The following is a 55,625-nucleotide window of genomic DNA, read 5'->3' as shown; positions in this document are numbered from 1 at the left end:
GGCGAGCCGCGAGGTCGCCTGCACATCCAGGGTCAGGCCGGACTCGTTGAGCACCTCGATGGTCACCGACGGTTCTCCTTCTGCGGGGGCTTGATGGTCTTGTTGAGCGCGGCCCTCGCCGCGGAGGCGGTGGCGAGGGCGGCCTCCTGAGCAGCATCGTGCTCGTCGTACGCCGCGACGATGTGGCCGACCAGCTTGTGCCGGACGACGTCGTGGGCGGTGAGGCGGTTGAACGAGATGTCCTTGATGCCGTCGAGGATGCCCTCGACGACACGGAGACCGGACTTCACACCACCCGGCAGGTCGGTCTGGGTGATGTCACCGGTGACCACGATCTTCGAGCCGAAGCCGAGCCGGGTGAGAAACATCTTCATCTGCTCGGGCGTGGTGTTCTGTGCCTCGTCGAGGATGATGAAGGAGTCGTTGAGGCTGCGACCGCGCAGGTAGGCCAGGGGTGCGACCTCGATCGTGCCGGCCGCCATCAGCTTGGGGATCAGCTCGGGGTCGAGCATGTCGTGGAGGGCGTCGTAGAGCGGCCGCAGGTAGGGGTCGATCTTCTCGGTCAGCGTGCCCGGCAGGAAGCCGAGGCGCTCGCCGGCCTCGACCGCCGGGCGGCTCAGGATGATCCGGTTGACCTGCTTCGACTGCAGGGCCTGGACCGCCTTGGCCATCGCCAGGTAGGTCTTGCCGGTGCCGGCAGGGCCGATGCCGAACGTGATCGTGTGCTTGTCGATCGCCTCGACGTAACGGCTCTGGTTGAGCGTCTTGGGGCGGATCGTGCGGCCGCGGTTGCTCAGGATGTTGAGGCCGAGCACGTCGGCCGGCTTCTCCTTCGTCTCCGCGCGGAGCATCGAGATGATCCGCTCGACGGTCTCGTTGGTGACGCCCTGGCCGGTGCGGATGACGGTCACCAGCTCCTGCAGGAAGCGCTCGATGAGGGCGATCTCACTCGGCACGCCGTGGAGCACGAACTGGTTGCCGCGCACATGGATGTCGGCGTCGAACTCGCCCTCCATGATGCCGAGGAACTCGTCACCCGGGCCGAGGACGTTGACCATGTCGACGCTCGGCGGGACCACCACCGTGTGGCGGGTGTTCTTGGCGCCGGGCTCCTTGAAGGGGCCGTCGGCATGCGGGGGTGTGCGCGGGTTCTCTGTCATGGGTGGGCCAAGTCTATCCGCGTACGCCGACAGCCGCTCGGGCGCTGCGGTGGGCCACCGGGTGCTGGGCGCCGCGGCTCAGCCCGGGGGCCACTCGAGGGGGCGGCCACCGAGCAGGTGGAGGTGGACGTGGAAGACCGTCTGGCCGGCGTCCTCGCCGGTGTTGAAGACCAGGCGGTAGCCGTTGTCCAGGCCCTCCTGGGCAGCTACGTCGCGTGCGGTCGTGATCAGGTCTGCGGCCATCGACGGCGCCTGCTGGGCGATCGCTCCCGCGTTGGGGTAGTGGCCCTTCGGCACGACGAGGACATGCGTGGGCGCCTGCGGGTTGACGTCGCGGAACGCGACCGAGTGGTCGCTCGTGTGCACGATCTGGGCCGGGATCTCGCCGGCGACGATCTTGCAGAACAGGCAGTTCTCGTCGCGGGTCTGGTCGGGCGCGGGGGCGTTCATGGGGTCCACAGTAGGGCGCGCCCCGGGATTGGTGCAGTGCGCGTGTAAACCCCCGAGCGGTGGTGCGCGTGGGACTAGCGTGACCATCGTGGATCCGGACCCGCTCGCCGCGCCCCTGCCGCCGCTCACCGCGGACCAGGCAGTGGCCGAGCTGTACGCCGCGCACTGGCGCCGCCTGGTCCGGCTCTCGGTCCTGCTCGTCCACGACCAGGGCCTTGCCGAGGAGATCACGCAGGACGCCTTCGTGGCGCTCCACGGCAGGTGGTCGCGGCTGCGCGACCCGTCCGCAGCGCTCGCCTACCTCCGCCAGTCGGTCGTCAACAGGTCCCGCTCGGCCCTGCGCCACCGCAAGGTCGTCGACCGTCACGCAGCGCGGGAGCGCCTGCCCGACCACGCGCCCTCCGCTGACGCGAGCGTCGAGGCCGGGGTCCGGCGTACGGAGGTGCTGGCGGCGATGCAGGCACTCCCCCGACGGCAGCGCGAAGTCCTCGCGCTGCGCTACTACCTCGACCTCTCCGAGGCCGACATCGCCGCCACCCTCGGCATCAGCCAAGGGGCGGTGAAGAGCCACGCCTCACGTGGGTCCGCAACCCTGCGCACCCACCTCGCTCCGCACCTGGAGGACCTCCGATGACCACTTCGAACCGGGGGCCGCACGACGACCAGCTCGCCCGGCTCGTCCGCGACGCGGCCGACCAGGTGCAGCCCCGACCCGCCCTCGACGCGATCCGTGCCCGGACCGTCGCGACTCCGAAGGAGAGTCCCATGTCTGTTGCCCGCACCTGGCTGCTCGGAGGCCTCGGTGGCGCTGTCGCCACCGCCGCCGTCATCGGTGGTGTCTGGTTCGCCACGACGAGTGGTGACGACGACCCCGTGGTGCCCGGTCCGGCCAAGACGCCGTCCGGCTCGGTCTCCGCATCCGTGGACCCGACGCCGAGTGAGCCCACGGACACCTCCTCGCCGTCACCGACGTCGACCGACCGTGCACCCGGAGGCACGACGGCTGTCCCGGTGTACTTCGCAGGTGAGACCCCGCGCGGGCTGGGGCTGTATCGCGAGTTCATCCGGGTCCCCGAGGCCGACCGCGTCGTCGCCGCCGTCGCCCACGCCGTGCTTCCCGAGGGGCCGGCCGACCCCGACTACCGCAGCCTCTGGCCGGCCTCGACCGACGTCACCGACGTGACCTTCGACGGCGGCCCGGACGGCGTCATCACCATCGACCTCGCCGACACCGCCCTGCACGACCGCCCGGCCGGGATGAGCGAGCGCGAGGCGCAGCTCGCGATCGAGCAGCTCGTCTACACCGCCCAGGGTGCCGCGAAGGCGGGTCGGGTGCCGGTGCAGTTCTTCCTGGACGGGTCGCACACCGACACGGTTCTCGGCGTACCGACCTCGGAGCCGCTCGCCAACGGCCCGGTCCTGGAGACGCTCGCCCACGTCAACCTCACGACTCCGGACGAGGGCATGCACACCGACAGCGACACGCTCGAGGTCAGCGGTGTCGCGAACTCCTTCGAGGCCAACGTGACCGTGAAGCTCCAGCGCTTCGAGGGGACGCACGTGGTCTTCCAGGACTTCATCACCGCAGAGGGCTGGATGGGCGAGAAGCTCTTCCCGTTCTCGAAGTCCTTCGACATCAGCGACGTGCCGGCGGGGAAGTACATCCTGACCGCGATGACCGACGACCCGAGCGGCGGCGCGGAGGGCAACGGCCCCTACACCGACTCGAAGGTCATCGAGATCGGCTGACCCCTCAGACCGGGTCGAAATCGTACGCCGGGAGGCCGTCGAGGCTGGTGCGGTTCTTCTGCAGCCGGTATGCGACAGAGCCGTCCGGACCCTTGCGCTCGAAGTACGGGCCCAGCAGGTCGCGGTGTCCCTCGAAGTTCATCAGCGGGACACCGTACCCACACGAGTCGGAGATCCGCTCGACGTCGACGACGATGACGGCGCGCTCCCCCGGCTGCGACTCGAAGCTGTCGGAGAGCGCCGCCCACTCCTCGTCGTACGGCGTGACGATCCGGCCGCGACCGTGGAGCCGGACGATGTTGGGCGGGCCGTCGAAGGCGCAGAACATGACGGTGATGCGGCCGTTCTCGCGCAGGTGCGCGATCGTCTCCGACCCGCTGCCGGTCATGTCGAGCCAGGCGAACGTGTGGGCGTCGAGCACCGCGAACGTGCCCGGGACCCCGCGCGGCGAGACGTTGACGTGGCCGTCGGCCGCGAGCGGCGCGGTCGCAACGAAGAAGACCTGTTGCCGCTCGATGAACGCGCGCAGGCGTCCGTCGATCGCCTCGTGAACCTTGCCCATGGGTAGAGGCTAGGCCCAGCGGGCGGTGCGAGACAGCAGCGCAGCGACGGCGGCGACGCCGGCGGTGGAGGTGCGGAGCACCTCGTCGCCCAGCTTCACGCCCTGGATGCCAGCCTCGGCGAACGCCGCGAGCTCGTCGGGGCTGATGCCGCCTTCGGGGCCGACGACGACCACGATCGAGCCGTCCGCGGGGACGGAGAGCGACGCGAAGGAGCCGGGGCCTTCCTCGTGCAGGACGACGGCGAGGTCAGCGCCGCGGACAAGGTCGACCACAGCAGCCGTCGTCGCGAGCGGGGCAACCACGGGGAACCACGAGCGGCGCGCCTGCTTGGCCGCTTCACGAGCGGTCGACACCCACTTCGCGTGCGACTTCACCGCACGCTCACCGCGCCAGACGGCGACCGAACGGGACGCCGCCCACGGCACGATCTCGGCGACACCGATCTCGGTGAGCACCTCGACGGCGAGCTCGCCGCGCTCACCCTTGGGGATCGCCTGGACGACGGTGACCCGCGGCGTCGCCGGCTCCTCGTGAGCGAGCGAAGCGAGGCGAACCTCCATCGACCGCTTGCCGGTGGCCACGATCTCGCCTACGCCGGAAGCACCGCAGCCGTCGGTCAGGACCACCTGCTCCCCCACCGCCAGCCGGCGTACGGCGACAGCGTGGTGCGCCTCGTCGCCGGTGACCTCGACGACGGAGCCCTCGGCAACGCCGGCCAGGGTCGGTACCAGGTGCACGGGAAACGACATCAGCGGCCGATCAGTGCTGCGAGAACGCGTCGCGCAGGCGATTGAAGACCGACTTGTGGGCCGGGCGAAGCGACCCCTCGACGGCCTCCTCGCCACGCAGCTTGGCGAGCTCGCGGAGGAGCTCCTCCTGGCGGGCGTCGAGCTTCGCGGGGGTCTCGACGACGATCGTGACGACGAGGTCGCCGCGCGCCTGCGTGCGCAGGCCGGGAACGCCGAGGCCGCGGAGCGTGACGGTGCTGCCCGACTGGGTGCCGGCCGCGACGTCGAGGTCGAAGGTCTGCTGGCCCTCGTCGCCGAGGTCGGACTCGAGCGTCGGCAGGGTCAGCACGGTGCCGAGCGCGGCGGCCGTCATCGGCACCGACACGGTCGCGTGGAGGTCGTTGCCGTGACGGCGGAAGGTCGCGTGCTGCGCGACGTGGATCTCGACGTACAGGTCACCGGCGGGACCGCCACCGGGGCCGACCTCGCCCTGTTCGGAGAGCTGGACCCGGGTGCCGTTGTCGACGCCGGCCGGGATCTTCACGGTGAGCGAACGGCGTGCCCGCACGCGGCCGTCGCCGGCGCACTCGCGGCACGGATCCGGGATGACGGTGCCGAACCCCTTGCACGCCGCGCACGGGCGCAGCGTGCGGATCTCGCCGAGGAAGGAGCGCTGCACGTGGGCGACCTCGCCCGCACCGTGGCAGGTCTCGCAGGCGACGGGCTTCGAGCCGGGCTGCGCACCGTCGCCGTTGCAGGCGGTGCAGCGCACGGCGGTGTCGACCTTCAGCTCACGGGTGACGCCGAACGCCGCCTCGGCGAGCTGGACCTCGAGCCGGATGAGCGCGTCCTGGCCTCGGCGTACGCGCGGACGGGGACCGCGACCGCTGGCCGCGCCGCCGGGCTGACCGCCGCCTCCGAAGAAGGCGTCCATGATGTCGGTGAAGGAGAAGCCCTGGCCAGCACCGGCGAAGCCACCACCGAAGGGGTCTCCGCCCCGGTCGTACTGCTGCCGCTTCGCCGGGTCGCTGAGGACCTCGTAGGCGTGTGAGACCGCCTTGAAGGTGTCCTGGGCGTCGGGGTCGGGGTTGACGTCCGGGTGGTACTGCCGGGCAAGGCGCCGGTAGGCCTTCTTGATGGTGTCCGCGTCCGCGTCGCGGGAGACACCGAGGAGCTCGTAGAAGTCCTGGCTCACGTGTGGTTCCTCAGGTTGATGGTCAGGGCTGCTCGTCGAGCAGGCGGGAGATGTAGCGGGCGACGGCACGGACCGAGGCCATCGTGCCGGGGTAGTCCATGCGGGTCGGGCCGACGATGCCGAGGCTGGCGATCGCCTGGTCCTGGGGGCCGTAGCCGGCGGCGACGACGCTCGTGCCGGAGAGCTCCTGGTAGGGGCCCTCGTGGCCGATGCGCACGGTGACCAGGTCGGAGCTCGCCTCGCCGAGCAGCTTGAGCAGCACCACGTGCTCCTCGAGCGCCTCGAGCATCGGCCGGACCGCCGTGTCGAACGACGTGCCGAAGCGGGCGAGGTTGGCGGTGCCCCCGACCGCGACCCGCTCGTCGGAACGATGGTCGGACATCGCGTCGGTGAGGGTGTGGACGACGGTCTCCGCCGACGCCTTCACCTCGGGGGCGACCTCGTCGGGGACGCCACCGAGCGCCGTCACGGCCTCCGCGATGCGGGTGCCCACGGCGGCGTGGAGCAGGCGGCTGCGGAGGTCGGCGAGATCCTGCTCGTCGAGCTCGACCGGCAGCTCCACCAGCCGCTGCTCGACGCGCCCGGTCGAGAGGATCAGGACGAGCAGCAGGCGTGTCGGCGCCAGGGCGACGACCTCCACGTGGCGGACGGTGCTGGAGCTGAGGGTGGGGTACTGCACGACGGCGACCTGACGGGTCAGCTGCGCGAGCAGCCGCACCGACCGCTGGACCATGTCGTCGAGGTCGACCGCGCCGTCGAGGAAGGTCGAGATCGCTCGCTTCTCCGCGACGCTCATCGGCTTCACGGTGGAGAGCCGGTCGACGAAGAGCCGGTAGCCCTTGTCGGTCGGCACGCGCCCCGCGCTCGTGTGGGGCTGGGTGATGAACCCCTCCTCCTCGAGTGCGGCCATGTCGTTGCGGACCGTCGCAGGCGAGACTCCCAGCGAGTGGCGCTCGACGAGGGCCTTGGAACCGACCGGCTCCTCGGTGGAGACGTAGTCCTCGACGATGGCACGCAGCACCGCGAGCCTGCGCTCCTCGAGCATGCGTCCTCCTCCTCGGCCGTCTGGTGCCGGAGTGACTGGCACTCCGAACTGGCGAGTGCCAATGCTACCCGGCCGCACCCCCACACCGCCGGTGACGAGGGCGACACCCCGTGTGTCGGTACGCCGTCCGGGCCTGCGCGCTCGGCAGACTTGGGCGATGGCTCCTTCGAACAGCTTTGGCGACCGCTATGGCACTGACGTCCTCAACAACGACTGGCGCACGCCGAAGAACGGCCGCGCGGTCGAGATCTCGGCAGACCTCGGCCTCGTGCTCGAGGAGGTCATGACCGACTGGTGCGGCGAGATCGTCGCCGTCGACAGGGACCTGCGGACGGTGACGCTCGAGGACCGTCGCAGCAAGCGGCGTACGTTCCCGATGGGGCCGGGCTTCCTGCTGGAGGGACGTCCGGTCATCCTCTGCCCTCCGGTGACGCAGAAGGGGCCGGAGAAGGCGACCCGCACCGCGTCCGGATCGATCGCCGTGCACGGCACGAAGGCGCGCGTGGCCCGGGCGTCGCGCATCTTCGTGGAGGGCCGGCACGACGCGGAGCTCGTCGAGAAGGTCTGGGGCGACGACCTGCGGATCGAGGGTGTCGTCGTGGAGTACCTCGACGGCATCGACGACCTCTCCGAGCACCTGCGCGACTTCCAGCCCGGCCCGAACCGCCGCGTCGGCGTGCTCGTCGACCACCTGGTGCCGGGCTCCAAGGAGAGCCGGATCGCGCAGGCCGTGATGAAGTCCGAGGTCGGCAAGCACGTGCTGATCGTGGGCCACCCGTTCATCGACGTCTGGGCCGCGGTCAAGCCCGAGCGCCTCGGCAAGAAGGCCTGGCCCGACGTGCCGCGCCACCTCGAGTGGAAGAAGGGCGTCTGCCAGGCCTTCGGCTGGCCGCACCGCGACCAGGCCGACATCGCCCGTGCCTGGAAGCACATCCTCGGCGGCGTACGCGGCTTCCAGGACCTCGACCCGGCCCTGCTCGGCCGGGTCGAGGAGCTGATCGACTTCGTGACGCAGGAGTGACCTGACGCCGGTCAGGAGCGAAGCGGGCGCCCCTGAGCGTCCTTCGGGTCGCCCGCCAGGATCACGATGCCGTCGATGAACGGCCACACGGCACCGATGCCGCAGGTGAGGAGCGTGACCAGGAGCTGCGCAACGCCCAGCCCGGTCTGGCCCATGTAGATCCGGCCGATGCCGAGCGGGATCAGGATCTGGATCAGACCCGCGATCAGCTTCGACTTGTCGGAGTAGGGCACGCCCGTGACCGGGTGGACGCCCCAGGGCGCCTGCGGGCCCGCGCCGTAGGGGTGCTGACCGTACGCCGGCGGGGCCGGCTGACCGTAGGCCTGCTGGCTGTAGGCCTGCTGGCCGTACCCCGGGGCCGGCGGCGGCAGAGGCGGGAGGCCGGGCTGACCGGGAGGGGCCGCCTGTCCGGGCAGGTCGGAGGAGGTCGGCGGAGCGGGAGGAAGGGGCGTGGTGGGCTCGTGGCCCTCGGGGGTGCCCGGTGTCTCGGTCATGGCCGACAACCTAGCGGGGAGCGCCGACGGACGCGGCCTGATCAGCAGGTCGTCGCGGCGCGCGCCGCCGTCAGCCCGGTTCGACCTCGTCGTGGACCTCGAACTCCACCTCGAGCAGGTCCTCCTCGTCACGCGCCGTCAACTGGCGGGGTGCACCGTCGGCACCGGTCAGCCGTCGGCGGACACCCTCGGCGATGCGGGCCGAGACCGAGTCGATGGCGGCGTACATCTGGGCGGACTTCTCGTCGTGGACGGCCTGGATCCGCTCCGCCCGCGCGCGGGTCATGGGGATCGCGCGGAAGAGGCCGAACGGGATCCGCGCAGCAGCGGTGTGGCCGACACGCGCGATGGCGCTGCCGAAGGCGACTGCCTCCGTGCCGACCTGGACGCCGTCGGCGATGCGTGTGCGCGACTCGAGGTAGACCCGACGCTCGGTCGCCCAGGCGCGCTGGCGGCGGACAGAGCGCTCGCCGGCGAGGAGGGCCTGGTCGGCGTCGCGGAACCAGCGCACAGCCAGGACGACCAGGCCGGCGCAGAGCACGACCAGGACGACCGCGCTAGCGAGCAGCATGGACGCGCACCTCGACCTCGACACCCTCGGCGGCCATCTCCGTGACGAGCTCGCGCGAGGCCTGCTCGAGGACCACGCGGCGCACGCTCTCCGGAGCCATGGCGGCGAGGACCCCGGCAGCCTTGTTGCGGCTCAGCGCCACGTCGAGCGGGTTGAGGATCTCGACGACGAGCACCCGCCGCGAACCGGCACCCAGCAGGGCCTCGAGGTCGGCCGGCAGCGGCGGCACCGGCTCGAGCGCCTCCGCCTGCTCGGTGAGGGCAGCGGCACGCACCTTCAGGCCGTTGAGCTGCCACAGCAGCAGCGCGCAGGCGCACGCCAGCACGAGGGCGACGATCAGCGCGAGCACGGCGACGACAGCGGTCATGTGCGCAGCCTAGGGCTCGGCACCGCCCTAGGGCAGGAGGTCGCGCACAACCGCGTCGGCGAGCAGGCGGCCGCGGGTCGTGAGGACCAGTGGCGCTCCGTCGAGCGCCTGCCCGGTCAGCAGCCCGGACTCGACCAGACCCGGCACGGCAGCCGCTCCGGCGGGGTCGAGCACGTCCTGCGGCAGGCCATCGGCGAGGCGCAGCTCGAGCAGCACGCGCTCGACGCGCTGGTCCTCCACGGCGAGGACCTCGCGGCCGTGCGCCGGGCTCGCGCCGGCCGAGATGCGCTGCGTGTAGGCACTCGGGTGCTTGACGTTCCACCAGCGGACGCCGCCGACGTGGCTGTGGGCACCGGGCCCGACACCCCACCAGTCCGCGCCCTTCCAGTAGAGGAGGTTGTGGCGGCAGCGGCTTGCCTCGTCCCGCGACCAGTTGGAGACCTCGTACCAGTGCAGGCCGTCGGCACTGAGCAGCTCATCCGCCCGGAGGTACTTGTCGGCGAGGTCGTCGTCGTCGGGCATCGCGACCTCGCCACGGCGGATCTGACGTGCGAGCGCTGTGCCGTCCTCCACGATCAATGCGTAGGCACTGACGTGATCGGGCCTGTTGTCGAGCGCCGCGCGGAGGGACGTCTCCCAGTCGGAGAGACTCTCCCCCGGCGTGCCGTAGATCAGGTCCAGGCTGATCTGGTCGAAGCCGGCGGCGCGCGCCCACTCGACCGCGCGCGGCACACGCTCGGGGTCGTGGGTGCGGTCGAGGACCTTGAGCACGCTCGACACGGCCGACTGCATGCCGAAGCTGAGCCGCGTGTAGCCCGCCTCGCGCAGCTCGGCCAGGTAGGCGCGGTCGACGCTGTCAGGGTTCGCCTCGGTCGTGACCTCGACGTCCGGCGCCAGCCCGAACTCGTCGTCGATCGCGCGGAGCATCAGCCCGAGGTCGCGCGCGGGCAGCAGTGTCGGCGTACCCCCGCCGAGGAAGACCGTCTCGACCGGGCGCTCGACGTCGCCGAGCACACGCCTGGCGAGACCGACCTCGCGTGCCGCGGTCTCGGCGTACGCCGACTGCGACGCGCCGCCCCCGAGCTCCTGCGCGGTGTAGGTGTTGAAGTCGCAGTAGCCGCACCGCACCCGGCAGAACGGGACGTGCACGTAGAACGCGAAGGGCCGCTTCTCCTGCCCGGCGAGCGCCTCGGCCGGGAGCGCGCCGTCGGCCGGCGCGGGCTCACCGTCAGGCAGGGTCGAGGGGCTCACGCCTTCATTGTCCCAGCCCGGCGCGCCCGCTCAGACCGGGACCGCCAGGGTGGCCGTGTAGCCCTCGTCGACCGAGCCGGTCACCTTCGCGAGCTGGAGCGAGTGGCCGTCGCTGAAGACCATGTCGGAGTCGAGGGAGACCCGGGCGAGGTTGGCCACGCTCGCCTCATAGCCCGCCGTTGCGTAGACCGTCTCGCAGACCTCCTGCGGCAGGGCGAGCTGCGAGGTACGGAGCCGGCCCGCAGCCGAGGTCGCGTCGGAGAGCGACGGGTAGACCTCGAAGTGCACGTGCGGCCACCGCCCGTCGTAGCAGCCCGGGACGATCGACCGGAACTGCAGCCAGCCATCCGCCCCGGCGACCTGGACGCCGCGCAGGTAGTTCTCGTCCGTGACTCCCTCGGTGTACATCGAGTAGCCGCCCTCGCGGGTCGCGTGCCAGAGGTAGACCGCGGCCCCCTCGAGCGGAGTCGACTCGCCGTCCTCCAGCGAGAGAACCCGGAGCCGGATCGTGAGCGCCACGCCCTCGGCGACGCCGTCAGCGGTACCGAAGCTCCGCGTGATGTCCTCGCGTACGACGCCGGACTGGCCGAGCGCGTCGGGCCCGTTGCTGCCGTCGCCGGGATACGGACCGGCCGTCTCCTCCGGGATCTCCCCCGCTGCGACCGTGGCCGAGGAGCTGCCGGACGCTCCCGGTCCCCCACCGGTCGTGCCGTCGGAGGTGACCGAGACCAGGCCGTCGTCGCTGGTGCAGGCGGCGACGACACCGGCCGCCCCCAGCGCGCCGAACGCCGCGAAGAGCCCGCGACGCGCCATCACCCGGCCCGAACCCCGGGCCAGCAGGCCGGGGAGGTCGTGGCCCAGGCCCTCACGATGCTCGTCGTGCCCGTCACCCGGGAGGTCCTCGTTGTTCTGCTGCTCGCTCATGCGACGAGCCTCCTCCCGCACGCTGTGCAGGAGAAGGCTCGTCGCTGTGTGTCTGCTGTGTGATCAGCCCGCGTAGAGCGAGTCGATCAGCTCCTTGTTGTTGACCTCGACGACCTTGCGCTTCACCTTGAGCGACGGGGTCAGCTCACCGCCCTCGATGGAGAAGTCGCGGTCGAGGATCACGAACTTCTTGATGGTCTCCCAGCGGTTGAGGCGACCGTTGAGCTCGTCGACGTAGCCCTGGACCATCTTCTGGCACGCGTCGGAGGTCACGATCTCGGCGTACGACTTGCCACCGAGGCCGTTCTCCTCCGCCCACCCGGCGATCAGGTCGGGGTCGAGCGTGATCAGTGCGGAGACGAAGTTCCGCTCGTTGCCGTGCACGAGCATGTTCGCGACGTACGGGCAGACGGCCTTGAACTGCGACTCGATGGACGACGGGGCGACGTACTTGCCGCCGGAGGTCTTGAAGAGGTCCTTCTTGCGGTCGGTGATCCGCAGGTGGCCGTCGGCGTCGAGCTCGCCGATGTCACCTGTGTGCAGCCAGCCGTCGATCAGCGTCTCGGCGGTCGCGTCGGGGAGGTTGTGGTAGCCCTCCATGACGTTCGGGCCCTTGATCAGGACCTCGCCGTCCGCAGCAATGCGCACCTCGGAGCCCGGGAACGGGATGCCGACGGTGCCGATCTTGTTCTGCTCGGGGTGGTTGACGAACGCACCGGCCGAGGTCTCGGTCAGGCCGTAGCCCTCGAGGATGACCAGGCCCGCGGCGTTGAACCACTCCGCGACCTCGCGGTTGAGCGCGGCCGAGCCGGAGATGAAGAACTTGATGCGGCCACCGAAGCGCGCGCGGACCTTCGTGAAGACCAGCTTGTCGAAGAGCTTGAACTTGAGCTTCAGCGGCAGCGGGATCTTCTTGCCCTCGGCCTGGAGCTTGCGGACCTCGAGGCCGACACCGAACGCCTTGTCGAAGATGCCCTGCTTGCCCTCGGAGGCAACCATCGTGATGATCCGGCCGTAGGCCTTCTCGAAGATGCGCGGCGCGGCGCCCATGAAGGTCGGCTGCACGACGGCGAGGTTGTCGACGATCTTGTCGACCCGGCCGTCGATCGCGGTGGCGAAGCCGCACGCGAGCTGCGTGGAGAGCAGCACCTTGCCGAAGGAGTGGGCCATCGGCAGCCACAGGAACTGCAGGTCGTCCTCGTCGAGGATGCCCTGCGACTTGATCGACTCGCCCTCGTAGACCCACGACTTGTGGCGCAGGCGGACGCCCTTCGGCTTGCCCGTGGTGCCCGAGGTGTAGATGAGGGTGGCCAGCTGGTCGGCCGGGATGCTCGCCGCGAGGTCGTCGATGACGGTCGGGTTCTTGGCGAGGTACTCCTCACCGAGCCGCTCGAGGTCGCTGAGCGAGAGGAGACCCTCGCGGCCCTCCTCGGTGAGGCTCACGACCGTGCCGAGCTCCGGCATCTCGGCGCGGTGCGCCTCGACCTTCTCGACCTGACCGGCGTCCTCGGCGAAGAGCACGCGGCTGCCCGAGTCGGCCAGGATGTACGCCGTGTCGTCGCCGCCGGTGGACGGGTAGACGGTCGTCGTCGCGGCGCCGGCGCACATGATGGCGAGGTCGGCGAGGATCCACTCGTAGCGGGTGCCGGACAGGATCCCGACACGCTGCTCGGGCTGGATGCCCAGGGAGATGAGGCCCGCGGCGAGCTTGCGGACACGGTCGCCCGCCTGCTGCCAGGTCACCGACTCCCAGCCGTCACCGGCAGGGAAGCGGAACGCCTCGCGGGGACCGGATGTCGTGACCCGGTCGAGGAACTGGATGGCCACATTGGCCGGCATGGTGTCCATGAAGGACGCATCGCGGTTGATCGGCATGGGCGCAGCGTAGCGCCGCTACCGCCTCCGGTTTATGTAGTCCATCACCTTGTCGTGGACAGATGTGGCGAGCGTCTCCACCGCCAGCAGCTCCGGCAGCAGGTGCGGCTGGGTCGTGAGCGCCCGGAACATGGTGCTCACGGTGACGCCGTGACCGGGCCGGTGGACCACCTCGATCGGGTCGCCCGCGGCGACGTCTCCCTCCTCGAGGACGCGCAGGTACGGCCCCGGGCGGGCGTCCTCGGTGAAGCGCCGCACCCAGCCCCGGTCGGGACCGCCCGCCTCGGCGATCCGGACCTGGAAGGTGTTGCACGGGATGCGCACCTTGGCGATCTCCAGCACGGAATCACCGATCCGCCACTGCTCCCCCACCAGCGCAGCGTTGACGTCGATGCCGGCGGTGGTGAGGTTCTCGCCGAACCAGCCGTCCGGTAGCTCGACACCGAGCTCCGCGGCCCAGCGGTCGAGGTCCTCTCGTGCGTAGGCATAGACCGCCATGTCGACGCCACCGTGCACGTCGGGGCTGCCGACGGCATCGCCCGCGACGCCGAACGCCGTGACGCGGGCGGGGCCCGGCAGCGGCGCCTTGCCGATCGCCGTACGCGCCTCGCGGGAGCCGGTGGCCGCGCGAGGCTGGCCGACGTTCACAGAGACGAGGGAGGCGGTGGTCATGGCTGGATCATGCCCGGTAGAACTACAGGTATGACTGCAGCCCAGTGGCTTCCCGACCCGACCCGCCGGCACGAGCTCCGTTACTGGAGCGGAGATGCCTGGACCGAGCACGTCGCCGACGAGGGCGTGCAGGCGGTCGACCCGTTGCCCACGCACGACGATGCAGCCGGCCTCGGCGAGCCCGCCGAGCCTGTCGACGAGCACGTGCCGGTGGCGCGCGGCGGCAGCGGCGGCATCACTGGCGACCTCGTCGACGGCCGCTACAGCGAGAGCACCGCCACCGCGCCGGGGCCCTCGCTGCAGAACGCCAAGCTCCTGCGCGTCCGGGTGAGCGAGCCGTTCATGGCGCGCCAGGGCGCGATGGTCGCCTATCAGGGCGCGGTCAACTTCGCCTACCAGGGCGGCGGCGCTGCACGTTTCCTCAAGAAGGCGCTGACCGGCGAGGGCCTGTCGCTGATGCGCGTCGAGGGCCAGGGCGACGTCTTCCTGGCCAACGAGGGCTACAAGGTCCACATCCTGCACCTCGACAACAGCGGCATCTCGATCAACGGGGCCAACGTGCTCGCGTTCTCCGCCTCCCTCGAGTGGAACGTCGAGCGGGTCCGCGGCGGCAGCATCGCGGCCGGCGGGCTCTTCAACACCACCCTGCGAGGCACCGGCTGGGTCGCGATCACGACCGACGGCGACCCGGTGGTCCTCGACGCGGGCGAGGCCCCGACCTTCGCTGACTCCAACGCGCTGGTCGCCTGGTCGATCGACCTGCAGACGTCGATCCGCTCCACCGCGACCGCGGGTGCGCTCATCGGCCGCGGGTCGGGCGAGGCCTTCCAGGTGGCGTTCGGCGGGCGCGGCTTCGTGATCGTCCAGCCCTCCGAGGGACCGACCGTCCCGCCGCACTCGCACGGCGGCTGAAAACTTCTCCAGAAACTTCTGCGCCGACCTGTCGGATCCGCCGAACCCCGCTCGTGGAGTGGGTGTCAGCACCACCAACCGAAGGAATTGATCCCCATGACGCTCTACATGCTCTCCGTGCACCACGACGGCACCGAGGACTTCTCGCAGATGACCCCCGAGGACATGCAGCCGATCTTCGAGGCGGTCGAGCGCTTCAACAAGGACCTGCAGGACGCCGGCTCGTGGGTCTTCGCCGGTGGCCTCGAGCCGATCGAGGCAGCCACCACCGTCGACAACACCAAGGGCGAGGCGCTCGTCATCGACGGCCCGTTCTCGGAGTCGAAGGAGTTCCTCGGTGGCTTCTGGGTGATCAAGGCCGGCGACCTGGACGAGGCACTCGCCTGGGCCCAGAAGGGGTCCGCTGCCTGTGAGGGCAAGGTCGAGGTCCGTCCCTTCCAGGGCGACACCGAAGGTCTCTGACGACCCTTGTCCGGCGGGCGGTCCGACACTGATCTCACGTCCGTGTTCCGTGCGGAACACGCACGTGTGGTCGCCACGCTCGCTCGTCGCCTCGGCGACCTCGACCTCGCGGAGGACGCGACGTCCGAGGCGCTGCTGGTGGCGGTCGAGCGGTGGCCCGTCGACGGCATCCCGCCGAACCCCGGCGCGTGGCTGACCACCGTCGCCGGCAACAAGGCACTCGACCGGATCCGGCGTGAGGGCCGGCGCGACACGAAGGAAGCAGAGGCAGCACTCATGGCAACCCAGCTCTCCGGTGGGTCGCCCGAGCCCGGCGGTCCGATCGACGACGACCGGCTCCGGCTGGTCTTCACCTGCTGCCACCCCGCACTCGCCCTCGAGAACCGGGTGGCGCTCACCCTCCGCCTCCTGGGCGGGCTCACGGTCGCCGAGATCGCGCACGCCTTCCTCGTCCCCGAACGGACGATGGAGCAGCGGATCACGCGGGCCAAGAAGAAGATCACCGCCGCCCACATCCCCTACCGCGTCCCGGCCGCGGCGGACCTGCCGGCGCGCGTGTCCGGCGTACTCGCGGTGCTGTATCTCGTCTTCAACGAGGGCTACCTCTCCTCCGGAGTCGTCTCCCGTACGGCGGGCCCCGACGCGGCCGCGCCCGTCGCCGTCCGCGCGGAGCTGTGCGAGGAGGCGATCCGGCTGACCCGCCTGGTGGCGTCCCTGCTGCCCGACGAGCCCGAGCCCCTGGGGCTGCTCGCCCTGATGCTGCTCACCCAGGCCCGGGCCGAGGCACGCGTGGTCGACGGCGAGCTGGTCACGCTCGATGCCCAGGACCGTGCCCTGTGGGACCCCGCGCTCATCGACGAGGGGCACGCGCTCGTGCGGCGCTGCCTCACCATCGGCCGGCCGGGCCCCTACCAGCTGCAGGCGGCGATCAACGCGGTCCACTGCGACGCCGTCGACGTCTCGATGACCGACTGGTCGCAGATCCGCGCCCTCTACGACCAGCTGCAGCTGATGACCCCCTCGCCCGTGGTTGCGCTCAACCGCGCGGTCGCAGTCGCCGAGCTCGATGGCGCTGCAGTCGGGCTCGCCCTGGTCGAGGACCTGGCCGGCGCGCTCGACGGCTACCACGCCTTCCACGCCACCCGGGCCGACCTGCTGCGCCGGCTGGGCCGGGTGGTCGAGGCCGGCGACTCCTATGCGCGAGCCATCGAGCTCGCCGGCAACCCGGCCGAGCGGGCGTGGCTGACCCGGCGGCGCGCCGCGCTCTGAACCCTGATCACCGCCGGCGCCTCAGGACTCCCCCGACCAGACCGCCGGCGAGGAGCAGGAGACCCGCGCCACCGGCCGCCAGGGCCCAGCCCGGCACCGCGGACTGCGCAGGCGGATCGTCGCCGGCGAGCGAGCTCTCCACCGCGGACGGGCCTGCCGGGGACGCCGGCCGGAAGGACCGCACGTCGTCTGCCATCTCCCCGCTCAGCGCGAACACGGTGCACGGGTTGAGCGCGCCGTCGGCCGGTGCGATCACGAGACGGGCTTCGCGGTCTGACCGACTTCCCTCCCACCACCCCGGCAAGTCGACGTCGAAGGTCACCCGCTCCGCAGGCGGTGTGCCGCGCCAGACCTCGTCGACCTCGAGCGTGACCTCCTCGTCGGAGGACGCGACGATCCTCCCGGCGTAGATCACCCTCGCTTCCGACAGGACCACCTGCGGCCCGACGCAGCTGAGCGCAGCGGCAGTCGAGCCCAGGGCACCCGCCCCGACGACGATCGTGGGTGCCAGCACCACGGTGGCCAACAACGACTTCATGTCCGTACGACGCCCTGCGGCACTCGCCGGTTCCCTTCTGTGCCGACGCGTCAGCGAGCCCGATCTGCGAGGCTGAGGCCATGTCTGTCGCGCGTGACGTCACCGCAGTCCTCGTCGGAGCAGGGCTCGGCAAGGCCTCGGCACTCGGGGTACGCCGCGTCGCCCCCGGCTCTTCCACTCGTCTGCTCGCGCTGAGCCTCGTGCCCGTTGCGCTGGTCTACCCCGCCGCCCGGCGCTCTTCCGCCCGCTCCTGCAGGGCAGCCCTGCAGGAGGCCGGCGGCGTGCTCGCGATGGCCGCCGTCGTCGCGGCAGCCCGCCGTACGACCAGGCCGGAGGTGGTCACGGCCGCGGGCTGGCTGGCCCACGCCGCTTTCGACGTCGTCCACGACGCTGGCGACGGCTCGCGACTGCCGGGGTGGTATCCCGCCTTCTGCGCGGGGTACGACGCGGGGGTTGCTGCGGACCTGCTGATGCCCTGACGAGCCCGGGGGTCGTCGACGTCGATGCGATGGACGAGCCTCAGTTCGATGGGCACAGTGTGCCCATGCGCTACCGCGACCGACCGACCATCGAGGTCTCCCGCCGACTGCCCTGCCCGCCCGCTGCCGCGTGGGAGGTGGTGACGGACATCGAGCTCCCGCTCGCCCACTCGCCCGAGCTGAAGCGGGTCCTCTGGTCGACCGGCACCGACGTCGCGATCGGCAACGTCTTCCACGGCGAGAACGAGAACTCCGTCCGCGGCGCCTGGAGTGTCGACTGCGTCGTGACCGAGGTCGAGCCCGGCCGGCGCTGGACCTGGGACGTCCACGGTCCCGACGGCGTCATGGCGACCTGGGGCTTCGAGGTCGACCCCGGGCGCGAGGGCTGCACCGTGCGTCAGTGGGCGCGCATGGGCCCGGACCCCTCCGGGCTGAGCGTCTTCATCGACGCACACCCGGAGCAGGAGGCACGCATCATCGAGGGCCGTCTCCAGCAGTGGCGCGACGCCATGGCGACGAACCTCGACGAGGTCGCCCGCCGGGTGTCCTGAGCGTCAGTTCTGACCGACCAGGTCGCCCATCCCCCAGAAGTACAGCAGCGCCAGGACGGCGAAGACCGCCAGCGTGACCAGCAGCGGGACCCACGGTCCCTTGCGCGGGCCGTGCAGCGGCTTGTCGATCGTCGGCGGCCCCTCACGAGCCACGTCGTCGGCGATCTCGCGCTCGTCGGGCACATGGCCCTTGGGGTTCTGGGGTTCTCCACCCAGGCTCATCGCTACCTCCTCGGTCGCTGATGCGCAGGTGGTACCCGCCTGCTCGCGGGCGACACTCAGAGGCCGAGGACCGCCAGCGCCTGCTGGGCCATCTTCTGCTCACCCAGCGCGTTGGGGTGCACGATCACCGGGTTGTTGCCGAGCACGGCGGGCTCGATCCAGCGGACGCCATACGGCTTGCAGGCGTCGTGGCCCTCGGAGACGACGTTCATGTCGACGTACGTCGCTCCGGTCGCGGCAGCGGCGCGGCGGACGGCGTCGTTGAGGGCCGCCTGGATGCTGCGCAGGTAGGGGACATCGCCGGTGGCGACGGGCATGCGGAGGAAGCAGCCACCGGTCGCCGGCATGATCCACGGGTAGCCCAGGATCGCCACGCGCGCGTTGGGGGCCTTGGCCCGGGTCGCCTGCAGCGCCCCGACGAGCGCCGGGTAGGTCACGTTGTTGATCGTGTCGGCGAAGGACGTGCCGTACTGCTTCTGGCACGGGTTGCCCTGGCCCAACGTGGAGAGACCGGCGGCACCGCACTTGGCAATGGCGTTGATGAAGACGCCACTGTCGTTGCCGCCGATGGTCATCGTGACCAGGTCGGTGGTCGCGCCGACCGCGTCGAGCTGCGGCGCGGTGTCCGGGTGCTGTCGCGTCGTGAAGTCCTTCGTCTGCGCGGCACCGCAGGTGACGTCCTTGAGCATGTAGCCCCGCGACGCCGCGATCACGTGCGCGAAGTTGCGGGTCGACCGCAGGCAGGTCGCGCCGGTCAGGCCGCTCCTCAGGTCGAGCGGGAGGACACCGGACGCCGCACTGTAGGAGTCGCCGAGCGCGACGTAGTTCAGCGGGGCCGCCTCCGCGCTCGTCGGAACAGCGGCGAGGACTGCGGCCGAGGTGAGTGTGGCAGCGACAGTGGCAAGGCGACGGAGCACGGGGTCCCTCCCGGGGAGTTCAGCGGGGCGTTGCACTGTGCAACGACCGTTGTCATCACAAGTGACGCTCACCCGGTCACGCGCGAGCGCGCACAGGAGACCAGCGCGTCGAGATCCAGCCCGTAGGTCTCCCCCACGTACGCCTCGAGACGGCCGGCGCCACGCTCGACGAGCCGCTGAGCGCCGACCGGCTTGCCCCGGGCGGCGTGCGTGAGGCCGACGCAGAGCTGTGCGAGCCCCTGCCAGAGCGGACGCTCCGCCTCGGGACAGTCCTTCCAGCGCGCTTCAAGCACCTCGTGGGCGGAGAAGGGCCGCCCCTCCGCGAGCAGCCGCCGCGCCTCGGAGATCGTCTCCAGCGGCGGCAGCGGCTCCTCGGAGACCGGCTCGACTCCCTCCGCGCCGTACGGCAGCGGACGACCGAGGGCGTCGCGGGGCCGCGCCTGGCGGGCACGGCCCAGCTCGTCGCGGTCGCGGTCGGGTGGGGTCACGCCGCCAGTCTGGCAGCCTCGTCTGCCGTCTCCTCAGGCCGGCAGCGGGAGATACCAGGGAAGGAAGCAGCCACAGAACGCGAGGAGGGCACCCAGCGACATCCAGCTGACGGAGCTGTGCACCCAGCCCCGGATGAGCGCTGCCAGCGCCACTGGGTTCACGACCGGGGCGAACCAGAACGGCAGCGGCGCCCAGGACCTGTCATCGGCGTACAGCAGGACGATCGCGATCACCATGCAGCCGGTGTAAGCGGCGAGGGCACCACTCCACGAGATCATCCTCGACCGCTCGACCCACGAGCTCGCGGCCCAGCGCTGGCCGAAGCTCGTGGTGCTCACTTGCCCTTCTTCTCCGCGGTCTGGGTGGTGGACAGCGCAGCCACGAAGGCCTCCTGGGGCACCTCGACGCGGCCGACCATCTTCATCCGCTTCTTGCCCTCCTTCTGCTTCTCGAGCAGCTTCCGCTTGCGGGAGATGTCGCCGCCGTAGCACTTGGCGAGGACGTCCTTGCGGATGGCGCGGATGGTCTCGCGGGCGATCACGCGGGCACCGATCGCGGCCTGGATCGGCACCTCGAACTGCTGCCGCGGGATGAGGTCCTTGAGCTTGCCCGCCAGCATCACGCCATACGCGTACGCCGCGTCCTTGTGGACGATCGCGGAGAACGCGTCGACCGGCTCACCCTGGAGCAGGATGTCGACCTTGACCAGGTCACCCGGCTGCTCGCCGTCGAACTCGTAGTTGAGCGAGGCGTAGCCCTTGGTCTTGGACTTGAGCTGGTCGAAGAAGTCGAAGGCGATCTCGCCCATCGGCAGGGTGTAGCGCATCTCGACGCGGTCCTCGGAGAGGTAGTCCATGCCGTGCAGCGTGCCGCGCTTGTTCTGGCAGAGCTCCATGATCGTGCCGATGTAGTCGGACGGCGAGAGGATCGTCGCCTTCACGACCGGCTCGCGGACCTCGGCGATCTTGCCGTCGGGGTACTCGCTCGGGTTGGTCACCTCGATCTCGGAGCCGTCGTCCATCGTCACGTGGTAGACCACGTTGGGAGCGGTGGAGATCAGGTCGAGGTTGAACTCGCGCTCGAGCCGTTCACGCGTGATCTCCATGTGCAGCAGGCCGAGGAAGCCGCAGCGGAAGCCGAAGCCGAGGGCGCCGGACGTCTCCGGCTCGTAGGTCAGCGAGGCGTCGTTGAGCTGGAGCTTCTCCAGCGCGTCACGCAGCTCGGGGTACTGGTCGCCGTCGATCGGGTAGAGACCGGCGTAGACCATCGGATTGGGGTGCGCGTAGCCACCGAGCGGCTCGTCCGCGCCGTGGTGCTGCAGCGTGACGGTGTCACCGACGCGCGACTGACGGACGTCCTTCACGCCGGTGATCAGGTAGCCGGTCTCGCCCACGCCGAGCTCGCCGGCCTTCATCGGCTCGGGGCTGATGACGCCCACCTCGAGCATCTCGTGCACGGCGCCGGTCGACATCATCCGGATCCGCTCGCGGTGCTTCAGCGAGCCGTCGACCACACGGACGTAGGTGACGACGCCGCGGTAGGTGTCGTAGACCGAGTCGAAGATGAGCGCGCGCGCCGGGGCGTCGGCGTCGCCGACGGGCGCCGGGACCTGCTTCACGATCTCGTTGAGCAGGTGCTCCACACCGAGGCCGGTCTTGGCGGAGGTGAGCAGCACGTCCTCCGGCTCGCAGCCGACGAGGTTGGCCAGCTCGAGGGCGTACTTCTCGACGTTCGCGCTGGGCAGGTCGATCTTGTTGAGCACCGGGATGATCTGCAGGTCGGCGCCCATCGCGAGGTACAGGTTGGCCAGCGTCTGCGCCTCGATGCCCTGGGCGGCGTCGACCAGGAGGATCGCGGCCTCGCATGCCTCGAGCGACCGCGAGACCTCGTAGGTGAAGTCGACGTGGCCCGGCGTGTCGATCATGTTGAGGATGTAGGTGCCCGGCTCGGCGTCGGCGTCGTTGCCCTCCGCGACCGTCCACGGCATGCGGACCGCCTGCGACTTGATCGTGATGCCGCGCTCGCGCTCGATGTCCATGCGGTCGAGGTACTGCGCCTTCGCCTCACGCTCACCCACGACGCCGGTCAGCTGGAGCATGCGGTCGGCGAGGGTGGACTTGCCGTGGTCGATGTGCGCGATGATGCAGAAGTTGCGGATGATCGACGGGTCGGTCTTGCCAGGCTGGGGTGCCGACTTAGCTGCGCTGCTCACAACAGGCGATTCTCCCATGGGTTGCCGGGCGTTCCTGCCACCCGTCGGGCACCATGGCTCTCCGTGACCGTCCCCGCGCTCCGTCTCCCCGTCGCGCGCCGCATCTCGTGGCCCTTCCTGCCGCCCGAGCTGCGCGCCGAGATCTCGGTGCGCTGCGGCGCCGAGGTGGTCGAGGAGGAGGCGTGCGAGCTCGGCTTCACACCCGGCTTCGCGGCGGTGCTGACCTGCGCCGATGGCACCCGCCACTTCGTGAAGGCCGCCTCCGCCAAGGCACAGCGCGGCTCCGCGCTCTCCTACCGCGCTGAGATCGCCGTGCTGAAGTCGCTGCATCCGACGCTCCCCGTCCCCCGCCTGCTGTGGTCCATCGACGGCGACTGGGTCGCCCTCTCCACGTCGTACGCCGGCGGGCGAGCGCCGGCGCTCCCCTGGCGCGCTGACGAGCTGGAAGCGTGCCTCGACGCCCTCGAGCAGGCAGCGTCGCTGCTCACCCCGTCGCCTGTCTCCGCAGGACCGGTCGCCGAGGAGTTCGCCGCCTGGCCGTCGTACTGGGGGTGGGTGCTGCCCCGCGAACACCTGGACGAGGCAGCGGCGCTGGCCGCAGGATTCGCCGCGCACTGCGGCGGCGAGACGCTCGTGCACGGTGACGTGCGGGCCGACAACCTGCTGATCATCGGCGACGGTGCCGGTGTGCGTGCCGAGGTGCTCGACTGGACCTGGCCTGCCGAGGGCGCCGCGTGGCTCGACACCGTCACGCTCCTCGCGCTGGCCCGCTCCCAGGGGGCGTCGGGTGTGGACGAGCTGCTGGCGACACGCGCCCTGACCCGCGACGTACCGGAGGAGGCGATCGACTCCTGGCTCGCCCTGCTCGCCGGCTACTTCCTCAAGTCCGCCGGCGACCCGGTGCCGCCCGCCGCGCCCCACCTGCGCGGACACCAGCAGGTCGCGGGTGAGGCGTTCTGGGACTGGCTTGCCGAGCGCCGGGGATGGCTCTGACCCGTTTTTGCAGCCGAGTCGCACGCTGGTAATCTTTGCGGTCGCGTGTTCACGTCGGGCCTCTCCCCTCTCACCCCACGAGTGGCCAGGGATCGAGCGCCGTACCAAACACCCGTTTTCTCAGTCTTTCGAAGGACAGATTCATGGCGAACATCAAGTCGCAGATCAAGCGCAACAAGCAGAACGAGGTCGCTCGCGAGCGCAACAAGGCCGTCAAGACCGGCCTCAAGTCCGCGATCCGCAAGTTCCGCGAGGCCGCCGAGGCCGGCAACAAGGACGTCGCTCTCGACGCCGCCAAGACCGCGCTGAAGAAGCTCGACAAGGCCGCCTCCAAGGGCGTCATCCACAAGAACCAGGCTGCGAACCGCAAGTCCTCCATCGCCAAGCAGGCCGCTCAGCTCTGAGCCCCGCTGCGCCAGCACGAACGCCGCTGCCCTTCGGGGCGGCGGCGTTCTGCATTTCCGGGTGCGTGGCGGGGCGGCAGGGCTCCGGCCTGCTCCGGGAGCCCTGCCGACTGGCTTCCCCCATGACGCTGAAGACTTCTCGTCACATGCTGGCGAAAAGTCTTCACGCTGTTCGGCCCGCTGCGCGGCGTGCGGGCCGGAGCCGGGAGCTCTCCGAGCGTGGTTGCTTCGGCCCCGCCCTCGAAGGGTGACCACGCAGCGCGTCGCGGCCGAAGCAACCGTAGGGAGGGAGAGCTCCCGGCGCAGGCCCGGAGGCCCCCCAAGGCGCAGCGTCAGCGCGGGTCGCGGAGCGCAGCCACGGTCAGCACCAGCCGCTCCAGCGTGTACGCCGCGTCGTGGGCCGCACCCTTGATGTCGGCGTCGGCCTGGGCGACGGCGCGGATGGCGGCGGCGAGCCCGTCCGGGGACCAGGAGCGGGCCTGGTCACGGATCGTGCGGAGCTTCCACGGGGGCACCCCGACCTCACGGGCAAGGTCGTTGTCGCGCATGCCGCGCGGGGCGCCGACGAACTTGGCCAGGCCGCGCACGCTGCCGGCGAAGGCGGAGGTGACCAGGACCGGCGGGGTGCCGCCGTCGAGGGCCCAGCGGAGCTCCTCGAGCGCAGCGGCGCGGCGGCCGAAGAAGGCGGCGTCGGCCACCGCGAACGACTTGGCCTCGGCGCGGCCACCGAAGTAGCGCTTCACCTTCTCGATCGTGAGTGGCTCGCCCGGGAAGTCGTTGGCGAGCTGGTGCGCCGCGGCGGAGAGCGAGCGGAGGTCCTGGCCGACGGCGGTGACCAGGAAGCCGGCGGCCTCGGAGTCCATCCGGGCACCCGAGACGCGCGCCTCGGAGACCGCGAAACCGATGAACTCGGACGGCTTGAGCGCAGCGGACTTCACCTCGGTCACGCTTGCGATCTTGCGCAGCTTGGCGAGCACACCGGAGCCCTTCTGCCCGCCGGAGTGGACCAGGACGAGCGCGATCTCCTCGACCGGACTGGCGCAGTAGTCGAGGAGCCCGGCCACCGACTCCTCGGGAAGGTCCTCGAACTGGCGGACCACGATGCACCGCGTGGTGGAGAAGAGGGACGGGGCGGCCAGCTCGCCGAGGGTCGCCAGCGTCAGGTCGCCTCCGCGGGCCTCGGAGAACTCCGCCTCCGCGTCGAAGCTCCGCACGGCCTGCTTCGCCGTCTGCACGGTGCGCTCGTTGAGGAACTCCTCGGAACCGGTCACGAGGGTGACGCGGCCCAGCACCTGCGGTCCGGACATGGCTTCACCCTAGGGCGTGCCACCGACAACGACGGCGGGGGTCTCAGTGGGTCGCGACCGCGATGCCCCCTCCGGGCCGGGCCACGACGAGGACGTCGCCGTCGAGGTCGGTGCGCCGCACGTCCATGCCTGCAGCCGCGAGCGCCGTGACCAGCTCCGGGGCCGGATGGCCGTAGCCGTTGCCGGCTCCGACCGAGACCAGGGCGAGCCGGGCACCGAGCGAGGTCAGCCAGTCGGTCTCTTGGTGTCTGCTGCCGTGGTGCGGCACCTTGAGCACGTCGACCCGGAGCCCGGGCAGCGTCCGCTCGAGGACCCGCTGCGCCTCCGGCTCCACGTCGCCGGAGAGCAGGATCCGCACGCCGTGAACCTCCGCGACCATCACCACCGACGCGTTGTTGGGACCACTCCCGCCGTCGGCCGCGGAGCCGCGCTGCACCACGCCGGGCACCGGACCGAGCACCTGCAGCGTCACCTCCCCGACCCGCCGGGTCTCCCGGTACGCCGGGACGCGCGCCCGCCCCGCAGCGAGGCGTTGCACCACCTCGACGCGCTCGGGTGGGTCGCCGAGGCCGGTGACCTCGACCGCCCCGACCTGCCGGCCGGCGTACACCCCGGGGAGGCCGTCGACGTGGTCGGCGTGGAAGTGGGTGAGGACGACGAGCGGCACGCGGCGTACGCCGAGGCGGTCGAGGCAGCCGTCGATGAGCGCCGGGTCTGGCCCGGCGTCGACCACGACGGCGGAGCCATCGCCCGAAGCGAGCAGCAAGGCGTCACCCTGCCCGACGTCGCACATCGCCATCACCCAGCCGTCAGGCGGCCAGCCCGGAGTCGGCTGCGGCACGAGCATGACCGCGACGAGCGCTGCGGAGAAGGCGAGCGTCGGCCCCCGCCGCGCCAGGAGCGGGCCGGTGAGGAGCCCGCCGACGACGCAGAGCAGCGTCAGCAATGTCAGGGCCACCGGGCCCGCGCCCCAGTCGAGCGCCGGCGTGGCGAGGCCCGCTGTCACGTGCGCCACCTCGATGATCGCGGCCGCACAACCCGCAGCCACCCAGCCGCAGGCGGCCCCGAGCGGGTGCCAGACCAGCTCCAGCACGCCACCCAGGAGCCCGGCGACCGTCGCCGGTGCGACGAAGGGCTCGGCCAGCAGGTTGGCGACGACCGCGACCAGGCTCACCTGGCCCGAGATCGCCGCGACCACCGGCGTACAGGTGAGCTGCGCGGCCGCCGGGACTGCCAGGGCTGCGGCGAGCCACTCCGGCATCCAGCGAGCGAGCGCACGGGTCCACGACGGCGCGATCAGCAGGATGCCCGCGGTCGCCAGCACCGAGAGCGCGAACCCGGCCTGCAACGCCAGCCACGGCTGGACGAGGAGCAGCGCCAGCACGGCAAGACCCAGGGCACGTGGGCCCCGGTCACGACCCCCGCTGCCGAAGCCGAGCAGCGCGACCGACCCCATCGCCGCCGCCCGCACCACGCTCGGCTCGGTGCGCGCCACCAGCACGAAGCCGACGATGCCGGCTACCGCGAGGACGACCTGCCAGCGGCCGCGTACGCCGAGTGTGCGACCGACCAGGAGGAGGAACCCCACCACGAGCGTCAGGTTGGTGCCACTGACGGCCGTCAGGTGGGTCAGCCCCGCGGTCGCGAACTCCGCCTTCACCTGCGCGGGCAGGCCCACGTCGTCCCCGTCGACGAGGGCGGGGACCAGGTCGCGCTGCGGCGCCCCACGTCCCGCGACCGCCTCCCGTACGCCGGCGCGCAGCGCAGCGGCCGCCTGCCAGACGGCGCCCGGGCCGGCCACCTGGCGGGGGCTCCCGCCCGGGAGGAGGACGGCGGCCTTCGCCGGGTCGTCAGCCGGCCGGAGCCGCCCCGCGGTGCGTACCCGGGACCCGAGGTCGACCTCTGCCCACGACTCGTCGGCGACGACGAGGACCGCAGCGCGCAGCCGCGCGCCACCGCCACTCCTCCGCACCTCGCGGAGGGTCGCCTCGAACCGCACCCCACCGCCGAAGCGCTGCACCAGCGGCACCGGGTCGGAGGTGACGACGAGGAGCACCTCGACCGCCGCCCGGCGCTCCGCCAGAGCGGGCACCGGCCCCGCCGCGGAATGCTCGGTGTGCAGCGCCGCGCTGCCGGCCGTGGCGCACGCGACGAGGACCCAGGCCAGGAGGGTCGTCCGAAGCGTGGGTGTGCGCCATGCGAGCCATCCACCTGCCACCAGGGCCGTGCCGACGAAGGCCACCGCTCCCATCACCGGCACCGCGAGGACCAGCAAGGCCCCGCACCACGCCGCGGCGCCGAGCGCCGGACCACGCAGGTCGCGGCCGGGCAGGTCACGGCCGGGCAGGTCACGGCCGGGCGACATCAGACGGTGGCGTGGGGTGCGATCTCGGCAAGCGTCGCCTCACCGATGCCGCTGACGTCAAGCAGCTGGTCGACGCTGACGAAGGGCCCCTGCTCCTGGCGGAAGGCGACGATCGCCGCGGCCGTCACCGGACCGACGCCGGGCAGCTCCTCCAGCTGGGCCTCGGAGGCGGTGTTGAGGTTGACCTTGCCGGCAGCGTCACCGCCCGCACCGGTCGCGCCGGCCATGCCCGTCGTGCCCGTCCCCGCCGCTGTGACAGGTGCACCGACGACCACCTGCTCGCCGTCTGCGAGCACGCGCGCGAGGTTGACGCCCGCGAGCTCGATGCCAGGCCGGGCGCCGCCGGCTGCCCTGAGCGCGTCGGCGACCCGCGCTCCCGGAGAGAGGACCACGATGCCCGGACGCCGCACCTTCCCCGCCACGTGGACGACGACCTCAGTGGCCACCGCGTTGGTGGTGCGCGCAGCGCCCGTGGAGACGCCCGGCACCGCGATGGGCGACGCCAGGTCGCCGGCGACCGGGACCGCCATCGGGAGCTCCTGCGGCTGGCTGCGCAGCGTCAGCCAGGCGACGACACCGATGCCCACGGCCAGCAGGACCGCGACGACGGCGATGGGGCCCGGCGCCAGCAGCGCCGCGGGCACCCGGGAGGTCACCCGAGCACCCACACCACCCACTCCGCCCGCGGCGAACCTCCTCGACGCGTGTCGCCCGGGAGCCCGGATCGCGGTGACGCCCCCATCGATCCCGGCATCCGCCCCTGCGGCCACCTCCGCCCCGAGGTGCGAGGCCGCCTTCTCCTCGCGCGCCCGGGCGGCCTCGGCCGCAGCGCGCTCCCCCGTCAGCTCCGCGCGCAGCAGCGCGAGGCGCCGCGCCAGCGCCTCGTCGTACGACTCCCGAGATCCCATGGCGACGACGCTAGGCAGCGCGACGGCCGCCGCCAACCGGCGTACGGCAGCCCTGTGGACAAGCCCTCAGAGCGCCGGAGCGATGACCGCGGCGATCATGCCGGGGCCGACGTGCGCGCCGAGCACGGCGCCGATCTCGCCGACCTGCACGTCACCGGCGAGCTGCTGCTCGAGGCGGTGACCGATCTTCTCCGCGAGGACCGCGGCGCGGTCCGGGCTGGCGAGGTGCCCGATGGTCACCTGCACGCGAACGTCGTCACCGAGCGAATCCGCCAACGCGGCCGCGTGGGCGACGGTGAGCTCCTCGACCCGGGCCAGGGCCTTGCCGGCGGTGCGGACCTTCTCGAGCGTCTCGATCCGGCCCTCGTGGACGTGGAGCAACGGCTTCACCGCGAGTGCGCCACCGAGCAGCGCGGCCACCGTCGTCACGCGACCGCCGCGGCGGAGGTACTCGAGCGTGTCGACGTAGAAGATCGTGTGCGAGCCGTCACTGACGCTCCGGGCGGCCTTGACCGCCTTGCGCACGGACCCACCGGAGCCGATCACGGCAGCCGCGGCGCGGACGGCGTAGCCGAGGGCGAAGGCCGCCTGCCGGCTGTCGACGACGGTCACCTTGATCCCCTTGTCACCGGCCTCGCGGGCCGCGAGCCGCGCGGACTCGGCGGTGCCGCTCAGCTCACCGGACAGATGGATCGAGAGGACCTCGGTCGCGCCGTCGGCTGCCGCCTTCTCGTAGGCCTCGAGGAACGTCGAGGGGTTGGGCCGCGAGGTCGAGACCGGCGTCCACTCCTTCAGCGCGGTGGCGACCATCTCGGGGGTCGCGACCTCGTCGTCGTAGACGGTCGCACCGATGATCACCTGGACCGGCACGACGGTGACGCCGAGCTCAGCCACGCACGCGGCCGTCAGCGACGCCGTCGAGTCCGTGACGAGCGCGATCCGCCGCTCCTTCGTGCCTGCCATCCCTTGAAGATAGCGCCCGGATCAGCCAGCGACGATGTTGACGAGCTTGGGCGCGCGGACGATCACCTTGCGGACTTCTCTGCCCTCCAGCGCCCGCTGGACGTTGGGGTCAGCCAGCGCAGCAGCCTCGAGGTCGGCCTCGGAGATCGACGGAGCGACCTCCAGGCGGCCACGGACCTTGCCCTGGATCTGCACCACGGCGGTCACCGTGTCGTCGACGAGCAGCGCCTCGTCCACGGTCGGCCAGTCAGCCTGCGCGACGGACGGCCCGTGGCCGAGCAGCTCCCACATCTCCTCCGCGGCGTACGGCGTGACGAGGGAGAGCAGGATCGCGACGGTCTCGACCGCCTCACGCACGGCAGCATCGGCCGGGCCACAGCCCGAGTCGATCGCCTTGCGGGTGGCGTTGACGAGCTCCATCGTGCGCGCGACGACGACGTTGAAGCGGTGGCGCTCGAGCAGGTCGGTGCACTCGTGGACCGTCTTGTGGGTCACTCGGCGCAGCGCGACGTCACCGGTCGCCGGATCGACACCCGGCGCGGACGTCACGTCACCGGCGAGGCGCCAGGCGCGCTTGAGGAACTTGAGCGATGCCTCGGGCGAGACGTCGGCCCAGTCGATGTTGTCCTCGGGCGGGGAGGCGAAGACCAGCGTCAGGCGCACGGCGTCGACACCGAACTTCTCGATCTGCTCGCCGAGGTTGACGCCGTTGCCGAGCGACTTCGACATCTTCTTGCCGTTGTTGATCACCTTGCCCTGCGAGAGGTACGACGAGAACGGCTCGTCCCAGGTGATCAGGCCCATGTCACGCAGCGCCTTGGTGAAGAACCGCGAGTAGAGCAGGTGCAGCACCGCGTGCTCGTCGCCACCGAGGTAGAAGTCGACCGGGCCCCACGCCTCGGCGAGCGCCGGGTCGAAGGCCTGCGTGTCGTCGTTGGGCGAGAGGTAGCGGAAGAAGTACCACGACGAGTCGACGAAGGTGTCCATCGTGTCGGTGTCGCGCTGTGCAGGGCCGCCACACGTCGGGCAGGTGACGTCGACCCACTCCGTCGCGGAGCCGAGGGGCGAGGTGCCCTTCGGCTTCAGGTCGGCACCCTTGAGCTCGGGCAGGCGGACCGGCAACTGGTCCTCGGGGACGGCGACCTCGCCGTCGACCGGGCAGTGGATGATCGGGATGGGTGCACCCCAGTAGCGCTGGCGCGACAGCAGCCAGTCGCGCAGGCGGTAGTTGATCGTGCCCTCGCCGTGGCCGCTCGCCTCGATCTTCGCGATCGCCGCGGAGATCTCGGCAGCCTTGTCGTACGCCGTGTCCTCGTCGTACACAGCGACGATCGGGAGGCCGAACTTCTCGGCGAACTCGCGGTCGCGCTCGTCGTGCGCGGGCACCGCCATGATCGCGCCGGTGCCGTAGTCGGCCAGCACGTAGTCGGAGGCCCAGACCGGGATCTGCTCGCCGGTCAGCGGGTTGGTCGCGGTGACGCCCAGGTCCACGCCGGTCTTCGGGCGGTCGGTCGCCAGGCGGTCGATGTCGGAGGCCTTCTTGACCTCGTCGAGGTAGGCCTCGAGGGCAGGCTTCTGCTCGTCCGAGACCAGCGAGGCCGCGAGCTTCGCATCGGCCGCGACGACCATGAAGGTCGCACCGGGCAGCGTGTCAGGACGGGTGGTGAAGACCTTGATCGGCTCGTGGCCATCGACGTCGAATGAGACGTGCGCACCCTCGGAGCGGCCGATCCAGTTGCGCTGGGCGTTGGCGACCTTGGCGATCCAGTTCTCCTGCAGGTCGTCGAGGCAGTCGAGGAGCTCCTGCGCGTAGTGCGTGGTCTTGAAGTACCACTGCGTGAGCTCCTTCTTGGTCACCTCGGCGCCGCAGCGCTCGCAGGTGCCGTCGCCCAGGACCTGCTCGTTGGCGAGCACGGTCTGGTCGTTGGGGCACCAGTTGACCGGGGAGTTCTTGCGGTAGGCCAGGCCCTGCTCACGGAGCTTGAGGAAGAGCCACTGCGTCCACTTGTAGTACTCCGGGTCGGAGGTGTGGAGGCGGCGCGACCAGTCGAACGCCAGGCCGTACTTCTTGAACGACTCGTACTGCGTCTCGATGTTGGCGTAGGTGTACGTCGAGGGGTGCTCGTCGCGCTTGATGGCGGCGTTCTCGGCGGGCAGGCCGAAGGAGTCCCAGCCCATCGGGTTGAGCACCTCGAAGCCGCGGAACTTCTTGTAGCGCGCGACGACGTCGTGCAGCGCCATCACCTCGGCGTGGCCCATGTGCAGGTCGCCCGAGGGGTAGGGGAACATCGTCAGCGCGTAGTACGTCGGCCTCTCCCCGGCGAGCGCGGCAGCGTCGTCGGCCCGGAAGAGGTCGAGCCCGTCCCAGCGCGCGAGCCACTTCGCCTGCGTGGCCTCCACGTCGTACGTCGAGGTCGGGTGCTCGGGGCTCTGCTCAGGTGTCGACACGACCGGCGATCTTACCGGAGGACGACTGGTCAGGAGACCAGCAGCGGCAGCGCCTCACGCAGGCGCACCAGCAGCGTGCGGGCGGCATACGGGTCGCCCTGGAAGTGGTCCTGCAGGGCGCGCTGGAAGAGCCCGTCGACCAGGGCGTACGCCGTGGTCCCCTCGACCTGGAGCCGTACGCCGGCGAGCCGGGCGTAGGCGTCGAGGAAGCGGAGCACCATCGCCTCGAGCAGCGCGTCGATCGCGGCCAGCTCGGCGCCGTCGACCGCACCGAGCCAGCCCTGGGTGCGGACGTCGTACCAGAGCCGGTGGGCCTGGCCGTCGACCTCGACCGAGTGGGTGAGCCGCTCGCCGAGCGCGGCGAGCACGCCGTCCGGCGTCGTGACCCCCGCGAGCGCGTCGTCGTAACGGTCGACACACGTGGTCTTGAAGAGCCGGATCGCCTCGAGGATGAGGGCCGACTTGTCCTTGAAGTAGTAGTGCAGGACACCATGGGAGTACGACGAGCGCTGCGCGATGTCGCGCAGGCCGGTGCGGGCGTAGCCACTCTCGGTGAGCACGTCGAGGGCCGCCTGCGCCAGCTCGGCGCGGCGATCGGCCGTACGTGCAGCGCCCACCGCGAACCCCCTTCTGGCACCCTGGATCCGGACAAATCTAGAGGCCCGGCCGGACTCTCCGTGGGGAAACGGTCCGATTGACATGTTCGAACATCTGTTCGAACATGGAGGGGTGACCGCAGCCCTCGATCTCGCCCCCGACCTGGCGGCGCTGCGTGCCCGGATCCAGCGCCTCGAGGCGCCCGGCTCCCCCGGCGACGTGGCGGGTTTCGGGGTGCCCGAGTCCCTGCGGTCCGCCTTCCCGACCGGCCTGCGGGCGGGGGCGACGTACGCCGCGACGGGGTCGCTGACCCTGGCCCTGGTGCTGCTCGCCGAGGCCTGCTCGCAGGGTGCGTGGAGCGCGGTGGTCGGACTGCCCGGCCTCGGGCTCGAGGTCGCGTCGCGGATGGGCCTCGGCCTGGAGCGCACCCTCTTCGTCCCGGCGCCGGGTGAGCAGTGGGCGACCGTCGTCGCCGCGCTCGCCGAGATCGTGCCGGTGGTGCTGGCCCGCCCGGTCCGGCTGCCGCCCTCGGAGGCCTCCCGGCTGACCGCCCGGCTGCGGGAGCGGGGCTGCACGCTGCTGCTCACCGAGCAGCCCCCGGCGACCTGGCCGGGGGTCCAGGCGACCCTCCACGCCTCCTCCGCCGGCTGGCGCGGGCTGGGCGAGGGGCACGGCTGCCTGCTGCAGCGCCGGCTCGCGGTCGAGGTGCAGCAGCGCACCGGCCGCCGCACCCGTCACCACCTGGAGGTCTCATGAAGCATCCCGGGACCAGACGTGCGCTCGCCCTGTGGTGCCCCGACTGGTCGCTGCTGGCCACGCGCACCGAGCACGGCCTCGACCCCGATGTCGCACTGGCCCTGATGGAGAAGGGGCGGGTGGTCGCCCGTTCCGCGGCCGCCGACACCGAGGGCGTGACGGTCGGCCTGCGGCTCCGCGAGGCGCAGGCACGGTGCCCCGGCATCACGCTTCTCCCCCACGACCCGTTGCGCGACGCACGGGCCTTCGAGCCGGTGGTTCGCGCCGTCGACGAGGTCGTCCCCGGCCTCGACGTACGCCGCCCGGGGCTGGTCGCCGTCCACGTCGCAGGTGCCGCCCGCTACTACGGCAGCGAGGAGGCGGCCGCGCGGGCGGTGGCCGACCAGGTGCGCGGTGTCGCCGGGCTGGTCGACGTCCGCATCGGCGTCGCCGACGGCATCCACGCCGCCGAGCTGGCAGCCCAGGCGACCACCGTCTCCACGCCGCTGCGGGTCCTCCCCCCGGGCACCTCGCGCACCTTCCTGGCCGACCTCCCGCTCGACGTGCTCGCCAACCTCCCGGGGGCCGGTCCTGAACTCGTGACCCTGCTCAAGCGGCTCGGGCTGACCACGCTCGGCGACTTCGCGGCGCTGCCGGGGGCCTCGGTGCGGGCGCGGTTCGGCGTGCCCGGCATGCAGGCCCACGACCTGGCCCGCGGGCGGGAGGTCGCCCCTGTGTGCCCCGCCGCCGCTCCGCCCGACCTGACCCGCCACGTCGTCTTCGAGCCGGGGCTGGAGCGGGTCGACCAGGTGGCGTTCGGCTGCCGCACGATGGCCGAGGAGTTCATCGCGACGCTGACCGCCCGCCAGCTGGTCTGCTCGCAGGTCCTCATCTCGGTCTTCACCGACGAAGACGCGATCAGTCAGGCGGGTCGCGCCCACAGCGACCAGGTCTGGACTCATCCGCGCCACTTCACCTCGGCCGAGGTCCTCGACCGGATCCGGTGGCAGCTGCAGGGGGCCGCCTCCACCGCACTCGCCTCGCCGACCACCCGGCACGGAGCCGTGGTGCGCGTCGAGGTGGCGCCCCTGGCACTCGACGACGCTGCCGCTCATGCAGGTGGGCTCTGGCGCGACGGGCCGGCCGACCGGATCCACCACACGGCCACCCGCCTGCAGGGCCGGCTCGGCCACGACGGGGTGCTGACCGCGACCATCGGCGGTGGCCGCCTCCTCGCCGAGCGCACCCAGCTGCGTCCCTGGGGTGAGGCTGCGCCCACGCCGCAGGCCCGCAAGGCCGACCAGCCGTGGCCGGGCAGCCTGCCCGGGCTCGCACCGACGCTGGTCTACGACGAGCCGGTGCCGGTGCGGCTGCTCGACGCGACCGGCTCCCTCATCCGGGTCGGCGCCCGTGGCGAGCTCTCTGCCGACCCCGCCTGGCTCGACCCCCGCGCGCTCGACCCGACCGGCGCAGGGCCGCGCCGGGTCACCGCCTGGGCCGGTCCATGGCCGATCCGGCAGCGCTGGTGGGACCCGTCCGAGAGCCGCCGTGTCGACCGGGTCCAGCTGGTCGACGACCACGACCAGGCCTGGCTGCTGCTCTACGAGCAGTTCGACCCTGCCGACCCCGAGCCGTGGTCGGTCGAGGGGCGCTACGACTGATGGCCCCGATCTGATGGGCTTCAGCAATCCACCCATCTCCTGGAAGGAGATGGAGCGGATCCATTCGGGCCGCCCTCCGAAGCCCGCCCCCAACGGGCGCGACGAGGCGCCGGTCTCGCGCAAGCGGCAGCCGTTCCGCGCGCCCTCCGTGGAGCAGGTCACGTCGACGACCCGCTACGCCGAGCTCCACGCCCACTCCCACTACAGCTTCCTCGACGGCGCCTCCTCCCCCGAGGAGCTCGTCATCGAGGCGGCCCGCCTCGGCCTGCACGGGCTCGCCCTCACCGACCACGACGGGATGTACGGCGTGGTCCGCTTCGCCGAGGCCGCCGAGGCCTACCCCTCCCTCAAGACGGTCTACGGCGTCGAGGTCTCCCTCGGCCTGCCCGCTCCCCAGCAGGGGGTGGCCGACCCGGTCGGCGAGCACCTCGTCCTGCTCGCCCGCGGGCAGTCCGGCTACCACCGGCTCGCGGGTGCGCTCACCGACGCGCACCTCGCGAGGGGGGCCGAGAAGGGGAAGCCGGTCTACGACCTCCACGACCTCACCTCGTCTACTGCAGGAGAGGTGGTCGCCCTCACCGCCTGCCGCAAGGGATCCGTACGCCGCGCGCTCACCGCCACCTCCGATCTCACGGCTGGCGAGATGGCTGCCGAGCGAGAGCTGGCCCGGCTCCGGGAGCTCTTCGGGGCCGAGGGGGTAGCCGTCGAGCTGCTCGACCACGGCCAGCCCCTCGACTCGCTCCACAACGACGCTCTAGCCCGGATCGCCGCCCGGCTCGGGGTGCCGACGGTCGCGACGACCGGTGCCCACTACGCCTCACCGGCCCGGCATCCGCTCGCCACCGCCCTGGCCGCGGTCCGCGCGCGAAGGTCACTCGACGAGCTCGACGGCTGGCTCCCCGGCGGTGACGGGGCGCACCTGCGCAGCGGCGACGAGATGGCGCGGCGGTTCCGCCGCTACCCGGGGGCGGTCGAGCGCACGGTGGAGATCGCCGACGACCTGGCCTTCCCGCTCCGGGCCGCGAAGCCCGGCCTGCCGAAGCTCGACCTGCCCGGCGGCCAGACCCCGATGGAGCGGCTGCGCGAGCTCGCCTGGGCAGGCGCGGCGCGGCGCTACCCGGCGTACGGGAAGGAGGTGCGCGAGCGGCTGGAGAAGGAGCTCGCCGTCATCGAGATGAAGGACTTCCCGGGCTACTTCCTCATCGTCCACGACATCGTCCAGTACGCCCGCTCACGCGGGATCCTCTGCCAGGGAAGGGGATCCGCGGCCAACTCGGCGCTCTGCTACGTCCTCGAGATCACCTCGGTCGACTCGATCTTCTACGGGCTGCCGTTCGAGCGGTTCCTCTCGCACCTGCGCGACGAGGAGCCCGACATCGACGTCGACTTCGACTCCGACCGGCGCGAGGAGGTGATCCAGTACGTCTACGGGAAGTACGGCCGCCGCAACGCCGCCCAGGTCGCCAACGTGATCACCTACCGCCCGAAGAACGCCGTGCGCGACATGGCCAAGGCGCTCGGCTTCTCCCCCGGCCAGCAGGACGCCTGGTCGAAGTCGATCGACTCGTGGGGCCACGTCGCGGTCGACGACACGAGCGCCTCCGAAGGCGGCATCCCGCGGCAGGTCGTCGAGATGGCCCAGGAGGTGCTCACCTTCCCGCGACACCTCGGCATCCACTCCGGCGGCATGGTGCTCACCGACCGGCCGATCGGCGAGGTCTGCCCGATCGAGCCGGCCCGCATGGAGAAGCGCACGGTGCTCCAGTGGGACAAGGACGACTGCGCCTGGATGGGGCTGGTGAAGTTCGACCTGCTCGGGCTCGGCATGCTCGCGGCACTGCAGTACTCCTTCGATCTCGTGCGCGAGCACCTCGGGGAGGAGTGGACGATCGAGACGCTGCCGCGCGAGGAGCAGGGCGTCTACGACATGCTCTGCCGCGCCGACTCGATCGGCGTCTTCCAGGTCGAGTCGCGCGCACAGATGGGCACGCTCCCCCGGCTCAAGCCGCGCTGCTTCTACGACCTGGTCATCGAGGTGGCGCTGATCCGGCCCGGCCCGATCCAGGGCGGCGCGGTCCACCCCTATCTGCGCCGCCGCCAGGGTGAGCCGTGGGAGTACGACCACCCCCTGCTCGAGCCCGTGCTCTCACGGACCCTCGGTGTGCCGCTCTTCCAGGAGCAGCTGATGCAGATGGCCGTCGCCGTCGGCGGCTGCGACCACGCCGACGCCGACCTGCTGCGCCGGGCGATGGGCTCCAAGCGCGGCGTCGTCCGCATCGAGTCGCTCAAGTCGCGGCTGTTCGCAGGCATGCAGGCCAACGGTCTCTCCGAGGAGAAGGCGAGCGAGATCTACGAGAAGATCCAGGCCTTCGCCAACTTCGGCTTCGCCGAGTCGCACTCGATCTCGTTCTCGGTGCTCGTCTACGCGAGCTCGTGGATGAAGCTCCACTATCCCGCTGCCTTCCTCGCCTCGCTGCTGCGCGCGCAGCCGATGGGCTTCTACTCCCCGCAGTCCCTCGCCGCCGACGCACGACGCCACGGCGTCACGGTGCTCGGACCCTGCCTGGGGGCGTCAGGGGTGCACGCCGACCTCGAGCCCCTCCCGTCGTACGCCGGACCGCGCGGGCGCGATGCCTGCCTGGCGTTCGAGCAACCACCCGTGCCGAAGGAGTTCGACCGGCGCTCGCCCGACACCACGCACGAGCACCACCGGGACCTCGGCTGGGGCGTGCGGCTCGGGCTGGCCGACGTCACCCAGATCGGGGAGGAGGTGGCTTCGCGGATCGTGGCGGAGCGCTCTGCCGGCGGCGATTTCCGTGACCAGGCCGACCTCGCCCGCCGGGTCGACCTGACCACCACTCAGCTCGAGGCACTGGCGATGGCCGGGGCCTTCTCCGGCATGTCGAAGGGAAACCGCCGCCAGGATCTCTGGACCTCCCGCGAGGCCTCCGCGCTCGCACCCGGGCAGCTCGACCTGGGCGGGCTCTCCTACCAACCGCCGTTGCTGCCGATGCTGACCGAGGCCGAGCAGCTCGTGCAGGACCTCGCCACCACCGGCCTCTCCCCCGGCGACCACCCCCTGCGCCACCTGCGGGAGGGACTGGCGGCACGGGGCGTGGTGGCGATCTCCGACGTGGCCACCGTGGAGTCCGGTCGCCGCATCGAGGTCGCCGGCCTGGTCACCCATCGCCAGCGCCCGGGCACCGCCGGCGGGGTTACCTTCCTCAACCTCGAGGACGAGACCGGCCTGCTCAACGTCGTGGTCTCACCGGGCGCCTGGGCCCGCTACCGGCGGGTGGCGCGCACGTCGGCCGCCCTCGTCGTACGCGGGATCCTGCAGCACACGTCCGACGGTGTGCTGAACCTCGTCGCCGACAAGTGTGAGCAGCTGATCGTGCGGGCGAGCCCGAAGTCGCGCGACTTCCGGTGACGGCTGTCCGCTTCATCACCTACGCTCACCCTGTGCCCAAGAGGAAAGTGAAGGTTTCCACGCAGCTGTCGGTGAGCCTCGGGCTTGCGTTCCTGCTCGCGTTCGCCGGCATCGCTCCGGCCGAGGCCGTCGACCCGCCCGTCACGATCCAGTGGCTCACGCCCGACCAGGTCGAGCATCCCGCCATCGACGACCCCCGCTCACCCGGCAACGCCGGGCTGTACGCCGGCTACCAGCTGTCCCGCTCGGCCAACGTGACCCTGCAGGCACGCAACGGCAGCGGCACCGTCGTCCGCACGCTCGCCACGAACGTCTCGACCAACGGCGGCGCCTACGGCAGCTACTTCTGGGACTACCGCGCGGGCGGCCTCCTCAACTCCACCCTCCCGAGTGGCGACTACGACCTGCGGATGACCGCGACCGACAGCGACGGCAACACCGCTGTCGCGATCCTGAAGGTGCCGCTCGACCGCGAGACCTCGGTGCCGCTGCAAGGCGCCGCCGCGGGCCAGACCGTGAGCGGCCCGCTCCCGGTCTCGATCGCCTCGAAGCCCGGGGTCAGCCTGGTCAGCGCCCGCTTCCTCATCGGCGTCGACTACGCCGCCTCCACCTGCGCGGTGACTCCGACGATGACCCCCGATGCGTCGGGCGAGATCCACGGCACCATCGACACCGCCGACTGCGGCGACTACACCGGCAAGGCCTGGGCCCAGTTCACCTGGAAGGACGCGCTTGGCGCCGGGCACACCGGCTACACCGCCCACGTCCCCGTCACCGTCGACGACCGCACCGCTCCCGTGGTGACCTGGCAGACGAAGACCGGCTACAGCCAGTACCTCACCAATCCCGACAACTACACCGTCTCTGACATCGGCTACCAGGTCGACGAGCCGGGCGGTCTCTCCGCCGCCACGTGGCGCGTGGTCGACGCTGCCGGCGTCCAGGTCGCCAGCGGCACCATGCTCCTCTCCGGACCGGGACACGAGGTCCGCTGGACGGGTCGCAAGGCCGACGGGTCCCTCGTCCCCAGCGGCACCTACAAGGTGCTCGCCCGCTTCGTCGACCGGGCCGGCAACGCCGTCGACGCCGCGCCGGTGCCCGTCACCGCCGACGCCACCGTGCCGGGCACGCTCACCGTCGAGCCCGCCGGCACCAACCGGTGGACCGCGATCGTCCGGGTGCCGAGCGGAGTGGACGTCACCGACCTCCGGCTCGAGCGGCCGACACCCGGGACAGCCTTCACCTGGAACGCCGCCACCTCGACGTGGCGCGCCCCCGTCGACCTCACCGGGACTCCGGCCGGCACGGCGTACGTCCAGGCGAGGATCACCCGCACCACGCCGGGACGGCTCAGCCCGACCACCGACTACCTGACCGCGCCGACCACGATCCAGGTGGTCGACACACCCGACACGACGCCGCCCGTCGTCACGTCCCCGCCCCTGCAGCGGATGTGGTTCGAGGACCCCGACTCCTACACACCCGTCGAGACCACCTTCGACGTCCAGGACGAGACCTACACGACGCACGACGGCTTCCGGATCGTCGACGCGAGCGGCGCCACCGTCCACACTGCGTATGGCGACACGCTCACGTGGGAGGGCTACGTCACCGGAGGCCAGCGCGCACCGGGCGGCACCTACCAGCTCGTCACGACCTGGACCGATGCCGCCGGCAACTCCACGACGGCGAACGCGACCATCGTCGTCGAGGCTGCCCCGCCGGCGAGCTTCACCGTCACACAGGACGCGGCGCGTCCGGGCTGGTTCCGCGCCGTCGTCACGCCGCGCAGCGGCGCCGACGTGCGCACCGTCTCGGTGGTCGTCGGCTACACGACGTACCCGACGACGTACGACGCGACCTCGGGCACCTGGGTCGCCGCGATCGATGGCCGCGACCTGGCGGAGGGCAGCCACGAGGCCCGCGCGGACATCACGCGCGGCACCCCCGACTCCCGCACCACCACGGGTTACTTCCACGCGCGGGCCGCCTTCACCGTCTCCGACGTCACGGCACCCGTCGTGACGTCCCCTGCCGGGACCACCAGCCATCTGCGGTCGCCCGACCGCTACGAAGGAGCAGGACTCAGCTTCGGCATCGACGATGCCTCCCCCGTCACCGGCACCGCGTGGGTGACCGACGCCGCAGGCACGGTCGTGCGCTCCGCGTGGCCGGTCACCCAGTCCACGGACGGGCCCGTCGGCGTCTTCTGGGACGGCACCCGCGACGACGGCAGCCTTCTGCCCGGCGGCACGTACGCCGTCCACCTGCGGGTCGCGGACAGCTCCGGCAACACGGCCACCGCGACACCTGTCTCCGTCGTGCTCGACGCCCGCACGCCCGGCACACTGCTGCGCCCTGCGGCCGGCGAGACGATGATGGGTGCCTCACCCGTCGAGTTCCGACCGGCGAGTGCCTGGGCCGACCGCCCGATGCGGGTCCACGTGTGCCTCGATGCCGCCACGCTCTGCGAGTGGGGCGCCGCGCTCAACAATGCCTCGGCAGACGGCATCTGGCGCACGACCTGGCCGGTCGGCACGATCCCGGCGGGCACCTACCCGGTCCGCTGGACGCTGTACTGGGTTGACAGCGCCGGGCGCCACCACAGCTACGAGGGCGCCCCGCGCACCGTGACGGTCGACCCGACCACGGTCCCGGTCGACCTCACCGCCGCCGCTCCCGCCGGCCTGACCACGTCCGTCGCCGTCGAGGCCTCGAACCCGAAGAGCCAGACACTCACGACCACCATCAACTGGGGCGACGGCACCACCACCGGCCCGGTGGCGGCGTCGACTCCAGCCGGCGTGAGCAGCCGGTCGTGGCAGCACACCTACGAGCGGGCGGGCCGCTACGTCGCCACCGTCGAGGTCGAGGGCGCCACGACGACCACGGAGACGACGACGCTCACCGCGGTCGCCAAGCCGGGTGCGCCGGGCGCGGTCAACGCGCGGCCCGGAAACCAGGCGATCACCGTCAGCTGGAGCGCACCGAGCGGACCGGTGACCGGCTACGAGGTCGCCTGGCTCACGGCCGCCGGCGAGTGGCGGCTCGGCCCGAAGCTGGCGAGCACCACCCGCACCTGGACGGTCACGGGTCTCACCAACGGTGCCCGGTACGCCGTGACGGTGCGCGCGGCCAACTCCGCGGGCACGGGCGCCTGGTCGGCGCCGCTCGCCGCGACCCCCAACGCACGGCCGCCGAAGCCTGCTTCGATCAGTGGCGCACCGCGCAGCAAGGCGGCGCTGATCTCGTGGACGGCCGGCGCCGTGACGGCGACGTACGGCCGGCCGACCTCCTTCGTCGTCCAGCGCTACCGCCCGTCCGACGGGACCTGGGCCACGGTCACGACGGTGGGCGCGACGGCCCGGTCAGCTCTGGTCGGCAACCTCCGGCCGGGCGCGACCTATCGGTTCCGGGTCCGCGCCCGCAACGCCGTCGGCTACAGCCTGCCGAGCAGCGTGGTTCGCGTGGTCCCGCGTCGCTGATGCGGACGTCCGAGCTCGGCAGGCGTGATCGACGACACGGACCACCTCGTGCGACGTTCCCTCGTTCGTTCACCTGCTCTGGCTACGGTCCGGGCATGCGGTCCGAGGTTCGTCAACAGCGTGCATGGTGGCTCGCGGTGCTCGCGGGCGCCGCGCTGCTGGGCATGCTCGCGATGGCCTGGCTGGGTCCGCAGCGCCTGGCCCATGCGGAGGGCGCCGGCGTCGCGCCGCACACTGCAACCGGAACTCACCAGCAGGCGGGCGTGGGCCACGGTCCGCACGAGCACGCGCAGGACCTGGACGAGCACGACGAGCAGGACCACAGCCATGCGCTGGATCTGTTGCTCGGCTTGCTCATGGCGTTGTTCGTCGCCGTACTGACGTCGCTCTGGTCGCGGGTGCCTCGCCGTCCGATGGTGATCCTGCGCCGGGTGCGCTGGCAGATGCTCAACTCGGGACGCCCGCCCGACCCACCCTGCCTGACCCGTCTGTCGATCCAGCGCTGCTGAGCAGCCGCACCTGCCCGTACGTCGTACGGCGCGCTGCCGCCTGCCCACACAGAGATCCAGACCCGAAGGAACCGCCATGTCCAGCCACCGTCTCGAGAAGCCCGAGCACCCCGTCTCCCCCTCCGGCCCCGGCCTCTACTCGCGCTACATCGGCGCGATGCTCTACTTCATGGGCGCCGCCCTGATCGCCGGCGCCGTCGTGCACTATCCGATCGACCCGACGCAGTACACCGTCATCTGCGTGATCGGCGCGTTCGTCTTCCTCCTGGGCACGATCTTCAACGAGCTCGTCCTCGCGCACGAGCGGCCGAACCTCCTCGAAGCCGGCCTCCTCGTCGTCTTCTCCCTGCTGCTCTCATTCGGCGTGGGCCTCGTGGGTGGCGGCATCCAGCACTTCACCCAGTTCCCCGAGCGCTCCGCGCTGATGACACCGATCGGCCTGGTCATGTCCTACGCCGCGTTCATCGCCAAGGACAACCACGGTCGCTGGAAGCACGCATTCAGTCTCTTCGGAGCGGGCGTCCTGGTCGTCGCCGCACTGACGTACGTCGGCATGGTCGCTCTCGGCAACGCCATCGGCAGCGCCGGCCACGACCACGGCGGTCACCACCACGGCGGTACGCCGACCCCGACAGTCACTGTCACCGTCGATCCGAGCACCGGCACCTCCTCCACACCGACGCCGAAGCCCTCAGCCACGCACGACCACAGCACGCACGAGCACTGATCGGATGAGCCCCATGCCGGAGACGCCCGACTCACCCCCGCCGACACCCGCCTGGGTGAAGGCCCTGATCGTCGTGCTCGCGGTCCTCGTGGTCGCCGCGATCGCCCACTTCCTCCTCGGAGGCGGAGGCCACGGCCCGGGCATGCACGGATGACCCGCACCTCCGTACGCCGACTGCGGCGCCTGCTGCTCGCCGTACACCTGACTGCTTCGGTCGGCTGGGTGGGTGCCGTGCTCGCCTACCTGCCCCTCTCGGTGACCGCGGGGCGCTCTGCCGAGCCGGAGACCATCCGCGCGATGTGGGTCGCCATGGATCTGCTCGGATGGTCCGTGCTCGTTCCGCTCGCCCTGGCAGCGTTCGTCTCCGGCGTCGTCCTCGCGCTGGCGTCGCCCTGGGGACTCTTCCGGTACTGGTGGGTCGTGGTCTCGCTGGGTGCGACCTTCGCGCTCGGACTGGTCCTGGTGCTGCACATGCCGGAGGTGTCCGCGTCAGCGGCACGGGCCCGGACGGCGGCTCCTGCCGAGCTTCGCGCGCTGGACGGCGACACCGTCCATGCGGGCGTCGGGCTGGCACTGCTGCTCGCGGTCCTCGGCCTCAACGTGGTGAAGCCCCGCGGGCTGACCCGCTACGGGTGGAGGCGCCAGCAGGTGGCACGATGACGCGGTGATCCTCGAGCATGTCGTCCTGCCCGTGATTCCCGGCAGGGAGGACGACTTCCTCGCCGCCTTCGCCCGAGCCCGGCCGATCATCTCCTCGATGCCGGGCTTCGTGGACCTGACGCTGCAGCGCGGGATCGAGCGGCCGCACCAGTTCCTGATGCTGGTCCGCTGGGAGTCGCTCTCCGACCACGTGGACGGCTTCCGCGGGTCGTCCGAGTACCTCGAGTGGAAGGCGCTGCTCCACCACTTCTACGACCCCTTCCCCGAGGTCGTGCACTTCGAGGTCCCCGCGGGTGCTGCGCGTGCGGCTGCGTCTCTGGACGAAGTGCGCGCAGGGATCGACGCACTCGACACACGGATCATCGAACTGGTGGCTGCGCGCCAGCAGTACGTCGAGCGTGCGGGCGAGCTCAAGCGCGGCCAGGACACGGGGGCTGTGCGCGCACCGGGACGCGTGGAGGACGTGATCCGGAAAGCCCGTGCCGCCGCCCAGAGAGCCGGCGCCTCGCCCGACGTCGTCGAGGCGACCTATCGCGCCATGATCGGCGCCTTCATCGACCTCGAACTCGGCGTCCAGGGTGGCTGATCCGGGGTGGCCCGGCTACGGCCTCGCGTGGCTGGCGGCCCGCTTTTCATCCACAGGAAATGCCGCTTGACCTGCGGAAACATGTGGATCAGGTCTTGACTCCGAACATATGTTCGATCAGAATGGAGTCATGCACGCGATCCCCTTCGACACCGAGCCCGACGACAGGTCGACGCTCCTGCGTTGGGTCGCACAGCACCACCTGAGCGGGCAGCGCTCCGCAGCGGCAGAGCTGGCCGGGGCTGTGTCCTGGGCTGCGTTCCACTCCGAGGAGAGCGTCGTCGGGCCCGTCGAGACCTGGGAGCAGGGCTTCCTCCCGCTGGCCGGCGAGGGCACGCCGGAGGTTGCGGAGTTCAGCATCGCCGAGTTCGCCGCAGTGCTCGGCAAGTCCACCGACGCCGGTCGCACCTACATCGGCGACGCCCTCGAGCTCGCCCACCGCCTGCCGCGCATCTACGCCCGCACCCAGCACGACATCCTCGAGGTCTGGCGAGCCCGCCAGATCGCCCAGACCACCCGCTGCCTTCCTCCCGAGGGTGCGGCGTACGTCGACCGCATGCTCGCCCCGATCGCCCACAAGGTCGGCAAGGTCCGCATCGACCGGCTCGTCGAGGAGGCCATGGCCCGCTTCGATCCCGACCAGGCACGCCAGCGCGCAGCCGCAGCAGCCGAGGGTCGCAAGGTCGACGTCCACCGCGACGACCTCGACCACGCCGGACTCGCCGACATCGCAGCGACCGTCGACCTCGCCGACGCCGACGACTTCGAGGCCGCCATCGCGCGCCGCGCCGCCCACCTCGGCGAGCAGGGCGACACCGACCCCCTCGACGTACGCCGCGCCAAGGCGCTCGGCGCCATGGCCCGCGCCGACCTCGGGCTCGACCTCCAGACCGGCGAGCGCTCCGCACCCGCTGGCACGGGAGTCGAGCTGCGCGTGCACGTCAACGGGGCCGACCTCGACGCAGCCCTGTCCGACGGCGAAGGTGCCAGCCTGGCCCGCGTGGAGCGGACGCGTTCCTTCATCCACCTCGACGCGCTGCGCCGCTGGCTCTCTCGCCCCGACCTGAAGCTCTCCATCCGTCAGGTCATCGACACCACGTCCACCATCCGGGGCGACCAGCACGAAATCCCCGATCGGCTCCGGCTCCAGGTCACCGAGCGCGACGACCACTGCGTCTTCCCGCACTGCACCCGCCCCGCCCACCGCGCCGACCTCGACCACATCACGCCGTACGACGACGGTGGCGGAGGGTCAGCGCCACCCGGTCAGACCCGTGCCGAGAACCTTGCTGCCTTGTGCCGCAACCACCACCGCCACAAGACCTTCGGCGGCTGGAGCTACACGATGCTCGAGCCCGGCTACTACCTGTGGCGCACGCCCCACGGTCACCGACTCCTCGTCACGCCGACAGGCACCGTCACGCTCTGACGTCGGAGCGTTGGGGTTCACTCATCGCGGCAGATCCGCTCTTACTTGCGTCAGTCGTTGGGCCACTCGTAGTCGGTGATCAAGCGACCCATGAAGTCCTCGCGCGGTGAGCCTTCGTAGGCCTGAGCGAGGTTCGGGAATCCCTTATCCTCCAGCACCCTCAGGGTGTCGTGAACGGCTCCCGAATACGCCTGTTCGAGCATGCGAGCTACTGCTTCGCGGTCTGACGAGTCCAGCCTGCGAAGGAGTTCCGCGACTTCGCTGTCGGGTGGCCAGACGGCCCGTCGAGCCCAGCTCGGAAGCACCGTGCCCTGACCATTGCGGCACTCATCGACGAGCGCATCAATGGACGCGCGGTACGCCGAGCGGCCTCCCTGCTCTGTCATGACTGCACTATCGCACCCGCAGGCATGCCAGACCGGATTAGAAGCCTAGATAGGCCGGGCTGCCAATCGACACGCCCTCGACGACCTGGCGCTCGTCGTCATCGGATGCCGTGGGATCGGCGTCCTGCGGCGAAAGTGTTCCCATGGACCAGATCGCGAAGCCGTCGGGAAAGTCGATGCCAATGTCGCTGGCTTGTCCGACGAAGCCCGCGTCCCGCAACTGGTCGAGGACGTCGTCGATCACTCGATAGGTCAGCTGAATTCCATTCAGCTGACCTCGTTGCCGTTGCCCGCGTACGGCAGTTCGATCAGTTCCAGCAGGCCGTCCGCCGAGAAGCGAAGCACCAGGCCCGGGTCGGGTTCACCGTAGAACGCCGAGTCGTCCTGGACGGACGTCGGAGCACCGAGGACCTCAGCAATGGAGTCGCGGTCCATCCCAAGGCTGATGTTGAGGACGCCGCGACCGGGCACGATTTCCATGCCTGCGAGCGTATCGACGATGTTCCGAGGTCACGACCTCTGTTCGACAGAATCGAGCTACTCGCGGCATGAGCGGTCGGATCAGCTCCTCGACGGGTGGAACCGCCCCGCTTCGACATCGTTGACGAGTTGCGCGATCCGATCATCGGGCTGCAGGCCCGGCGCGAGCAGCTCCTTGTGCAGGACCTTGAACCGTCCACCCCATCCGGAATCTCGATAGGCGAGGATGCCAACCTTCCATGTCTCGCGTCCATCCAGCCAACGCTGATGGAGGGAACCGAACATAAAATTCAGAACCTCATCGAATAGGTCCCCGCCCTTAAAGACATCGGACTTGAGGGGTTGACCTGACTTCACGGCGCGCACCCAATAGTGCCAACCCTCACGGGTTACCTTCACGTCATGCTCGTTGGGCTCGAACGAGATCTGGTCCTGCATGGTCGAAGTATGGCCCTGGGCTTGCAGCCGTGGGCTATCCGCGGCATGAGCGGTCGCTGCTGACCCCTCAAGTCCGGTGGCGCGCGGGTGCCCACGTCGCCGGAGGAGCGCCGAATCGGGGGCCGCGGCGTTCTCGACCACGGCCCCCCTGATTGCGAGTAGGTCAGACGCAGCCGAAGAGGTCGTTGTCCTTGGACGGCAGGTGCCCGGCGTGGAGGTCCTTCAGCGCCCAGTCGACCGATCCAGTGAAGTAACTGGCGCCCATGTCCTTCACGACCGGCCAGGTGGCAGCACCTTCGAGGGCTGAGATCGCCGCCTCCGCCGCCTTGTCATCGCCAGCGTCGTGGGCCTCGCCCCAGGCTTCGATCCATGCGCAGGCAACCTCGCCGGCGAGCCGGTTGTTGAAGCTGTCGCCCTGATTGACGCCGACGAGGCGCTCGTAGTCCGCGAGGGTGGTTCCGGGTGCGAGCGGAACGCCGTCGAGACCGTGCTCGATCGCAGCGACTGCGTTGATGGGGCTCACGACGTCGGCGGGCATGCGGGCCAGCCATTGGTCGACACTCACGGCGTGGATGTGGTTCAGAACGTTCTTGAATTGGTCTGCGCCGCTCCATGCTGCCTGGGCGCGAATTCCGACGAAGGAGTCACCTACCGGTTCCAGGACGGCCTCGAAGTCCTCGCCGGGGCGGAAGGTGACGAGCATGGCCTTGTGGCCGGCCACCTCGATTTGCTGGATGGGCTCGACGCTCTCGATCGTCCGCTCCTCGTGGAAGCTCGCGTACTCGGACGCGTCGTACCAGGTCAGCTCGAGGGACAGCGCCCCGTTGGTGTAGGTGACGTAGCCGGTCGTCTTTGCGAAGCCGGCGACCTCGGTGATCTTCCAGCCGGCCATGTTGAGGGCGAGACGCGGGTTGTTCTCGGCCGCGGCGATCGCTGACGCCGGGTAGAGCACTTGCTCGTCCGGGGTGGTCGACTCGTCGTTGGTGACGACAAAGGTTGCGGTGATGACGGCAGCCACGGCTGCTGCTGCGCCTACAGCGCCGATTGCCTTGCGCAGCGGGCGGGCTGGGGTCGTCGTGGTGCTTCGGGGATTCCTTGCGAGCGTGAGGGTGGCCATGATCTCCTCCAACAGGTCGGCACGGGCCCCTGAGAGAGGCATCTGCGAGACCTGCTCGTCGGTGATGTGCTTGCGGTTCATGCGCCCTCCTTCCGGGACAGCGTGCGGGGTTCGTTGGGGAGATGTCCGGCTGGTGGAGGATCGTTGCCGAGGAGATCGCGCAGTCGTGCCCTCGCACGTGAGAGGCGGGGACGGATAAGGGCAGAGGTTGAGCCAAGAACCTCAGCGATCTCGCGGGCCTCGAGGCCCTCCCAGAGGTGGAGTTGCAGGACCTCGCGGTCGCGGTGGCCCATCCGATCGAGCGCAGCCTCGACATCGACGTCCAAGACGGCATTGGGCGCGATGTCGGCCACCGCGGTAGGAAGTTCGGCTCGGAGCCGAGTGCCCAGAGTCGACCTGCGTGCATCGCCACGGCGCTGGTTCGCCAGAACTCGTCGCGCGACCCCGTAGAGCCAGGGCCGCGTGTCTGGATAGTCGGGCACGTGTGCTAACCGACGCCACGCAATGAGAAAGGTGTCAGCCGCGGCATCGGCGGCGTCCTCCGGGCGGTTTGTCCGGCGAAGAGTGAAGCCAACGACGGCATCGAAGTGCTCGGCATAGAGCCGCCGGAAGCACTCTTCACGTGGCGGGTTCGAGGGGCTCATGCCTGCCTCATGTCCGTCACGCACAGGATCGTTGCACGCAATCCGTCAGATTCTGATGAATCTCCCGAGCCCTCGGCAGATCAACCGAACAGCGGCATGTCCGACCGGATCTCTATCGGCAGCTCCGCTCGCGCATGAGCGCCACGGTCGACGGCAGATCACTCATCGACCGGATCACGGTGTCAGCACCGCTGAGCATCTCGTACGGCGTCCGGGCGGCGTATCCGATGACTGGCATTCCTGCAGCATGGGCTGCCGCGACGCCAGCAGGACTGTCCTCGACCACGACACACTGCTCCGGCGCATAGCCCATCTGTGCAGCCGCATGGAGAAACAGATCCGGCTCGGGCTTGCCGCGCACGACGTCCTCGGAACTGTAGATCCGACCAGCGAACTCGCCATGCAAGCCAGTAGCACCCAAGGTCAGCCGCATGCGCTCGTGCGATCCGGAGGACGCAACGCACGTCGCATAACCCTCGACCCGCAGGGTCTCGATCGCATCGGCGACGCCATCGACCGCGAGAAGTTCCCGCTCGAACAGTTCATGAGCCTCCGCGACCGCGCGGGTACGAAAGTCCGACGGCAACGGTCGGCCAATCTGTCGTTCGATGTTCGCCTGGATCGTCGGCCAACTTCGACCGAGGTGCTGGTCATTCATCTCGTCGACCGTGATCGGCCAGCCCAGTTCGGCAATCATCGCCATCTCGACGCGTTGCACGAGGTGCTCGCTGTCGACCAGGACGCCATCACAGTCAAAGACGACCAGCCCCGATGCAGTCACCCGTGAAGCGTTACATGGCCGACGGCGAAGCGGCGTCACATCGGCAAATCCGCTCACTTCCGTTAGCCGCCGCTGATGTTCCCATAACGTGCTCGCGTGGAGGACATACTCGCGATCGCGCGCATCATCACCCGTCAGCCCGCGGTGATCGCGACCTTCCTCATCGTCGGAACTGGCCTTGGCGTGCTCGGAACAATCGCCACCCGCCGACGCAACTGGTCCACACTGCGGCGCTGGGCACTTGTTGCGGCGGGGTTTGCCTTTGCCGTGCTCCCAGCAACAACGCTTGCGCGTCGGCTCGACCACGTCCAATGGCGGCTTCCCGGAGGCGGTGAGTTCAGCGCCCTCTCGCTCCGGGCACCTGGACTCGCTCCGACCACTCCCGAGGACTGGCTCAACGTCGTGATGCTCGTGCCGTTCGGGGTTCTTGCGGTGCTCGCTACCCGCCGACCCGGCCTCGTGACCATCGCCGCGGCATCGTCTGTGGTGGCCGTTGAGGTCCTCCAAGGTGCAGCCGGTATCGGTGTGATCAGCGTTGCCGACTTCGTTCACAACCTTCTCGGGGCCGCGCTCGGAGCGGCAACTGGCGCGCTCATCCCCCGCGACCGTCTGCGAGCCCGCCCCACAGCTTTGGAGCAGAACCTCATCCGACGCGGCAGATCCGCTCGGATCACTGCTCCTTAATCGTGAACCCGCTGATCTGAGTGCCGGTCGGCAGGTCCTTGAGCTGCGCGGCCATCTGCCCGCTGATCGACGCGGCGACGACGAAGTCCATGACGTGGACGTTGTCCGCGGAGATCTCACCTCCGAGGGCAGGCGGCGTGCTGAACACGTAGACCTGCTCCGGCCCCGGAACGACTCCGCGGCGATGCGCCCCCATCGCCAGGCCCGCAAGGAGGAACTCGTCCTGACCTTCTTCGGTGTTCAGCACCGCTTGCAGCGCCTGCCCGTCCGCCCAATGACGTGTCAGGGTCCCCTCGAGCGAATCGAGGAACCAGACGCCGTCATCGCCCTGCAGGAAGACATCACCGAACATCGATGCCGCGAGCGGCCTGAGTCGCCGGTCGCCGATCAGCCACTGCCAGGCAGCGAGCCCGCGGGCGAAGATTTCATCGTCAAAGCGGCGAATCAGCTCCATGCGAGCACAGTACGGCGGAGGGTCATCAACGCTCGGGAGGATGCGCCATAGTCGGGCCATGACGACGTACGCCGAGCAGAGCGCGTGGAAGCGGATCCAGGAGTTCCTGCCGGTGGAGTACCGGCTCACACCGGAGCGCGAGCCAGCCGAGGAGTGGTGGGACCACGAGGGCCACCGGATCCACCTCGACACGTACCGCAATCCGGAGGCGCCGGTGAAGGTGCTCCTCTTCCACGGTGTCGGCACCAACGGCCGGCAGATGTCGCTGATCCTGGGCCGCCCGCTCGCGGACCGCGGCTACGAGACCGTGGCGATCGACATGCCGACGTACGGGATCAGCGAGGTCGCCGACGGCGCGCTGGTGACGTACGACGACTGGGTGCGGATCGGCTCGGACCTCGTCGAGAAGGAGCGCGATGGGCGGCCGATCGTGCTCTACGGCCTGTCGGCAGGCGGCATGGAGACCTTCCACATCGCTGCCCTCAACAGCCGGCACGGTGGCGGAGTGGACGGCATCGTCGGGATGACCTTCCTCGACCAGAGTTCGCGCAAGGTCCGCGTCGACACCGCCTTCGATCCGGTGACCGGGTTCGTCGGAGCGCTCCTGATGGCCCTGCTCGCGCGCACTCCCCTGCGCAGGCTCCGGGTCCCCATGCGCTGGGTCTCGAAGATGCGCACGCTCGTCAACGACCGTGCCGCGAAGAAGGCCTGCTACGCCGACCGGACCTCGGCCGGAAACAGTGTGAGCGTGGCGTTCCTCGACTCCTACCTCAACTACCGGCCGGCGATGAGCCCGGAGGAGTTCGCGGTCTGTCCGGTGCTCCTCACCCAGCCAGCGGCCGACCGGTGGACGCCCCTGGAGCTCTCCGAGCCGTTCCTGCGCCGGATCACGATCGTGCCTGTGACGACGGTCCTGTTGGAGAACGCCGGCCACTATCCACTCGAGCAGCCGGGCCTGGACCAGATGGTCGACGCCATCGACACCTTCTGCGCGGAGCGCGCCGCCTCCGTGTCGTGAGCGCGTCACCGGAACGCGACGTACCGGTAACCTCGGCGTCGTGACCAGCGAGATCCTCGAGCCACGGCGGCGGCCCTCCCAGGAGCGGAGCCACGTGAAGTTCGACCACCTGCTCCAGGTGTCGCGCGATCTGCTGACCGAGGTGGGCTTCGAGAAGTTCACCTGTGAGGAGGTCGCGCACCGCGCCGGCCTGCCGATCGGCACGCTCTACCAGTTCTTCGCCAACAAGTACGTCATCGTCTGCGAGATCGACCGCGTCCACGCGGTCGCGGTGCGCGAGGAGGTCGCCTCGCTCGCGGCGCAGATCCCCTCGCTCGACTGGCTCGACCTGCTCGACCGGCTGCTCGAGCACCTGGTCACGCTGTGGCGCACGGACCCGTCACGGCGCGCCGTCTGGCACGCGGTGCAGTCGACCCCCGCCACCCGCGCGACCGCGGCGGTGACCGAGCGGGAGCTCGCCGCCGAGGTCCTCGTGCACGTGACCTATTCGATGCTCAACTTCTCGATCCGCGACGGCCAGGAGCACGAGGAGGCCGTCATCGAGCTGAAACGGCTGCTCGCGTCCTACCTGCTGGCGGCCGAGAGCACCACGTAGGCGACGGCGTAGTCGCCGTCGTGGGAGAGCGAGAGGTCGATCCGGCACTCCCCCAGGTACGCCGCGACCGCACCGCGCAGGACCAGCCGCGGCCGGCCCCACGCGTCGCAGGCGACCTCGATCTGCTTCAGCGCCTCGTCGCCGAGGAGCGGCGGCTCGCCGTACAGCAGCGCCGACCAGGCCTTGACCAGCGCCTCGCGGGCGGCCCACCGCGCGGCGAGGTGCCGCGGGTGGCCGCCACGCTCAGCGACGTCGGCGCGCTCCCCCGGGCTGAAGACGTCGGCGAACCGGGAGCCGGGCTGACCCAGCTGCTCCGCGAACGAGGGGACGTGGACCAGGTCCACGCCCACCCCGTGCACGTCCAGGCCGGTCTCGACCTCCGGCGCCCGGGTCAGCTCGTTCAGCGGCACTGGAAGCGCCCCGCCTCGGAGAGCCGCGCGTCGGGGTCGAGCAGCAGCCCGGCCTCGAGCTCCTTGCGGTTCTCCTTGCCGAGGCGACGGTCGGTCGTCTTCACGAAGCCGGGCTCGCCCAGCATCACGCGGGTCGTCGTCATCGCGCCCTCGACCTGGCGCTGGCGCGCGGCTTCGAGGTAGGCGTCGCGCTGGTCGGCGGGCAGCGACTGCACGAAGACCTCCGGGTGCGCGATGGCGAGGAGACCAGCCACGTGGCCGAAGCCGAGGCTGGTGACGAGACCGACCTTGAGCGGGCCCGGGCGCAGCGGACGGCGTGGCCAGACCAGGTGCGGGTGCTTGGCCAGCTCCGGGTCGACGCAGTCGAGCGACCGGTTCGGCGGCAGGACTCCGTCGCGGAGCACCTGGCAGAGACCGATCACCTGGAACGCCGCAGCGCCACCCTTGGCGTGACCCGTCAGCGACTTCTGCGACACGACGTACAGCGGGTTGCCCTCGCTGCGGCCGAGCGCCTCGGCGAGCCGCTCGTGCAGGTCCGACTCGTTGGGGTCGTTGGCGTTGGTCGAGGTGTCGTGCTTGCTCACCACGTTGACGTCGTCGGCCCCGAGGCCGAGCTCGGACAGCGCCTTCGCCAGCGGCGACTCCTGCCGACCGAGACCGGCCGCGAGGGCACCGATGCCGGGGGCCGGGATCGAGGTGTGGATGCCGTCGGCGAACGACGCGGCGTAGGCCACGACACCGAGCACGGGCAGACCCATCCGGGCCGCCACATCACCGCGGGCCAGGATGATCGTGCCGCCACCCTGCGACTCCACGAAGCCACCACGACGGCGGTCGTTGGGCCGGCTGATGTGGCGCTGGTCGATGCCCTGGTCGAGCATCGCCTGGGTGTCCGCGGTGGCCGACATCGCGGCGAAGCCGACGATGCCCTCGGTGCCGAGGTCGTCGAAGCCACCGGCCACGACGACGTCCGCCTTGCCGACCTTGATCTTGTCGACGCCCTCCTCGATGGAGACGGCGGTCGTCGCGCAGGCGGCGACCGGGTGGATCATCGCGCCGTACGAGCCGACGTACGACTGGACGACGTGGGCGGCGATGACGTTGGGCAGCGCCTCCTGGAGGAGGTCGTTGGCCACGCTCTCGCCGAGCAGGTTGTCGATGTAGAGCGACTGCATGGAGGTCATGCCGCCCATGCCGGTGCCCTGCGTGTTGGCGACGCGCGCCGGGTGGACCCAGCGCATCAGCTCCGCCGGCGTGAAGCCGCTGGAGAGGAAGGCGTCGACGGTGCAGACGAGGTTCCACAGCGCGAGCCGGTCGATCGACTCGAGCATCTCGGCCGGGATGCCCCAGACGGACGGGTCGAAGCCGGTCGGGATCTGACCACCAGCGGTGCGGGTGATCTCGACCCGGCGCGGGACGCGGACCTCGGTGCCCGCCTTGCGGGTGACCGCCCAGCCGCCGTCCGCGATCGGGGCCGCCGTCGTCTGCGCCGGGTTGGCGGCGACGAAGGCGCGGGCCTCGGCCTCGGACTCGACACGGAAGGTCATGTCCTGGTCGAGGAAGACCTGCGCCATGAGCGGCGCGGTGTTGTCGACCATGCTGCCGTCGTCACCGTAGGTGCGGATGCCGGAGCGCTCCATGACCGCGTCGTGGTAGCGGTCGCGGATCTCGTGCTCGGCGATCGCGTCGCCGCTCTCCACGTCGTACCAGGAGGCGCCCTGGGCGTCCCAGCGGACCAGGCCGGTCGACCAGGCGAGCTCGAGGACGCCGGCAGCGGAGAGCTCGTTGGTCACCTCGACCTCGTGCCGCGTGCGGGACGAGCCCCACGGGCCGAGCTCGCCGGCACCGACGATGACGATCAGGTCCTCGGGCGCGGCCGGGACGCCGTCGAGCTCCGGAGCGGCGTACGCCGGGAGCTGGGCCGGCGAGGCGGGCAGCGCGTCGATGGTGACGGTGTCGTCCTCGGCGTCCTCCGTGGCGGCGGCTGCAGCAGCCTTCTGGGCCTCAGCCGCGATGTCGCGGAGGTTGACGTTCTCCAGGCCCTCGGCGAGGTCCAGGTGGAGCGGGCGCTCGGCGGCCGACTCACGGGCAGCCGTGGTGCAGAGCGCGAGCAGCTGGGCGGCCATCTCGTCGGGGCTCCAGACGCGGACACCGGCGTTGCGCACGGCGGTGACCATGGCGTCGTTGGCACCCATGAGGCCGGTGCCGGCAACCCAGCCGATGATGGCGTGGGCGAGCGTGACCCGCTCGGGCCAGCCCGACTCCGAGCTCCACTTGGCGACCATGGCGTCGAGCGCGGCCTTGGCCTCGCCGTAGGCGCCGTCGCCACCGAAGATGCCGCGGTTGGGCGAGCCCGGGAGCACGACGTGGACCCGGTTGCGGCCCCAGTCGGCGCCGACGAGGCGCTCGACCGACCACAGCAGGATGCGGGCCTGCAGCTCCGCCTTGGCGCCCGCGTCGGCGAGGTCACCCATGACCGGACCGGCAGCGAACGGGAAGAGGAGCGTGGGGTGCAGCGCGGGCTTGACGACCTCGGTCGTCGGGCCCAGGCGGCGGGTCTGCTCGGTGGTCACCCAGGCGACGAGCGCGTCCACGTCGGCGTACGACGCGAGGTTGGCCGGGACGACCCAGAGCGAGGCACCGACGCGGGCGTGGGTGCGGTAGAGCTCCTTGAACCAGGCCAGGCGCTTGCCGTCGAGGTTGGACGTCGTGGCGACGACCGTGGCACCGCCGGCGAGGAGGTCCTCGACGATGGCAGCGGCGATCGAGCCCTTGCTGGCGCCCGTGACGACCGCGACCTCGTCGGCCCAGACACCCTTCGAGGTGTCCTCGGCCTGCGCGGCGAGGTCATCGAGGCCGTACCAGCGTGCCTGGGCGGCCACGACCGGACCGGCGCCGGTGACCTCGGCGGCGAGCGACTCGCCAGCGGCGACCCGGGCGACGTCCTCACGGGCGGAGGCCCAGCGGTCGTCGAGCAGGACTGCACGCGTGGCGTCGAACGCCGGGGCGGTCATCGAGAGCCAGTCGGAGCCGAGCTCCGCCTCGATCCGCTCGAGGGCAAGGCGGCCCTCGGCGGCGTCCTCGAGCGCGGCGGGCGCCGGGGCGTCCTCGCCGAGCTGGGTGAGGAGGTGGCGGGCCGTGGAGGCGAGGGCGTCGGTGATGACGCCGGTGACGCCGGCCAGGGCAGCGGCGTCGAGGGTGACCTCGCCACCACCACCGGCGGACGGCAGGCTCACCGCGACGCCCTGGCGGGCGGCGACCGCGGCGACCGCGGCGTCGATGAGCGCGTCGACCT

Annotated in this window: 59 protein-coding genes (1 of these 59 running past the window's edge); 23 read left to right on the top strand and 36 right to left on the bottom strand. The window is 70.9% G+C overall.

Features of this window, described 5'->3' with window-relative positions:
* The 3 genes from ybeY to VLF38_RS07990 all read right to left on the bottom strand — a co-directional run.
* Positions 1 to 66: the start of an rRNA maturation RNase YbeY gene (gene ybeY / locus VLF38_RS08000; RefSeq protein ID WP_325270745.1), read on the bottom strand. It extends 402 nt beyond the left edge of the window; only the first 66 of its 468 coding nucleotides appear in the window; the start codon lies at positions 64 to 66; the stop codon falls past the left edge of the window.
* Entirely contained in the window at positions 63 to 1,058 is a 996-nt protein-coding gene (locus VLF38_RS07995; RefSeq protein WP_325270761.1) for a PhoH family protein, read from the bottom strand. The genes ybeY and VLF38_RS07995 overlap by 4 nt, the downstream gene beginning before the upstream one ends.
* 180 nt (positions 1,059 to 1,238) lie before the next feature.
* Positions 1,239 to 1,610, bottom strand: coding sequence for a histidine triad nucleotide-binding protein (locus VLF38_RS07990; RefSeq protein WP_325270744.1), 372 nt, complete (start codon positions 1,608 to 1,610; stop codon positions 1,239 to 1,241).
* A gap of 88 nt (positions 1,611 to 1,698) precedes the next feature.
* Here VLF38_RS07990 and VLF38_RS07985 point away from each other — a divergent pair, with 88 nt between their 5' ends.
* A complete protein-coding gene (locus VLF38_RS07985) occupies positions 1,699 to 2,244 on the top strand; it encodes a SigE family RNA polymerase sigma factor (RefSeq protein ID WP_325270743.1) in 546 nt (181 codons plus the stop codon).
* Positions 2,241 to 3,359 carry a Gmad2 immunoglobulin-like domain-containing protein gene (locus tag VLF38_RS07980; RefSeq protein ID WP_325270742.1) on the top strand — a complete coding sequence of 373 codons (1,119 nt, stop codon included), beginning with the start codon at positions 2,241 to 2,243 and terminating at the stop codon, positions 3,357 to 3,359. The genes VLF38_RS07985 and VLF38_RS07980 overlap by 4 nt, the downstream gene beginning before the upstream one ends.
* A gap of 4 nt (positions 3,360 to 3,363) precedes the next feature.
* Here VLF38_RS07980 and VLF38_RS07975 read toward each other — a convergent pair whose 3' ends face one another.
* Genes VLF38_RS07975 through hrcA form a run of 4 tightly spaced genes read right to left on the bottom strand, consistent with a single transcriptional unit; the run spans position 3,364 to position 6,890 of the window.
* Complete coding sequence (locus tag VLF38_RS07975) at positions 3,364 to 3,921, bottom strand: pyridoxamine 5'-phosphate oxidase family protein (protein ID WP_325270741.1); 558 nt, start codon at positions 3,919 to 3,921, stop codon at positions 3,364 to 3,366.
* 9 nt (positions 3,922 to 3,930) lie between these two features.
* The gene (locus VLF38_RS07970) at positions 3,931 to 4,659 is read right to left on the bottom strand and encodes a 16S rRNA (uracil(1498)-N(3))-methyltransferase (protein ID WP_325270740.1); all 729 of its coding nucleotides are present in this window, start codon (positions 4,657 to 4,659) and stop codon (positions 3,931 to 3,933) included.
* A 22-nt stretch (positions 4,660 to 4,681) separates the two neighbouring features.
* Entirely contained in the window at positions 4,682 to 5,845 is a 1,164-nt protein-coding gene (gene dnaJ / locus VLF38_RS07965; RefSeq protein ID WP_325270739.1) for a molecular chaperone DnaJ, read from the bottom strand.
* 22 nt (positions 5,846 to 5,867) lie between these two features.
* Positions 5,868 to 6,890, bottom strand: coding sequence for a heat-inducible transcriptional repressor HrcA (gene hrcA, locus VLF38_RS07960; RefSeq protein ID WP_325270738.1), 1,023 nt, complete (start codon positions 6,888 to 6,890; stop codon positions 5,868 to 5,870).
* A 157-nt stretch (positions 6,891 to 7,047) separates the two neighbouring features.
* Here hrcA and VLF38_RS07955 point away from each other — a divergent pair, with 157 nt between their 5' ends.
* Entirely contained in the window at positions 7,048 to 7,911 is an 864-nt protein-coding gene (locus VLF38_RS07955; protein ID WP_325270737.1) for a DUF3097 domain-containing protein, read from the top strand.
* A gap of 11 nt (positions 7,912 to 7,922) precedes the next feature.
* Here VLF38_RS07955 and VLF38_RS07950 read toward each other — a convergent pair whose 3' ends face one another.
* From VLF38_RS07950 to VLF38_RS07920, 7 genes are all read right to left on the bottom strand, one after another.
* The gene (locus VLF38_RS07950; RefSeq protein WP_325270736.1) at positions 7,923 to 8,405 is read right to left on the bottom strand and encodes a TM2 domain-containing protein; all 483 of its coding nucleotides are present in this window, start codon (positions 8,403 to 8,405) and stop codon (positions 7,923 to 7,925) included.
* A 70-nt stretch (positions 8,406 to 8,475) separates the two neighbouring features.
* Complete coding sequence (locus VLF38_RS07945) at positions 8,476 to 8,976, bottom strand: hypothetical protein (protein WP_325270735.1); 501 nt, start codon at positions 8,974 to 8,976, stop codon at positions 8,476 to 8,478.
* Entirely contained in the window at positions 8,963 to 9,343 is a 381-nt protein-coding gene (locus tag VLF38_RS07940; RefSeq protein WP_325270734.1) for a hypothetical protein, read from the bottom strand. Before VLF38_RS07940 ends, VLF38_RS07945 begins: the two co-directional genes overlap by 14 nt.
* A gap of 27 nt (positions 9,344 to 9,370) precedes the next feature.
* Complete coding sequence (gene hemW / locus VLF38_RS07935; RefSeq protein WP_325270733.1) at positions 9,371 to 10,594, bottom strand: radical SAM family heme chaperone HemW; 1,224 nt, start codon at positions 10,592 to 10,594, stop codon at positions 9,371 to 9,373.
* A gap of 30 nt (positions 10,595 to 10,624) precedes the next feature.
* Entirely contained in the window at positions 10,625 to 11,518 is an 894-nt protein-coding gene (locus VLF38_RS07930; protein WP_325270732.1) for a 3,4-dioxygenase subunit beta, read from the bottom strand.
* Positions 11,519 to 11,581: 63 nt separating this feature from the next.
* Positions 11,582 to 13,393: an AMP-dependent synthetase/ligase gene (locus VLF38_RS07925; RefSeq protein WP_325270731.1), complete on the bottom strand. Its 1,812-nt coding sequence runs from the start codon at positions 13,391 to 13,393 to the stop codon at positions 11,582 to 11,584.
* Positions 13,394 to 13,411: 18 nt separating this feature from the next.
* Entirely contained in the window at positions 13,412 to 14,065 is a 654-nt protein-coding gene (locus VLF38_RS07920) for an MOSC domain-containing protein (protein WP_325270730.1), read from the bottom strand.
* 30 nt (positions 14,066 to 14,095) lie between these two features.
* On the opposite strand from VLF38_RS07920, the gene VLF38_RS07915 reads away from it, so the two are divergent.
* The 3 genes from VLF38_RS07915 to VLF38_RS07905 all read left to right on the top strand — a co-directional run bounded on the left by VLF38_RS07915 (position 14,096) and on the right by VLF38_RS07905 (position 16,708).
* Positions 14,096 to 14,977: an AIM24 family protein gene (locus tag VLF38_RS07915; RefSeq protein WP_325270729.1), complete on the top strand. Its 882-nt coding sequence runs from the start codon at positions 14,096 to 14,098 to the stop codon at positions 14,975 to 14,977.
* 96 nt (positions 14,978 to 15,073) lie between these two features.
* The gene (locus VLF38_RS07910) at positions 15,074 to 15,439 is read left to right on the top strand and encodes a YciI family protein (RefSeq protein ID WP_325270728.1); all 366 of its coding nucleotides are present in this window, start codon (positions 15,074 to 15,076) and stop codon (positions 15,437 to 15,439) included.
* 42 nt (positions 15,440 to 15,481) lie between these two features.
* A complete protein-coding gene (locus tag VLF38_RS07905) occupies positions 15,482 to 16,708 on the top strand; it encodes an RNA polymerase sigma factor (protein WP_325270727.1) in 1,227 nt (408 codons plus the stop codon).
* A 7-nt stretch (positions 16,709 to 16,715) separates the two neighbouring features.
* Here VLF38_RS07905 and VLF38_RS07900 read toward each other — a convergent pair whose 3' ends face one another.
* Positions 16,716 to 17,246 (bottom strand): hypothetical protein, encoded by a 531-nt coding sequence (locus VLF38_RS07900; RefSeq protein ID WP_325270726.1) that lies wholly within the window; start codon positions 17,244 to 17,246, stop codon positions 16,716 to 16,718.
* 80 nt (positions 17,247 to 17,326) lie between these two features.
* Here VLF38_RS07900 and VLF38_RS07895 point away from each other — a divergent pair, with 80 nt between their 5' ends.
* A complete protein-coding gene (locus VLF38_RS07895) occupies positions 17,327 to 17,725 on the top strand; it encodes a hypothetical protein (protein ID WP_325270725.1) in 399 nt (132 codons plus the stop codon).
* A 65-nt stretch (positions 17,726 to 17,790) separates the two neighbouring features.
* On the top strand, positions 17,791 to 18,276 hold the full coding sequence (locus VLF38_RS07890) for an SRPBCC family protein (protein WP_325270724.1): 486 nt from the start codon (positions 17,791 to 17,793) through the stop codon (positions 18,274 to 18,276).
* 3 nt (positions 18,277 to 18,279) lie between these two features.
* Here the strand turns inward: VLF38_RS07890 and VLF38_RS07885 are convergent, their stop codons facing one another.
* The 5 genes from VLF38_RS07885 to lepA all read right to left on the bottom strand — a co-directional run bounded on the left by VLF38_RS07885 (position 18,280) and on the right by lepA (position 22,134).
* Complete coding sequence (locus VLF38_RS07885; protein ID WP_325270723.1) at positions 18,280 to 18,498, bottom strand: hypothetical protein; 219 nt, start codon at positions 18,496 to 18,498, stop codon at positions 18,280 to 18,282.
* A gap of 56 nt (positions 18,499 to 18,554) precedes the next feature.
* Complete coding sequence (locus tag VLF38_RS07880; protein WP_325270722.1) at positions 18,555 to 19,415, bottom strand: SGNH/GDSL hydrolase family protein; 861 nt, start codon at positions 19,413 to 19,415, stop codon at positions 18,555 to 18,557.
* Positions 19,416 to 19,483: 68 nt separating this feature from the next.
* On the bottom strand, positions 19,484 to 19,903 hold the full coding sequence (locus VLF38_RS07875; protein WP_325270721.1) for a DUF309 domain-containing protein: 420 nt from the start codon (positions 19,901 to 19,903) through the stop codon (positions 19,484 to 19,486).
* 33 nt (positions 19,904 to 19,936) lie between these two features.
* Positions 19,937 to 20,242: a hypothetical protein gene (locus VLF38_RS07870; RefSeq protein WP_325270720.1), complete on the bottom strand. Its 306-nt coding sequence runs from the start codon at positions 20,240 to 20,242 to the stop codon at positions 19,937 to 19,939.
* Positions 20,239 to 22,134: a translation elongation factor 4 gene (gene lepA / locus VLF38_RS07865; protein WP_325270719.1), complete on the bottom strand. Its 1,896-nt coding sequence runs from the start codon at positions 22,132 to 22,134 to the stop codon at positions 20,239 to 20,241. The genes VLF38_RS07870 and lepA overlap by 4 nt, the downstream gene beginning before the upstream one ends.
* A 45-nt stretch (positions 22,135 to 22,179) precedes the next feature.
* Between lepA and VLF38_RS07860 the strand changes: the two genes are divergently transcribed.
* Together VLF38_RS07860 and rpsT are read left to right on the top strand one after the other, a co-directional pair.
* Complete coding sequence (locus tag VLF38_RS07860) at positions 22,180 to 23,109, top strand: phosphotransferase (RefSeq protein WP_325270718.1); 930 nt, start codon at positions 22,180 to 22,182, stop codon at positions 23,107 to 23,109.
* 143 nt (positions 23,110 to 23,252) lie between these two features.
* Positions 23,253 to 23,513: a 30S ribosomal protein S20 gene (gene rpsT, locus VLF38_RS07855; protein WP_107699257.1), complete on the top strand. Its 261-nt coding sequence runs from the start codon at positions 23,253 to 23,255 to the stop codon at positions 23,511 to 23,513.
* A gap of 332 nt (positions 23,514 to 23,845) precedes the next feature.
* Here rpsT and holA read toward each other — a convergent pair whose 3' ends face one another.
* The 6 genes from holA to VLF38_RS07825 all read right to left on the bottom strand — a co-directional run bounded on the left by holA (position 23,846) and on the right by VLF38_RS07825 (position 32,121).
* The gene (gene holA, locus VLF38_RS07850; protein ID WP_325270717.1) at positions 23,846 to 24,820 is read right to left on the bottom strand and encodes a DNA polymerase III subunit delta; all 975 of its coding nucleotides are present in this window, start codon (positions 24,818 to 24,820) and stop codon (positions 23,846 to 23,848) included.
* 43 nt (positions 24,821 to 24,863) lie between these two features.
* Positions 24,864 to 27,185, bottom strand: coding sequence for a ComEC/Rec2 family competence protein (locus tag VLF38_RS07845; RefSeq protein ID WP_325270716.1), 2,322 nt, complete (start codon positions 27,183 to 27,185; stop codon positions 24,864 to 24,866).
* The gene (locus VLF38_RS07840) at positions 27,185 to 28,093 is read right to left on the bottom strand and encodes a ComEA family DNA-binding protein (RefSeq protein WP_325270715.1); all 909 of its coding nucleotides are present in this window, start codon (positions 28,091 to 28,093) and stop codon (positions 27,185 to 27,187) included. Before VLF38_RS07840 ends, VLF38_RS07845 begins: the two co-directional genes overlap by 1 nt.
* A gap of 66 nt (positions 28,094 to 28,159) precedes the next feature.
* Entirely contained in the window at positions 28,160 to 29,056 is an 897-nt protein-coding gene (locus tag VLF38_RS07835) for a DegV family protein (protein WP_325270714.1), read from the bottom strand.
* A gap of 21 nt (positions 29,057 to 29,077) precedes the next feature.
* Positions 29,078 to 31,504: a leucine--tRNA ligase gene (leuS, locus tag VLF38_RS07830; protein WP_325270713.1), complete on the bottom strand. Its 2,427-nt coding sequence runs from the start codon at positions 31,502 to 31,504 to the stop codon at positions 29,078 to 29,080.
* A 29-nt stretch (positions 31,505 to 31,533) separates the two neighbouring features.
* Positions 31,534 to 32,121 (bottom strand): TetR/AcrR family transcriptional regulator, encoded by a 588-nt coding sequence (locus VLF38_RS07825; RefSeq protein WP_325270712.1) that lies wholly within the window; start codon positions 32,119 to 32,121, stop codon positions 31,534 to 31,536.
* A gap of 112 nt (positions 32,122 to 32,233) precedes the next feature.
* Between VLF38_RS07825 and VLF38_RS07820 the strand changes: the two genes are divergently transcribed.
* From VLF38_RS07820 to VLF38_RS07775, 10 genes are all read left to right on the top strand, one after another.
* A complete protein-coding gene (locus VLF38_RS07820) occupies positions 32,234 to 32,857 on the top strand; it encodes a hypothetical protein (RefSeq protein ID WP_325270711.1) in 624 nt (207 codons plus the stop codon).
* On the top strand, positions 32,854 to 34,497 hold the full coding sequence (locus tag VLF38_RS07815; RefSeq protein WP_325270710.1) for a DNA polymerase Y family protein: 1,644 nt from the start codon (positions 32,854 to 32,856) through the stop codon (positions 34,495 to 34,497). The genes VLF38_RS07820 and VLF38_RS07815 overlap by 4 nt, the downstream gene beginning before the upstream one ends.
* Positions 34,498 to 34,510: 13 nt before the next feature.
* Positions 34,511 to 37,927, top strand: coding sequence for an error-prone DNA polymerase (locus tag VLF38_RS07810; protein WP_325270709.1), 3,417 nt, complete (start codon positions 34,511 to 34,513; stop codon positions 37,925 to 37,927).
* Between the two features lie 32 nt (positions 37,928 to 37,959).
* Positions 37,960 to 41,412, top strand: coding sequence for a fibronectin type III domain-containing protein (locus tag VLF38_RS07805; RefSeq protein ID WP_325270708.1), 3,453 nt, complete (start codon positions 37,960 to 37,962; stop codon positions 41,410 to 41,412).
* Positions 41,413 to 41,507: 95 nt separating this feature from the next.
* Complete coding sequence (locus VLF38_RS07800) at positions 41,508 to 41,921, top strand: hypothetical protein (protein ID WP_325270707.1); 414 nt, start codon at positions 41,508 to 41,510, stop codon at positions 41,919 to 41,921.
* Positions 41,922 to 41,997: 76 nt separating this feature from the next.
* The gene (locus VLF38_RS07795; RefSeq protein ID WP_325270706.1) at positions 41,998 to 42,648 is read left to right on the top strand and encodes a hypothetical protein; all 651 of its coding nucleotides are present in this window, start codon (positions 41,998 to 42,000) and stop codon (positions 42,646 to 42,648) included.
* A 13-nt stretch (positions 42,649 to 42,661) separates the two neighbouring features.
* On the top strand, positions 42,662 to 42,802 hold the full coding sequence (locus tag VLF38_RS07790) for a hypothetical protein (protein WP_325270705.1): 141 nt from the start codon (positions 42,662 to 42,664) through the stop codon (positions 42,800 to 42,802).
* Entirely contained in the window at positions 42,799 to 43,308 is a 510-nt protein-coding gene (locus VLF38_RS07785) for a DUF2269 domain-containing protein (protein WP_325270704.1), read from the top strand. The genes VLF38_RS07790 and VLF38_RS07785 overlap by 4 nt, the downstream gene beginning before the upstream one ends.
* A gap of 4 nt (positions 43,309 to 43,312) precedes the next feature.
* Positions 43,313 to 43,894 (top strand): chorismate mutase, encoded by a 582-nt coding sequence (locus VLF38_RS07780; protein ID WP_325270703.1) that lies wholly within the window; start codon positions 43,313 to 43,315, stop codon positions 43,892 to 43,894.
* Positions 43,895 to 44,024: 130 nt separating this feature from the next.
* Positions 44,025 to 45,323, top strand: coding sequence for a hypothetical protein (locus VLF38_RS07775; protein ID WP_325270702.1), 1,299 nt, complete (start codon positions 44,025 to 44,027; stop codon positions 45,321 to 45,323).
* 50 nt (positions 45,324 to 45,373) lie between these two features.
* Here VLF38_RS07775 and VLF38_RS07770 read toward each other — a convergent pair whose 3' ends face one another.
* The 7 genes from VLF38_RS07770 to VLF38_RS07740 form a co-directional block, all read right to left on the bottom strand.
* Positions 45,374 to 45,709 (bottom strand): DUF6547 family protein, encoded by a 336-nt coding sequence (locus VLF38_RS07770; RefSeq protein ID WP_325270701.1) that lies wholly within the window; start codon positions 45,707 to 45,709, stop codon positions 45,374 to 45,376.
* 37 nt (positions 45,710 to 45,746) lie between these two features.
* The gene (locus VLF38_RS07765) at positions 45,747 to 45,953 is read right to left on the bottom strand and encodes a hypothetical protein (RefSeq protein WP_325270700.1); all 207 of its coding nucleotides are present in this window, start codon (positions 45,951 to 45,953) and stop codon (positions 45,747 to 45,749) included.
* A gap of 23 nt (positions 45,954 to 45,976) precedes the next feature.
* Positions 45,977 to 46,189: a hypothetical protein gene (locus VLF38_RS07760; protein ID WP_325270699.1), complete on the bottom strand. Its 213-nt coding sequence runs from the start codon at positions 46,187 to 46,189 to the stop codon at positions 45,977 to 45,979.
* Positions 46,190 to 46,270: 81 nt separating this feature from the next.
* Positions 46,271 to 46,627 (bottom strand): hypothetical protein, encoded by a 357-nt coding sequence (locus VLF38_RS07755; RefSeq protein ID WP_325270698.1) that lies wholly within the window; start codon positions 46,625 to 46,627, stop codon positions 46,271 to 46,273.
* Between the two features lie 163 nt (positions 46,628 to 46,790).
* A complete protein-coding gene (locus VLF38_RS07750; protein ID WP_325270697.1) occupies positions 46,791 to 47,825 on the bottom strand; it encodes a hypothetical protein in 1,035 nt (344 codons plus the stop codon).
* A complete protein-coding gene (locus VLF38_RS07745; protein WP_325270696.1) occupies positions 47,822 to 48,388 on the bottom strand; it encodes an RNA polymerase sigma factor in 567 nt (188 codons plus the stop codon). The genes VLF38_RS07750 and VLF38_RS07745 overlap by 4 nt, the downstream gene beginning before the upstream one ends.
* 112 nt (positions 48,389 to 48,500) lie before the next feature.
* On the bottom strand, positions 48,501 to 49,169 hold the full coding sequence (locus tag VLF38_RS07740) for an HAD family phosphatase (protein ID WP_325270695.1): 669 nt from the start codon (positions 49,167 to 49,169) through the stop codon (positions 48,501 to 48,503).
* A 96-nt stretch (positions 49,170 to 49,265) separates the two neighbouring features.
* On the opposite strand from VLF38_RS07740, the gene VLF38_RS07735 reads away from it, so the two are divergent.
* A complete protein-coding gene (locus tag VLF38_RS07735) occupies positions 49,266 to 49,853 on the top strand; it encodes a VanZ family protein (protein ID WP_325270694.1) in 588 nt (195 codons plus the stop codon).
* Here VLF38_RS07735 and VLF38_RS07730 read toward each other — a convergent pair.
* On the bottom strand, positions 49,840 to 50,307 hold the full coding sequence (locus VLF38_RS07730) for a hypothetical protein (protein ID WP_325270693.1): 468 nt from the start codon (positions 50,305 to 50,307) through the stop codon (positions 49,840 to 49,842). The genes VLF38_RS07735 and VLF38_RS07730 overlap by 14 nt on opposite strands.
* 58 nt (positions 50,308 to 50,365) lie before the next feature.
* Here VLF38_RS07730 and VLF38_RS07725 point away from each other — a divergent pair, with 58 nt between their 5' ends.
* Positions 50,366 to 51,325, top strand: coding sequence for an alpha/beta hydrolase (locus VLF38_RS07725; protein WP_325270692.1), 960 nt, complete (start codon positions 50,366 to 50,368; stop codon positions 51,323 to 51,325).
* Between the two features lie 40 nt (positions 51,326 to 51,365).
* On the top strand, positions 51,366 to 51,920 hold the full coding sequence (locus tag VLF38_RS07720) for a TetR family transcriptional regulator (protein WP_325270691.1): 555 nt from the start codon (positions 51,366 to 51,368) through the stop codon (positions 51,918 to 51,920).
* On the opposite strand, the gene VLF38_RS07715 is transcribed toward VLF38_RS07720, so the two are convergent.
* Together VLF38_RS07715 and VLF38_RS07710 are read right to left on the bottom strand one after the other, a co-directional pair.
* Complete coding sequence (locus VLF38_RS07715; protein WP_325270690.1) at positions 51,890 to 52,330, bottom strand: holo-ACP synthase; 441 nt, start codon at positions 52,328 to 52,330, stop codon at positions 51,890 to 51,892. The genes VLF38_RS07720 and VLF38_RS07715 overlap by 31 nt on opposite strands.
* The coding region (locus tag VLF38_RS07710; protein WP_325270689.1) for a beta-ketoacyl synthase N-terminal-like domain-containing protein at positions 52,321 to 55,625 on the bottom strand (3,305 nt) is incomplete at its 5' end. The genes VLF38_RS07710 and VLF38_RS07715, both read right to left, overlap by 10 nt.

It is taken from the genome of Nocardioides sp., from assembly GCF_035481145.1.
Taxonomy (GTDB): domain Bacteria; phylum Actinomycetota; class Actinomycetes; order Propionibacteriales; family Nocardioidaceae; genus Nocardioides.
The sequence above is the reverse complement of the archived record's forward strand: the minus strand, read 5'-3'. Positions and strand labels throughout refer to the sequence as shown.

Excerpts from the sequence above, each read along its gene's own strand:
- VLF38_RS07995 (WP_325270761.1), bottom strand. The coding sequence starts at position 1,058 with ATGGTCAACGTCCTCGGCCCGGGTGACGAGTTCCTCGGCATCATGGAG.
- VLF38_RS07990 (WP_325270744.1), bottom strand. The coding sequence starts at position 1,610 with ATGAACGCCCCCGCGCCCGACCAGACCCGCGACGAGAACTGCCTGTTC.
- VLF38_RS07980 (WP_325270742.1), top strand. The coding sequence starts at position 2,241 with ATGACCACTTCGAACCGGGGGCCGCACGACGACCAGCTCGCCCGGCTC.
- VLF38_RS07975 (WP_325270741.1), bottom strand. The coding sequence starts at position 3,921 with ATGGGCAAGGTTCACGAGGCGATCGACGGACGCCTGCGCGCGTTCATC.
- hrcA (WP_325270738.1), bottom strand. The coding sequence starts at position 6,890 with ATGCTCGAGGAGCGCAGGCTCGCGGTGCTGCGTGCCATCGTCGAGGAC.
- VLF38_RS07955 (WP_325270737.1), top strand. The coding sequence starts at position 7,048 with ATGGCTCCTTCGAACAGCTTTGGCGACCGCTATGGCACTGACGTCCTC.
- VLF38_RS07950 (WP_325270736.1), bottom strand. The coding sequence starts at position 8,405 with ATGACCGAGACACCGGGCACCCCCGAGGGCCACGAGCCCACCACGCCC.
- VLF38_RS07945 (WP_325270735.1), bottom strand. The coding sequence starts at position 8,976 with ATGCTGCTCGCTAGCGCGGTCGTCCTGGTCGTGCTCTGCGCCGGCCTG.
- VLF38_RS07940 (WP_325270734.1), bottom strand. The coding sequence starts at position 9,343 with ATGACCGCTGTCGTCGCCGTGCTCGCGCTGATCGTCGCCCTCGTGCTG.
- VLF38_RS07930 (WP_325270732.1), bottom strand. The coding sequence starts at position 11,518 with ATGAGCGAGCAGCAGAACAACGAGGACCTCCCGGGTGACGGGCACGAC.
- VLF38_RS07925 (WP_325270731.1), bottom strand. The coding sequence starts at position 13,393 with ATGCCGATCAACCGCGATGCGTCCTTCATGGACACCATGCCGGCCAAT.
- VLF38_RS07920 (WP_325270730.1), bottom strand. The coding sequence starts at position 14,065 with ATGACCACCGCCTCCCTCGTCTCTGTGAACGTCGGCCAGCCTCGCGCG.
- VLF38_RS07915 (WP_325270729.1), top strand. The coding sequence starts at position 14,096 with ATGACTGCAGCCCAGTGGCTTCCCGACCCGACCCGCCGGCACGAGCTC.
- VLF38_RS07910 (WP_325270728.1), top strand. The coding sequence starts at position 15,074 with ATGACGCTCTACATGCTCTCCGTGCACCACGACGGCACCGAGGACTTC.
- VLF38_RS07900 (WP_325270726.1), bottom strand. The coding sequence starts at position 17,246 with ATGAAGTCGTTGTTGGCCACCGTGGTGCTGGCACCCACGATCGTCGTC.
- VLF38_RS07895 (WP_325270725.1), top strand. The coding sequence starts at position 17,327 with ATGTCTGTCGCGCGTGACGTCACCGCAGTCCTCGTCGGAGCAGGGCTC.
- VLF38_RS07890 (WP_325270724.1), top strand. The coding sequence starts at position 17,791 with ATGCGCTACCGCGACCGACCGACCATCGAGGTCTCCCGCCGACTGCCC.
- VLF38_RS07885 (WP_325270723.1), bottom strand. The coding sequence starts at position 18,498 with ATGAGCCTGGGTGGAGAACCCCAGAACCCCAAGGGCCATGTGCCCGAC.
- lepA (WP_325270719.1), bottom strand. The coding sequence starts at position 22,134 with ATGGGAGAATCGCCTGTTGTGAGCAGCGCAGCTAAGTCGGCACCCCAG.
- rpsT (WP_107699257.1), top strand. The coding sequence starts at position 23,253 with ATGGCGAACATCAAGTCGCAGATCAAGCGCAACAAGCAGAACGAGGTC.
- holA (WP_325270717.1), bottom strand. The coding sequence starts at position 24,820 with ATGTCCGGACCGCAGGTGCTGGGCCGCGTCACCCTCGTGACCGGTTCC.
- VLF38_RS07845 (WP_325270716.1), bottom strand. The coding sequence starts at position 27,185 with ATGTCGCCCGGCCGTGACCTGCCCGGCCGTGACCTGCCCGGCCGCGAC.
- VLF38_RS07840 (WP_325270715.1), bottom strand. The coding sequence starts at position 28,093 with ATGGGATCTCGGGAGTCGTACGACGAGGCGCTGGCGCGGCGCCTCGCG.
- VLF38_RS07835 (WP_325270714.1), bottom strand. The coding sequence starts at position 29,056 with ATGGCAGGCACGAAGGAGCGGCGGATCGCGCTCGTCACGGACTCGACG.
- VLF38_RS07815 (WP_325270710.1), top strand. The coding sequence starts at position 32,854 with ATGAAGCATCCCGGGACCAGACGTGCGCTCGCCCTGTGGTGCCCCGAC.
- VLF38_RS07810 (WP_325270709.1), top strand. The coding sequence starts at position 34,511 with ATGGGCTTCAGCAATCCACCCATCTCCTGGAAGGAGATGGAGCGGATC.
- VLF38_RS07800 (WP_325270707.1), top strand. The coding sequence starts at position 41,508 with ATGCGGTCCGAGGTTCGTCAACAGCGTGCATGGTGGCTCGCGGTGCTC.
- VLF38_RS07795 (WP_325270706.1), top strand. The coding sequence starts at position 41,998 with ATGTCCAGCCACCGTCTCGAGAAGCCCGAGCACCCCGTCTCCCCCTCC.
- VLF38_RS07790 (WP_325270705.1), top strand. The coding sequence starts at position 42,662 with ATGCCGGAGACGCCCGACTCACCCCCGCCGACACCCGCCTGGGTGAAG.
- VLF38_RS07785 (WP_325270704.1), top strand. The coding sequence starts at position 42,799 with ATGACCCGCACCTCCGTACGCCGACTGCGGCGCCTGCTGCTCGCCGTA.
- VLF38_RS07775 (WP_325270702.1), top strand. The coding sequence starts at position 44,025 with ATGCACGCGATCCCCTTCGACACCGAGCCCGACGACAGGTCGACGCTC.
- VLF38_RS07770 (WP_325270701.1), bottom strand. The coding sequence starts at position 45,709 with ATGACAGAGCAGGGAGGCCGCTCGGCGTACCGCGCGTCCATTGATGCG.
- VLF38_RS07760 (WP_325270699.1), bottom strand. The coding sequence starts at position 46,189 with ATGGAAATCGTGCCCGGTCGCGGCGTCCTCAACATCAGCCTTGGGATG.
- VLF38_RS07755 (WP_325270698.1), bottom strand. The coding sequence starts at position 46,627 with ATGCAGGACCAGATCTCGTTCGAGCCCAACGAGCATGACGTGAAGGTA.
- VLF38_RS07750 (WP_325270697.1), bottom strand. The coding sequence starts at position 47,825 with ATGAACCGCAAGCACATCACCGACGAGCAGGTCTCGCAGATGCCTCTC.
- VLF38_RS07745 (WP_325270696.1), bottom strand. The coding sequence starts at position 48,388 with ATGAGCCCCTCGAACCCGCCACGTGAAGAGTGCTTCCGGCGGCTCTAT.
- VLF38_RS07730 (WP_325270693.1), bottom strand. The coding sequence starts at position 50,307 with ATGGAGCTGATTCGCCGCTTTGACGATGAAATCTTCGCCCGCGGGCTC.
- VLF38_RS07725 (WP_325270692.1), top strand. The coding sequence starts at position 50,366 with ATGACGACGTACGCCGAGCAGAGCGCGTGGAAGCGGATCCAGGAGTTC.